At 66.8% G+C, this 56459-nt stretch carries 52 protein-coding genes and 1 pseudogene (2 of these 53 cut by a window edge); 19 read left to right on the plus strand and 34 right to left on the minus strand.

Features of this window, described 5'->3' with window-relative positions; genetic code table 11:
* The 3 genes from ligD to AC07WC_RS08585 form a co-directional block, all read right to left on the minus strand.
* A protein-coding gene (gene ligD, locus AC07WC_RS08575; protein ID WP_495209628.1) for a DNA ligase D crosses the window boundary here: on the minus strand, positions 1-1507 show its 5' portion. 1046 nt of this gene lie to the left of the window's left edge; the window shows 1507 of its 2553 coding nt (coding positions 1-1507); the start codon lies at positions 1505-1507; its stop codon lies beyond the left edge, outside the window.
* 6 nt (positions 1508-1513) lie between these two features.
* A complete protein-coding gene (gene ku, locus AC07WC_RS08580) occupies positions 1514-2455 on the minus strand; it encodes a non-homologous end joining protein Ku (RefSeq protein ID WP_495209629.1) in 942 nt (313 codons plus the stop codon).
* A 98-nt stretch (positions 2456-2553) separates the two neighbouring features.
* Positions 2554-2949, minus strand: a complete 396-nt coding sequence (locus AC07WC_RS08585; RefSeq protein ID WP_495209630.1) for a hypothetical protein — start codon at positions 2947-2949, stop codon at positions 2554-2556.
* 143 nt (positions 2950-3092) lie between these two features.
* On the opposite strand from AC07WC_RS08585, the gene AC07WC_RS08590 reads away from it, so the two are divergent.
* Positions 3093-3434 carry a hypothetical protein gene (locus AC07WC_RS08590; RefSeq protein WP_495209631.1) on the plus strand — a complete coding sequence of 114 codons (342 nt, stop codon included), beginning with the start codon at positions 3093-3095 and terminating at the stop codon, positions 3432-3434.
* Positions 3435-3443: 9 nt separating this feature from the next.
* Here the strand turns inward: AC07WC_RS08590 and AC07WC_RS08595 are convergent, their stop codons facing one another.
* Positions 3444-5570 carry a TonB-dependent receptor family protein gene (locus AC07WC_RS08595; protein WP_495209632.1) on the minus strand — a complete coding sequence of 709 codons (2127 nt, stop codon included), beginning with the start codon at positions 5568-5570 and terminating at the stop codon, positions 3444-3446.
* Between the two features lie 176 nt (positions 5571-5746).
* Here AC07WC_RS08595 and AC07WC_RS08600 point away from each other — a divergent pair, with 176 nt between their 5' ends.
* The 3 genes from AC07WC_RS08600 to AC07WC_RS08610 all read left to right on the plus strand — a co-directional run bounded on the left by AC07WC_RS08600 (position 5747) and on the right by AC07WC_RS08610 (position 8953).
* Positions 5747-6949, plus strand: a complete 1203-nt coding sequence (locus tag AC07WC_RS08600; RefSeq protein WP_495209633.1) for an amino acid aminotransferase — start codon at positions 5747-5749, stop codon at positions 6947-6949.
* A 167-nt stretch (positions 6950-7116) separates the two neighbouring features.
* Positions 7117-8133: a class 1 fructose-bisphosphatase gene (locus AC07WC_RS08605; protein WP_495209634.1), complete on the plus strand. Its 1017-nt coding sequence runs from the start codon at positions 7117-7119 to the stop codon at positions 8131-8133.
* A gap of 109 nt (positions 8134-8242) precedes the next feature.
* Positions 8243-8953 (plus strand): 2OG-Fe(II) oxygenase, encoded by a 711-nt coding sequence (locus tag AC07WC_RS08610; protein WP_495209635.1) that lies wholly within the window; start codon positions 8243-8245, stop codon positions 8951-8953.
* Here the strand turns inward: AC07WC_RS08610 and AC07WC_RS08615 are convergent, their stop codons facing one another.
* The 16 genes from AC07WC_RS08615 to dnaA form a co-directional block, all read right to left on the minus strand.
* Complete coding sequence (locus tag AC07WC_RS08615) at positions 8954-9319, minus strand: hypothetical protein (RefSeq protein ID WP_495209636.1); 366 nt, start codon at positions 9317-9319, stop codon at positions 8954-8956.
* A 101-nt stretch (positions 9320-9420) separates the two neighbouring features.
* The gene (locus AC07WC_RS08620; protein ID WP_346481163.1) at positions 9421-10512 is read right to left on the minus strand and encodes a PA0069 family radical SAM protein; all 1092 of its coding nucleotides are present in this window, start codon (positions 10510-10512) and stop codon (positions 9421-9423) included.
* A gap of 263 nt (positions 10513-10775) precedes the next feature.
* Positions 10776-11519, minus strand: a complete 744-nt coding sequence (locus tag AC07WC_RS08625; protein WP_495209637.1) for a pyridoxine 5'-phosphate synthase — start codon at positions 11517-11519, stop codon at positions 10776-10778.
* Positions 11520-11523: 4 nt separating this feature from the next.
* Positions 11524-11784, minus strand: a complete 261-nt coding sequence (locus AC07WC_RS08630; protein WP_421100025.1) for a hypothetical protein — start codon at positions 11782-11784, stop codon at positions 11524-11526.
* A 68-nt stretch (positions 11785-11852) separates the two neighbouring features.
* On the minus strand, positions 11853-13313 hold the full coding sequence (gene cls / locus AC07WC_RS08635; RefSeq protein WP_495209638.1) for a cardiolipin synthase: 1461 nt from the start codon (positions 13311-13313) through the stop codon (positions 11853-11855).
* Positions 13314-13428: 115 nt separating this feature from the next.
* Positions 13429-13842 (minus strand): ExbD/TolR family protein, encoded by a 414-nt coding sequence (locus tag AC07WC_RS08640; protein WP_019184057.1) that lies wholly within the window; start codon positions 13840-13842, stop codon positions 13429-13431.
* Between the two features lie 3 nt (positions 13843-13845).
* Complete coding sequence (locus AC07WC_RS08645; protein WP_019184056.1) at positions 13846-14271, minus strand: ExbD/TolR family protein; 426 nt, start codon at positions 14269-14271, stop codon at positions 13846-13848.
* 57 nt (positions 14272-14328) lie between these two features.
* Positions 14329-15087, minus strand: a complete 759-nt coding sequence (gene exbB, locus AC07WC_RS08650; protein ID WP_019184055.1) for a TonB-system energizer ExbB — start codon at positions 15085-15087, stop codon at positions 14329-14331.
* Positions 15088-15173: 86 nt separating this feature from the next.
* A complete protein-coding gene (locus tag AC07WC_RS08655; RefSeq protein WP_019184054.1) occupies positions 15174-15842 on the minus strand; it encodes an energy transducer TonB in 669 nt (222 codons plus the stop codon).
* Positions 15843-15988: 146 nt separating this feature from the next.
* Positions 15989-17185 carry a heme biosynthesis protein HemY gene (locus AC07WC_RS08660; protein ID WP_495209639.1) on the minus strand — a complete coding sequence of 399 codons (1197 nt, stop codon included), beginning with the start codon at positions 17183-17185 and terminating at the stop codon, positions 15989-15991.
* A 142-nt stretch (positions 17186-17327) separates the two neighbouring features.
* Positions 17328-18134 carry a M48 family metallopeptidase gene (locus tag AC07WC_RS08665; protein WP_495209640.1) on the minus strand — a complete coding sequence of 269 codons (807 nt, stop codon included), beginning with the start codon at positions 18132-18134 and terminating at the stop codon, positions 17328-17330.
* Positions 18135-18206: 72 nt separating this feature from the next.
* Positions 18207-19058 carry a CPBP family intramembrane glutamic endopeptidase gene (locus AC07WC_RS08670; protein ID WP_495209641.1) on the minus strand — a complete coding sequence of 284 codons (852 nt, stop codon included), beginning with the start codon at positions 19056-19058 and terminating at the stop codon, positions 18207-18209.
* A 67-nt stretch (positions 19059-19125) separates the two neighbouring features.
* Positions 19126-21585: a DNA topoisomerase (ATP-hydrolyzing) subunit B gene (gene gyrB, locus AC07WC_RS08675; RefSeq protein WP_495209642.1), complete on the minus strand. Its 2460-nt coding sequence runs from the start codon at positions 21583-21585 to the stop codon at positions 19126-19128.
* 114 nt (positions 21586-21699) lie between these two features.
* Positions 21700-22797: a DNA replication/repair protein RecF gene (gene recF / locus AC07WC_RS08680; RefSeq protein ID WP_495209643.1), complete on the minus strand. Its 1098-nt coding sequence runs from the start codon at positions 22795-22797 to the stop codon at positions 21700-21702.
* Positions 22798-23921: 1124 nt separating this feature from the next.
* Complete coding sequence (gene dnaN, locus AC07WC_RS08685; protein WP_495209644.1) at positions 23922-25022, minus strand: DNA polymerase III subunit beta; 1101 nt, start codon at positions 25020-25022, stop codon at positions 23922-23924.
* A gap of 276 nt (positions 25023-25298) precedes the next feature.
* Positions 25299-26633: a chromosomal replication initiator protein DnaA gene (gene dnaA / locus AC07WC_RS08690; RefSeq protein WP_495209645.1), complete on the minus strand. Its 1335-nt coding sequence runs from the start codon at positions 26631-26633 to the stop codon at positions 25299-25301.
* 253 nt (positions 26634-26886) lie between these two features.
* On the opposite strand from dnaA, the gene rpmH reads away from it, so the two are divergent.
* From rpmH to AC07WC_RS08715, 5 genes are all read left to right on the plus strand, one after another.
* Positions 26887-27027 (plus strand): 50S ribosomal protein L34, encoded by a 141-nt coding sequence (gene rpmH / locus AC07WC_RS08695; RefSeq protein WP_006404565.1) that lies wholly within the window; start codon positions 26887-26889, stop codon positions 27025-27027.
* Positions 27028-27032: 5 nt separating this feature from the next.
* Entirely contained in the window at positions 27033-27524 is a 492-nt protein-coding gene (gene rnpA / locus AC07WC_RS08700; protein WP_495209646.1) for a ribonuclease P protein component, read from the plus strand.
* On the plus strand, positions 27524-29221 hold the full coding sequence (gene yidC / locus AC07WC_RS08705) for a membrane protein insertase YidC (protein ID WP_495209647.1): 1698 nt from the start codon (positions 27524-27526) through the stop codon (positions 29219-29221). The genes rnpA and yidC overlap by 1 nt, the downstream gene beginning before the upstream one ends.
* A 108-nt stretch (positions 29222-29329) precedes the next feature.
* Positions 29330-30673 carry a tRNA uridine-5-carboxymethylaminomethyl(34) synthesis GTPase MnmE gene (mnmE, locus tag AC07WC_RS08710; RefSeq protein WP_495209648.1) on the plus strand — a complete coding sequence of 448 codons (1344 nt, stop codon included), beginning with the start codon at positions 29330-29332 and terminating at the stop codon, positions 30671-30673.
* Positions 30674-30833: 160 nt separating this feature from the next.
* Positions 30834-31886: a glycerophosphodiester phosphodiesterase gene (locus AC07WC_RS08715; protein ID WP_495209693.1), complete on the plus strand. Its 1053-nt coding sequence runs from the start codon at positions 30834-30836 to the stop codon at positions 31884-31886.
* A gap of 142 nt (positions 31887-32028) precedes the next feature.
* On the opposite strand, the gene AC07WC_RS08720 is transcribed toward AC07WC_RS08715, so the two are convergent.
* Both AC07WC_RS08720 and AC07WC_RS08725 read right to left on the minus strand, forming a co-directional pair.
* Positions 32029-32811, minus strand: a complete 783-nt coding sequence (locus tag AC07WC_RS08720) for a rhomboid family intramembrane serine protease (protein ID WP_495209649.1) — start codon at positions 32809-32811, stop codon at positions 32029-32031.
* Positions 32812-32908: 97 nt separating this feature from the next.
* Complete coding sequence (locus AC07WC_RS08725; RefSeq protein ID WP_495209650.1) at positions 32909-33868, minus strand: TerC family protein; 960 nt, start codon at positions 33866-33868, stop codon at positions 32909-32911.
* Between the two features lie 302 nt (positions 33869-34170).
* Between AC07WC_RS08725 and AC07WC_RS08730 the strand changes: the two genes are divergently transcribed.
* Positions 34171-35340, plus strand: a complete 1170-nt coding sequence (locus AC07WC_RS08730) for a class I SAM-dependent rRNA methyltransferase (protein WP_495209651.1) — start codon at positions 34171-34173, stop codon at positions 35338-35340.
* Between the two features lie 158 nt (positions 35341-35498).
* Complete coding sequence (locus tag AC07WC_RS08735; RefSeq protein ID WP_495209652.1) at positions 35499-36752, plus strand: dipeptidase; 1254 nt, start codon at positions 35499-35501, stop codon at positions 36750-36752.
* Between the two features lie 122 nt (positions 36753-36874).
* On the opposite strand, the gene AC07WC_RS08740 is transcribed toward AC07WC_RS08735, so the two are convergent.
* From AC07WC_RS08740 to AC07WC_RS08755, 4 genes are all read right to left on the minus strand, one after another.
* The gene (locus tag AC07WC_RS08740) at positions 36875-38287 is read right to left on the minus strand and encodes an amino acid permease (protein WP_495209653.1); all 1413 of its coding nucleotides are present in this window, start codon (positions 38285-38287) and stop codon (positions 36875-36877) included.
* A gap of 145 nt (positions 38288-38432) precedes the next feature.
* Complete coding sequence (locus AC07WC_RS08745; protein WP_495209654.1) at positions 38433-38849, minus strand: hypothetical protein; 417 nt, start codon at positions 38847-38849, stop codon at positions 38433-38435.
* 58 nt (positions 38850-38907) lie between these two features.
* On the minus strand, positions 38908-39582 hold the full coding sequence (locus tag AC07WC_RS08750; protein WP_495209655.1) for a suppressor of fused domain protein: 675 nt from the start codon (positions 39580-39582) through the stop codon (positions 38908-38910).
* Positions 39583-39652: 70 nt separating this feature from the next.
* Positions 39653-40648: an aldo/keto reductase gene (locus AC07WC_RS08755; protein ID WP_495209656.1), complete on the minus strand. Its 996-nt coding sequence runs from the start codon at positions 40646-40648 to the stop codon at positions 39653-39655.
* 100 nt (positions 40649-40748) lie between these two features.
* On the opposite strand from AC07WC_RS08755, the gene AC07WC_RS08760 reads away from it, so the two are divergent.
* On the plus strand, positions 40749-41651 hold the full coding sequence (locus tag AC07WC_RS08760) for a LysR family transcriptional regulator (RefSeq protein WP_495209657.1): 903 nt from the start codon (positions 40749-40751) through the stop codon (positions 41649-41651).
* Here AC07WC_RS08760 and leuE read toward each other — a convergent pair.
* Both leuE and AC07WC_RS08770 read right to left on the minus strand, forming a co-directional pair.
* Positions 41641-42267 carry a leucine efflux protein LeuE gene (leuE, locus tag AC07WC_RS08765; protein WP_495209658.1) on the minus strand — a complete coding sequence of 209 codons (627 nt, stop codon included), beginning with the start codon at positions 42265-42267 and terminating at the stop codon, positions 41641-41643. The genes AC07WC_RS08760 and leuE overlap by 11 nt on opposite strands.
* 17 nt (positions 42268-42284) lie before the next feature.
* Positions 42285-43252: pseudogene (locus tag AC07WC_RS08770) on the minus strand (LysR family transcriptional regulator); the annotation flags it as partial.
* 91 nt (positions 43253-43343) lie between these two features.
* Between AC07WC_RS08770 and AC07WC_RS08775 the strand changes: the two are divergent.
* The 5 genes from AC07WC_RS08775 (at position 43344) to AC07WC_RS08795 (ending at position 47622) form a co-directional block, all read left to right on the plus strand.
* Complete coding sequence (locus AC07WC_RS08775) at positions 43344-44351, plus strand: zinc-binding alcohol dehydrogenase family protein (RefSeq protein ID WP_495209659.1); 1008 nt, start codon at positions 43344-43346, stop codon at positions 44349-44351.
* Positions 44352-44380: 29 nt separating this feature from the next.
* Positions 44381-45034, plus strand: a complete 654-nt coding sequence (nfsB, locus tag AC07WC_RS08780) for an oxygen-insensitive NAD(P)H nitroreductase (RefSeq protein WP_495209660.1) — start codon at positions 44381-44383, stop codon at positions 45032-45034.
* Between the two features lie 59 nt (positions 45035-45093).
* On the plus strand, positions 45094-46557 hold the full coding sequence (locus AC07WC_RS08785) for a DNA recombination protein RmuC (RefSeq protein WP_495209661.1): 1464 nt from the start codon (positions 45094-45096) through the stop codon (positions 46555-46557).
* Between the two features lie 91 nt (positions 46558-46648).
* Positions 46649-47005 carry a hypothetical protein gene (locus AC07WC_RS08790; RefSeq protein WP_495209662.1) on the plus strand — a complete coding sequence of 119 codons (357 nt, stop codon included), beginning with the start codon at positions 46649-46651 and terminating at the stop codon, positions 47003-47005.
* Positions 47006-47061: 56 nt separating this feature from the next.
* Positions 47062-47622 carry a glutathione peroxidase gene (locus tag AC07WC_RS08795; RefSeq protein WP_046274138.1) on the plus strand — a complete coding sequence of 187 codons (561 nt, stop codon included), beginning with the start codon at positions 47062-47064 and terminating at the stop codon, positions 47620-47622.
* A gap of 56 nt (positions 47623-47678) precedes the next feature.
* Here the strand turns inward: AC07WC_RS08795 and AC07WC_RS08800 are convergent, their stop codons facing one another.
* The 6 genes from AC07WC_RS08800 to AC07WC_RS08825 all read right to left on the minus strand — a co-directional run bounded on the left by AC07WC_RS08800 (position 47679) and on the right by AC07WC_RS08825 (position 51804).
* Positions 47679-48677 (minus strand): MlaA family lipoprotein, encoded by a 999-nt coding sequence (locus tag AC07WC_RS08800; RefSeq protein ID WP_495209663.1) that lies wholly within the window; start codon positions 48675-48677, stop codon positions 47679-47681.
* Between the two features lies 1 nt (position 48678).
* A complete protein-coding gene (locus AC07WC_RS08805) occupies positions 48679-48990 on the minus strand; it encodes an STAS domain-containing protein (RefSeq protein WP_495209664.1) in 312 nt (103 codons plus the stop codon).
* Positions 48980-49648: an MlaC/ttg2D family ABC transporter substrate-binding protein gene (locus tag AC07WC_RS08810; protein WP_495209665.1), complete on the minus strand. Its 669-nt coding sequence runs from the start codon at positions 49646-49648 to the stop codon at positions 48980-48982. The genes AC07WC_RS08805 and AC07WC_RS08810 overlap by 11 nt, the downstream gene beginning before the upstream one ends.
* On the minus strand, positions 49645-50172 hold the full coding sequence (mlaD, locus tag AC07WC_RS08815; protein WP_019183994.1) for an outer membrane lipid asymmetry maintenance protein MlaD: 528 nt from the start codon (positions 50170-50172) through the stop codon (positions 49645-49647). The genes AC07WC_RS08810 and mlaD overlap by 4 nt, the downstream gene beginning before the upstream one ends.
* Positions 50173-50266: 94 nt before the next feature.
* Positions 50267-51016, minus strand: coding sequence for an MlaE family lipid ABC transporter permease subunit (locus AC07WC_RS08820; protein WP_495209666.1), 750 nt, complete (start codon positions 51014-51016; stop codon positions 50267-50269).
* Complete coding sequence (locus AC07WC_RS08825) at positions 51016-51804, minus strand: ABC transporter ATP-binding protein (protein WP_495209667.1); 789 nt, start codon at positions 51802-51804, stop codon at positions 51016-51018. The genes AC07WC_RS08820 and AC07WC_RS08825 overlap by 1 nt, the downstream gene beginning before the upstream one ends.
* Before the next feature lie 223 nt (positions 51805-52027).
* On the opposite strand from AC07WC_RS08825, the gene recC reads away from it, so the two are divergent.
* Positions 52028-55375 (plus strand): exodeoxyribonuclease V subunit gamma, encoded by a 3348-nt coding sequence (gene recC, locus AC07WC_RS08830; protein WP_495209668.1) that lies wholly within the window; start codon positions 52028-52030, stop codon positions 55373-55375.
* On the plus strand, positions 55372-56459 hold the start of the coding sequence (gene recB, locus AC07WC_RS08835) for an exodeoxyribonuclease V subunit beta (RefSeq protein WP_495209669.1). 2554 nt of this gene lie beyond the right edge of the window; the window shows 1088 of its 3642 coding nt (coding positions 1-1088); its start codon is at positions 55372-55374; its stop codon lies off the right edge, out of view. Before recC ends, recB begins: the two co-directional genes overlap by 4 nt.

Raw genomic sequence — 56459 nt, forward strand, 5'->3', positions numbered from 1 at the left:
CCGGCTTCACCCAGTGCACGCTGCGCGCGTTGAACGGCACGTGCGAGGGCAGTTCGACCACGGCCGCCTTCACCGACAACGGTGCCAGCTGCTTGGTCAACGCACGCAGCGCGGCATCGTCGAATCCCGTGCCGACACGGCCGACATAGCGCAGCCCGCCCTTGTCCGGTGCGGCCATCAGCAACGAGCCGAAGCCGCTGCGCGATCCCTTGGGATCGGTATGCCCGACGATCAGGAACTCGTCGGTGTTCTCATGCTTGATCTTGATCCACTCGCGCGAACGCGCGTTGACGTAGGGCGCGTCGATCCGCTTGCTGATGATGCCTTCGAAGCCGGCCTCGCCACTGGCGGCGAATACCGCCGGCCCATGGTCGCGCACGTGGTCGCTGTAGGCCAGGGTGTCCGGCTTGCTGCCCAGCAGATCCTTGAGCAGGGATTTGCGCTCCAGCAGCGGGACACGGCTGACATCCACGCCGGCGATGCCCGGCATATCGAACACCACATAGCGCAGCGGCTGTTTCGCGGTGCCGTCGATGACCTTCTGCAACGCAGTGAAGTCACTGCGGCCCTGCGTATCCAGCACGACCAGTTCGCCATCCAGGCGCAGATCGCGCACCGGCAGCCGCTCGATCGCCTGCACCACCTCGGGGAAATCGTCGGTCCAGTTCAATCCGCCGCGCGAGCGCAGCGCGACCACGCCATCGCGCACATCGGCCAGCAGGCGATAGCCATCCCATTTGATTTCGTGCAGCCACTGCTCGCCATCCGGCGCGGTGGCACGGTGATCGGTCAGCTGCGGCTTGAAGTCGTGCGGGTAGGGCGTTCGGCGTGCGCCCTCCAGGGCCAGCGCGCGTTTGGACCAGCGCGCGTCGGCCTTGCGTGCGGCGCTGCGCGTCGCGGCCTTGGCCGGCGCGGTCTTCCTTGCCGGAGCGGCCTTGCTGGCCCTGGCAGCGGCGATCTTCTTCGTGCTCGCGCGTTTGCCTGGGCTCGGCGGCACCTCCAACAGGTCATCGGCCTCCATATCCCTCGCCTCGTCGTCGTCGCGTTTGATCAGCAACCACTGGTGCTGCTTGCCCTTCATCGCGGTGCGCACCAGTTTCCAGCCGCCCTTGAGGCGCTCGCCGTGCAGGACGAAGTCCATCTTGCCGGCCGCGATCGCCTCCAGCGGATCGCCATCGCAGGCCCAGGTGCCGTGATCGTAGACGTCCACATGCCCGGCGCCGTAGTGGCCGCTGGGGATATCGCCGGCAAAGGTCGCGTAGGACAGCGGGTGATCTTCGACCTCCACCGCGAGCCGTTTTTCACCGACGCGCAGCGAGGGGCCTTTGGGTACTGCCCAGCTCTTGAGCACGCCATCGGCTTCCAGCCGGAAATCGTAATGGCGCGAGCTGGCGTGGTGCAGCTGCACGACGAAGATCGGGCGCCGCGCCGGCGCACCGCGCCGCTCGGCGTCCGGCTCGGGGGTGCCGTCGAAGCGGCGTTTGCGGCGGTACTCCTGCAGGGACACGTCGGCTTACCCGGCTTTGCGCGCGGGTGCGCGCTTGGTGGTCTTCTTGGCCGCTTTGCCCGCTGTCTTGGTCGCCTTTTTGGCCGCAACGGGTTTGGCGACCTTGGCCGTGGCCTTCTTCGCCGGTGCCTTTTTCGCGGCCGGCGTGCGCTTCTTGGCATCCAGGCTCTTCTGCAGCAGGGACATGAAGTCGACCACGTTGGTCGCATCGTCCTCGCGCGGGGTCGGCTCTTCCTCCACCTTGGTGGTGCCGCCCTTGGCCTTGATGCGCTTTTTCAGCAGCACGTGCAGGCGCTCGCGGAACTCATCGTGGTACTCGTCCGGCTTCCACTCGCCGGACATCGAGGCGATCAGCTGCTCGGCCATCGCCGTTTCCTTGCTGTTGATGCGGTACTCGGAAAGGCTGCCGCTGGGCAGCTTGTACTCGTCCGGGTCCACCAGCTCCTGTGGATAACGCAGGATCATCAACACCAGTGCATCGCCGTGCGGCATCACCGCGCACAGGTACTCGCGCGTGCGCACCACCACCCGCGCGATGCCGACCTTGCCGGTACTGCGCAGCGTTTCGCGCAGCAGCACGTAGCCTTTCTCGGCTTTCTTGGCGGGCACCAGCAGGTAGGGCTTCTCGTAGTAGCGCGGATCGATCGTGGCGGCGTCGACGAAGGTCTCCACCTCGACCGCTTCATGGCTTTGCGGCGCGGCCGAGCGGATGTCGTCTTCTTCCAGCACCACGTAGCTGCCCTTGTCGTACTCGTAGGCTTTGACGATCTCCTTCCACGGCACTTCCTCGCCGGTATCGGCGTTGACCCGTTCGAAGCGGATCGGCTTGCGGTCGCGCGAATCCAGCATGCGGAAGTGCAGGTCGACATTGCGTTCGCCGGACATCAGCGACACCGGGACATTGAGCAGCCCGAATGACAGCGTGCCGGTCCAGATCGGTCGGGCCATGGTGGCGCCACTCCAACACTACAGGGAGGGCAGCTGTACCGCGGCTCGCGTGAAACGCCTGTGTCCGGCCTGTGCAGGCCGTGGCTGCATGGCCGCTGCTACTGCAGCAGGCCGTGCACCCCCGCGGCCGGCATGTGGTCCAGCGCCAGCCAGGCGTCTTCCACGACCGCACGTGCCTGCGGCCAGCCCAGCCGCGATTGACCGCGCATCTGTTCCCAGTGCTCGGCAAGTTCGCCATCGGTGTCGTCGGCCCCGCGCGGCCAGTCCGCGTAATGGGTGGTCAGCGCGAAGGCATAGGCCGGGTAGAGATCGCGCCAGCTGCGGCGTCCGTGGCTGCGACGCTGCTCATAGTCGCTGCGCATGTACTGCAGGTAGTCCTGGGCGACCGCCTGCGCGTCCTCGGCGCGGTCGCGGCGCGCGCGGCGCCCGCTCCGTTCCGGCTGCAGGTAGGCGTTGAACAACGCAGGTGCGGCACGGCGGTCCAGGCGGGGCATGACACGACTCCGACAGCGGTGGGGGAGGCAGGAATAGACCCGCCGCCGTTATCCAGCCGTGACAGATTCGTTGATGCACCGGGATTCGCAGTGACTTCACCCGCCGCGCGCTGTAGTGGGGCTCTCAGCTCTGGAGAACTCCCATGCCACGCGATCCCCTGCGCGACGCCACTGCACCGGTCCCCGGAGAGCAGCGCGCCAAACATGACAACCAGGACGCCGAAGACCGCGGCGCCGGTATGTCCGTGCCCAATGACGAGCCCGATAACCTGCCGGTGGCGGTCACCCCGGATCCCGTCCCGCGCGACCGCAAGGATTCGGCGGCCGGCGAGAAAGGCCCCGCCGGCCATCATCGCCGCGAAGATGAATACCAGCGCCGCCAGCGCAAGGAGCACGCCAGCGACAACCAGGACGAGGCGCTGGAAGAGACCTTTCCGGCCAGCGACCCGACCTCACCGTTCGTGCCGGCCAAACCGCCCAGGTAAGCCCCTTGTTCAGGGCGCCCACTGCCACTGCAGGCCCACGTTGTAGCGGCGCTCCGGTCCGGGCTCGAAGAAGCGCTGGTTGCCATCGTTGACGATCACCGAGCCGATGTAGCGTTGGTCCAAGGCATTGTCGATCCGCGCGAAGGCACGCAGCGTGCCCTGTGACGTAGTCCAGCGCCGCGACACTTCCAAGTTGAGCAGGGCGTAGCCCGGCGCGCTTTCCGTGGCCAGATCATTCACCACGGTGTCGCTGGAGGCCACCAGTTCGGCCGCCCACTGCCACGGACCCGGGCGATACTGCACCCGCGCGTTCCACTGTTGCCTGGGCACGCCGGGCAGGCGAGAGCCGGCAGCCACCGTGTTGCAGCCCGTGGCCGCGCACAGCGCATACGGGTCACGCACCGAGGCCTCGATCCAGGTGTAGGCCAGCGAGAGATCCGCCCGCGCGCCCAGCGGCTGCACATAGCTGGCCTCCGCGCCTTGGCGGCGGGTGCGGCCGATATTGCGGTAGGTGCTGCGGCCGCCCGTGTTGCTGGCCACCGCCAGTTCGTCATCGGTATCGGCGCGGAACAGCGCGGCCTCGACCTGCGCGCCACTCTGCCCATGCCATTTGCTGCCCACTTCCAGGTTGCGGCTGCGCGCGGCCGAGAGATCCAGCGCCAGCCCGGCCTGGCCATCGGCGCGGTAGCCCAGCTCGTTGAAGGTCGGGGTCTCGAAGCCGCGGCCGGCCGAGGCATACAGCCGCCATGCATCGCTGGCGCGGAACACCACGCCGGCCACCGGGGTGGTCGCCTGGTAACGACGCGACCCGCTGTCGTCGGGATTGCCGGCGGTGATGTAGTGGTCGTTGGAGCGGAACCGGACCGTGCTGTGGCGCACCCCCAGCAGCAGCGACCAGCGCGGCGCCCACTGCCACCACGCCTGCGCGAACTGGTCCACGTTCTCGACCCGGTCGCTCTGGTCACGGCGCAGACGGCCCTTGATGCCGACCTGATCCCCAACAAAGTTCTCGTAACCACGGCGATCCTGCTGCTGACGGTCGGCATTGGCGCCGATCACCACATCCAGCGGTCGTCCGGCCCAATCGCCGTGCCAGGCCCAGCGCGCGTCGAGACCGCCGTAATCACCGTCCAGATCGATCACCCCGCCGGCATGCAGTGGATTGGCCTGCGGCCCCGGCGGGATCGCCAGGTACTGCTCGACGCTGCGCTGGCCGGCATAGCCCATCGCACGCCAGGTCTGCGCGCCTTCGGTGCGGGTAAAGACCAGCCCGGCCTGGGCCTGGCGTACGGATTTGCGGGTGTTGTACTGGGTGGCCACTGCGGTGGCCTGGCGCGGGTCCTCGCGCACCTGGACCCGCGTGAGGCCAAGCGGGTCCTGCGCGTCGGGCGCATCGAAGTAGTTCAGGACCAGATCCAGCTGGCCGCCGCCGACATCCGTACCCAGGCGGGCGTTGACCGATTCGCGCCGGGCCTGGCTGTGGTCGCGCCAGCCATCGGTGCGGAAGTGGTTGGCGGCCACGTTGTAGCGGATCGGTCCCTGCACGCCGCGCAGCTGGGCGCCGGCGCTCACGGTGTTGTCGCTGCCGGTATCCACCCGCAGGCGCCATGGATCGCCGTCGGCGCCGTCCGCGCTCCAGACCTGGACCACGCCGCCGGAGGAGTTGCCGTACAGCGCCGAGAACGGACCCCGCAGCACCTCCACGCGCTGCGCCGAGAGCAGGCTGGCGTGCGAGAGCTGGCCCTGGCCGTCGGGCATGGTGGCCGGCACACCGTCCACCAGCACGCGCACACCGCGCACACCGAAGGTCGAGCGCGCGCCGAAGCCGCGGATCGAGAGCTGGGTGTCCTGCGCGTAGTTCTGCCGATCGCGGGCGACCACCCCAGGGATGCCGTTGAGCGCCTCGGAGAGCTGGGCCAGCGGGCCGGTACGGTCCTCGTCCACCCAGACCGTGCTCAGCGAGGCCGGCAGGTCGATATCGGCCACCTGCGCCACGCGCGCGGCCTGGACCTGGACCGTGGTCAGCCGCTCGATCGGGGCGGCGGAGGCGGGGGTGTTCTGGGCCTGCGCCAGCGATGGCAGCAACACGGCCGAGGCCAGTGCACAGTGGCGGGCCAGCGGGGTAAGACGGAGCATGCGGGGCGGGATCCTCGGTGAATGGGCGTGCCGCACGCCATGGTACGGAAGGGGACGTGACGACCGCCTCGGCGCCCTCGGCAGGGCTTTGTTACGATGGGTCGGTTTTGGCTGATTCTGCCGCCAAATCTGCGTCGCGCCACCCTCCCCCTTCCGTCATCCGAATGAGTACCGCCGTGTCCTTCTTTGCAAATGTGGAACTGGTCCCAGGCGACCCGATCCTGGGCCTGACCGAGGCTTACAACGCCGACAGCCGTCCGATCAAGGTCAACCTGGGCGTGGGCATCTATTACGACGAGAGCGGCCGCATCCCGCTGCTCCGCGCCGTGAACAAGATCGAACAGCAGCTGGCGAATGACGCCAAACCGCGCGGCTACCTGCCGATCGACGGCCTGCCGGCCTACAACCAGGCCACCCGCGAGCTGGTCTTCGGCAAGGACTCGCCGCTGCTGGCCGCCGGCCGCGTGGCCACCTCGCAGACCATCGGCGGCAGCGGTGCGCTGCGCGTCGGCGCGGACCTGCTGCACAAGCTGCTGCCGCACGCCACCATCGCCATCAGCAACCCGAGCTGGGAAAACCATCGCGCGGTGTTCGGCGCGGCCGGCTTCGACGTGGTCGATTACACCTATTTCGATGCCGCCACCCATGGCGTGGACTTCGACGGCATGCTGGCCGACCTCGGCAAGCTGCAGCCGGGCACCGTGGTGCTGCTGCACGCGTGCTGCCACAACCCGACCGGTGCCGACCTCACCGTCGCGCAGTGGAAGCAGGTGGCCGAACTGCTGAAGGACCGCCAGCTGTTCCCGTTCATCGACATGGCCTACCAGGGCTTCGACAAGGGCATCAGCGAAGATGGCGCCGCCGTGCGCATCATCGCCGAGGCCGGCATCGACAGCTTCGTGGTCGCCAACTCGTACTCCAAGTCGTTCTCGCTGTACGGCGAGCGCATCGGCGCGCTGTCGGTGGTCGCCCCGGACGCGAACGCGGCCAAGGCGGTGCAGTCGCAGGTCAAGCGGATCATCCGCACGATCTACTCCAGCCCGTCCAACCACGGTGCGGCATTGGTGTCCGGCGTGCTCAACAGCGTCGAGCTGCGTCAGGTCTGGGAAGCGGAACTGACCGAGATGCGTGAGCGCATCCACGCCCTGCGCCATGGCCTGGTGGAAAACCTGGTCGCCGCCGGGGCACCGGAGTACGCCTTCATCAACGACCAGGCCGGCATGTTCTCGTACTCGGGCCTGAGCCGTGCCCAGGTGGACCGCCTGCGCGACGAGTTCGCGATCTACGCCGTGGGCACCGGCCGCATCTGCGTGGCCGCACTGAACCAGGGCAACCTGGAGTACGTGGCCAAGGCCGTGGCGACCGTCAGCAAGGGCTGAGCGGCATCGCCCCGGTGAGGAAGAACGGCCGCCCTGTGCGGCCGTTTTTCTTTGCCGCGCCGGTAGCGCGTTGCGCGCGGTGGGAACGGTTACGGCGACCGGCGCCTCGTAATGGCTCCGGCGAAGGGCGACAATAGGCGCTTCCCCTTTGAAGGCCGCCTGATTCCATGTCCCAGACGTCGCTGACCCGCTATCTGATCGAAGAGCAACATGCCGGCCGCATCAACGCCGATCTGCGCCAGCTGATCGCGGTCGTTGCCCGCGCCTGCACCAGCATCTCCATCGCGGTCAGCAAGGGCGCGCTGGGCGGTGTGCTTGGCGAAGCCGGTACCGGCAACGTGCAGGGCGAAGCGCAGAAGAAGCTGGACGTGATCAGCAACGAGATCCTGCTGGAAGCCAACGCCTGGGGCGGTCACCTGGCTGCCTGTGCCTCCGAAGAAATGGATCACTGCCAGCCGGTGCCCGACACCTACCCGCGCGGTGACTTCCTGCTGCTGTTCGATCCCCTCGATGGCAGCTCCAACATCGACGTCAACGTGTCCGTCGGTACCATCTTCTCGGTGCTGCGCTGCCCACCGGGCACCGAGCAGCCCAACGACGCCAGCTTCCTGCAGCCGGGCACCGCGCAGGTCGCGGCCGGCTACTGCATCTACGGGCCGAGCACGCAGATGGTGCTCACCGTTGGCCACGGCACGCATGCGTTCACCCTGGACCGCGAGAAGGGCGAGTTCGTGCTGACCACGCCGGACATGCAGATCCCGGCGGACACCCAGGAGTTCGCGATCAACATGTCCAACCAGCGGCATTGGGAAACCCCGATGCAGGGCTACGTGCAGGATCTGCTGGCCGGCAGGGAAGGCGCGCGCGGCAAGAACTTCAACATGCGCTGGATCGCCAGCATGGTCGCCGACGTGCACCGCATCCTGACCCGCGGCGGCATCTTCATCTACCCGTGGGACAAGAAGGATCCGTCCAAGGCCGGCAAGCTGCGCCTGATGTACGAAGCCAACCCGATGGGCCTGCTGGTCGAGCAGGCCGGTGGCGCCGCCACCACCGGCCGCGAGCGCATTCTCGAGATCCAGCCCGATCAGCTGCACCAGCGCGTGCCGGTGTTCCTCGGCTCGCGCAACGAGGTGGAAGAAGCCACCCGTTACCACCGCGAACACGACAGCGCGGCAGGTTGATTTCCTACACAGGGCTGGCCGATCGGTCAGCCCTGTTGTGACGTGGCAACGGCGTGACATCGGCCACGGCAGCGGTCACCATCGGCCATTCGTGCCCACGGACAATCCCATGACTGCCGACGCGCCGCTCGATTTCATCGAAGTAATCCACAACGCCGTTCCCAACGAGGTCTGCGCGGCCCTGCAGGCCCAGATGCGATCCAGTGCGCAGTTGCAGCCGGGCGAAGTGGGCAGCGGTGTGTTCCCGGAACTCAAGCACAGCAAGGATCTGCGCATCAGCGGGCGCCCCGAGTGGCGGCAGGCCGAAGCGGTGCTGCAGCAGGCGGTTTTCAAGGGTTTGCTGACTTATCTACGCCGTTATCCACAGGCCTTGATCTCGCCGTTGATGTTGCAGATCCAGGACAGCCAGGGCCAGCCGCGCCGGTTGGCGGCCGAGGATTTTCCCGACATGGACGATGCCACCTTGTCGGATCTGGCCCGCACCTGCCTGCGTCCCGGTGCCATCAATCTGCAATGGTATGCGGCGGGCGAGGGCGGCTATCCGTACTGGCACTGCGAGCTGTATCCGCGCGATCCGGCCGGCGAAACGCTGCACCGCCACCTGCTGTGGACGCTCTATCTCAACGACGATTTCGACGCCGGCGAAACCGAGTTCCTGTTCCAGGGCCGCAAGATTGCGCCGCGCACGGGCAGCCTGTTGCTCGCACCGACGGCGTTTACCCACACGCACCGGGGTAACCGGCCGCTGGGTGGGGACAAGTTCATTGCGACGAGCTGGGTTCTTTTCCAGAGTGCGCAGAAACTGTTCGGAGCAGACTGATCAGCGTGTCGCCACCAGCAGCACGGCGCCAATCACCACCGCGACCGCCAGCACCATCACCGTGACCAGCACATTGCGCCCGGTGCGCTTCGCCTTGGCCTTCAGCCCGGCCAACACGTCCAGATCCAGATACAGACGATCACTGCCCGCGTCGCGGATGACCCCGTTGTCGCGGTAGTACTTTAGCGGTATCTGCAATGCAGGGTCGATGGTGTCGGCCGCGATCGCACTCTGCGGAGACAGCGCCTGACGTCCGGTGAAGTGTGCGATCACCGCGTCGCGCTGCTGCTGCACCGCTGCGGTGATGGCGGCATTGATCGCGATGCTGGCCGCGTTCGACGCGGCCGAGGTGGCTGCCGATGACATGTGGATCCCCCTGGATATCCGATGTGGACGTCAGGCCACCGCGGCGCGGCGCCTGGGCCCGATTGTTGGGCGGGCGCGCCCTAAAGTCCATCGGGGGCTGATCAGAACAACGAGCCCTGCGGTGACTCCGCCCGCGGCGGCAACGGTCGCAGGAAGCGGGTGCAGTCCAGCTTCGGCCAGTGGCTGTGCTGCGCATCGAAGCCCAGGCGCTTGCGGGCCAGCTTGAAGCGGTTGGACAGCAGGTCGGCGTAGACGCCTTCGCCGCGCATGCGCGTGCCGAACTGGCTGTTGTAGTCCTTGCCGCCGCGCAGCTGGTTGATGGTGCTCATCACGTGCGTGGCGCGGTCTGGATGGTGGGTGTCGAGCCAATCGCGGAACAGTGGCGCCACTTCCAGCGGCAGGCGCAGCAGCACGTAGCCGGCGGTGGAGGCACCGGCATCGTGGGCGGCCTCGAGCACGGCTTCCAGTTCGGCATCGTTGATCCACGGAATCACCGGCGCGACCATCACCCCGACCGGGATGCCGGCATCGCTCAGGCGACGCATCGCGCGCAGCCGTGCATGCGGGGCCGAGGCGCGCGGTTCCAGCTTTGCCGACAGATGCGGGTCCAGCGAGGTCACCGAGAAGTGCACACTGACCAGGTGCTTTTCAGCCAGCGGTGCGAGCAGGTCGATGTCGCGCTCGACCAGCGCGTTCTTGGTGATCAACGAGAACGGGTGCTGCGTTTCGAGCATCACCTCGATCAGCTGACGGGTGAGTTTGAGCTTGCGCTCGATCGGTTGGTAGGCGTCGGTGTTGATGCCCAGTGCGATCGGCTGCGGCACATAGCCGGGGCGCGAGAATTCCTTGCGCAGCAGCTGCGGCGCATTGGTCTTGGCGAACAGCTTGGTCTCGAAGTCCAGACCGGGCGAGAGATTGAGATAGGCGTGCGAGGGCCGGGCGAAACAGTACGAGCAACCATGCTCGCAACCGCGATACGGGTTCACCGACTGGCTGAAGCCGACGTCCGGCGATTTGTTGCGGCTGATGATGCTGCGCGCGGTCTCGGCGCGCACTTCGGTACGCAGCCGCGGCGCGGCGAACTCCTCGCTTTCGTCCGGCGCCCAGCCGTCGTCCATCGCTTCGCTGACGGTGACCTCGAAGCGGCCCGCCAGATGCGTGCGGGAACCTCGGCCTTTGATCGCAATACCCATGGTCAAAGGCTATTGCCGTGAGGTCTCAGGAAATGAGACGTCGTCGCCGGGCGCAGCGGGCTATAGGAGATATCCATGGTTAGTATTATTACTAACCACAGGCGTAATTGGAAGTGAAACCCTTGGCAGCAAAGGTTTGCCGGCGGAGGGAATCGGATTGATCCCCAAAATTATCCACAGGGAGGGAGCGCCTGCCAGAGCCGACCAACGGTCGGCTCCTACCGGATCTCGGGCACGTTACGCGGCATGGGGACGCACCGGCATCAGAGCAGCCGCAGATACCCCTTCACCGTGGCATCCAGCCCGTTGTACAGCGCCTCGCTGATCAGGGCGTGGCCGATGGAGACCTCCAGCACGTCGGGTACCGCCTGCAGAAACGCCGCCAGGTTGTCCTGCGACAGGTCATGCCCGGCGTTGACCCCCAGGCCGGCCGCCTGCGCACGCCGGGCTGCATCGGCGAACACGGCCAGCATGGCCGTGGCGTCACCAGCGGCATGGGCCTCGGCGTAGGGGCCGGTGTAGAGCTCCACGCGGTCGGCCCCGATCCCGGCGGCTTGGGCGAGGTCGGGATTGCCGGCGTCCACGAACAGGCTGACCCGGCACCCGTACGCCTTCAACTCGGCGATCAGCGGGCGCAGGCGCTGCGCATCACGGCCGAAATCGAAGCCATGGTCGGAGGTGAGCTGGCCATCGCCATCCGGCACCAGGGTGGCCTGGGCAGGGCGGGTCTGCGCGCACAGCGGCAGCAGCCCGGGGTAGCCCTCGCGCGGTGGCGCGAACGGGTTGCCCTCGATGTTGAACTCCACCCCACGCTCGGCCGTCAACGCGGACAGCGCCAGCACGTCCTCGGCGTGGATGTGGCGGCGGTCCGGGCGCGGGTGCACGGTAATTCCGTGCGCACCGGCATCCAGGCACGCACGGGCAGCCTGCAGCACGTCCGGGTCGGTGCCGCCGCGCGAGTTGCGCAGGACGGCGATCTTGTTCACGTTGACGCTGAGTTGGGTCATGGCACTACGAGGGGTCGGATTCACCCTGAGCGGTCCGGGTACGCGCCTGGAGGGCGAGCTCCCGCAGCCGACGGAGTTCGTTGGGATCGGTGATGGCCGCGCGGGTGGGCTGCACATCGCCGAAGCGGGCCACGTAAAGGCCGCGGACCCACGCCAGCAGGAACACCAGGGTGCCCAGCAGCGACAGCGCCATCAGCCCCATGTGGGGGGTCTTGAGCGCCATGCCGAAACAGGCCAGCGCGAACAGCAGAAACAGCCAGTACATGTCGTTCTCCCCGATTGACCGGGCCAGTGTAGCGCCGGCGCCGGGTGTGGTTCCACGGGGAGCGATGGCTACAGCAGCGGCGAGGCCAGGCGCGCGAAGGCCTCCGGCACACGGTGCCGCCACAGCGAGCGCTGGCGATCGTTGCGCACCGGTGAGGCACTGCTGTACTCGGCCAGCAGGATCTCGGCCAGCGCCGCCACCCGGCCGGTGTCGCTGATCATCATCGACAGCTCGAAATTGAGCCGGAAGCTGCGGTGATCGAAGTTGGCGCTGCCGACGATGCACACGTCGTCATCGGCGATGAAGGCCTTGGTATGCAGCATGCGCGGGCCGTATTCGTAGATCTTGACCCCGGCCTGCAGCAGCTCGTCGAAGTAGGAGCGCGCGGCCTGGGTAACGAACCAGGAGTCGCTCATCTTGGGCACCAGCAGGCGCACGTCCAGGCCACCCAGCGCGGCCGAGGTCAGTGCCATGCGCGCGGCTTCGCCGGGGACGAAGTAAGGCGTGACCAGCCAGACCCGCTCCTTCGCTTCGTGGATGGCGGCCACGTGCAGGCGATGGATGGTTTCCCATGAGGAGTCCGGGCCGGAGACCAGCACCTGCGCGTTGATGCTGCCCTCGCTGCGGCTGGGCATCGTCTCCGGCCACAGCTGCGCGATGTTGAAGCGCGCCGGTTCCTGGCCGGTGGCGTAGATCCAGTCCTCGATGAAGACCAGCTGCAGGCTGCGCACCACGTGCCCACGCAGGCGCATGTGCAGATCGCGATACGCATCCGGGCGTACGCTCTCATCTTCCTCATCGGTGATGTTGATGCCGCCGGTGAAGGCCTGCAGGCCGTCGACGATGACCAGCTTGCGGTGCGTGCGCAGGTTCAACCATGGCCGCTTGAACGGCTTGAGCAGCTGCCGCGGATGGAACCAGACCACCTCGGCACCGGCATCCAGCAGCGGCTGCAGGAAGCGTTTGCGGATGGAGGAGGAGCCGACCGCATCCAGCAGCAGGCGTACCCGAACCCCTGCCGCGGCACGCTCGGTCAGCGCATCGCGCAGCGCGGTGCCGGCGTGGTCCGGATTGAAGATGTAGTACTCCAGGTGCAGGTGATCCTGCGCCTTGGCCACGGCGGCCAGCAGCGCGCTGTAGGTGGCCGCGCCGTCGACCAGCCACTCCACTTCGGTGGCCGAGCTTGGCGACAGGCCGGTGGTGGCCTGCGCGATCTTGGCCAGCTCGGTGCAGTCCGCGTCCGGTGGGCAGACGCTGCTGTAGTGCTCCATGCCCGAGCGCGAGCGGCCACGGCGCAGGCGCTGCCGCTTCACCTTCTGCGGGCCGAGCAGGTAATAGATGAAGAGGCCCAGATAGGGCAGGGCCGCCAGCGAGAGGATCCAGCTCAGCGTGGCGACCGGCTCGCGCTTCTGCAGCATGATCCAGCCGGTCAGCCACAGCAGATACAGAATGTAGGCCGCCACCATCAGGGGGCGGAGGTGGGGGATGGCGTCCAGCCAGTCCCCGAAGACGTCGAAGGTTGCGAGCATGGCCGGATCATAGCGGGCGGCGTGCCGCCGGCGTGTATCGGCGGCGGTCGGCACAAAAAAAACGCCCCTGTTTCCAGGGGCGTTTTCCAGTCGCGTCATGACTGCGTCTTGCGTATTACTGCTGCACGAAGCCGATCTTCTTCATCTGAGCATTCTTCGCGGCAGCCAACACCTTGGCCATCACGTCGTACTCGGAGTCCGGGCTGGCATCGATGCGCAGTTCCGGCTGGTTGGTCGGATCACGCTGGACTTCCTGCTCCATGCGCTGCTGCAGCTCGCTCACAGCCACGGGGCTGTTGTTCCACGACACCTGGTTGCTGGCGTCCACCTTCAGCTCGATCGGCGGCGGCGGTTCGACAGTCACCGGCGGTGGGTTGAGCACGCGCTGCGGCAGGTCAACGGCGATCGGGTACGTCATGATCGGCGCGGTGACGATGAAGATGATCAGGAGCACCAGCATCACGTCCACGAGGGGCGTGACGTTGATGTCGGCCATGGGGCCTTTGTTACCACCAGTACTGAACGCCATGGCTTACTGCCCCTTCTCTTTGGTGGCGACGAAGCCAACGTCGAGCATGCCCTGTTCCTGCGCGATCTTCGTCATCTCGTTGATGACGCGCATCTTGGTGGTGCGATCACCACGCAGGTTGAGGGGCGGCTGCGGGGTCTGCTGGGCGGCGGTCGCCAAGCGCGACTCGAGCGTCTGCTTGTCGATTTCCTCGTCGTTCCAGTAGATCGAGCCGTCTTCCTTGACTGCCAAGGTGATCGGGCTCGAACGCTTCTCAGCGTCTTCCGGATTCTGCACCAGGTTGGCCTCAGGCAGATCCACCTTGACCTTGTGGGACATCAGGGGCGCCGTGATGATGAAGATGATCAGCAGCACCAGCATCACGTCCACGAGGGGCGTAACGTTGATGTCGGCCATGGGGCCGCCGCTGTTACCACTACTGAAAGCCATAACGGGCTCCGTCTAGATCGTGTTGACTACGTTCTCGCTGGGTGACGCGCGTCGCTATTAGCGAACGCGCGAACCGGTGGCGAAGAAGTCGTGCAGGTCGTGAGCGAACGTATCGAACTTGCTGATCGTGGCGCTGTTGATCTTGCTGAAGAAGTTGAAGGCGAACACGGCCGGGATAGCCACGAACAGACCGATGGCGGTCATGATCAGTGCTTCACCCACCGGGCCGGCAACGGCGTCGATCGAGGCGGAACCGGTGGCACCGATCTTGATCAGCGCGCCGTAGATGCCCCACACGGTACCCAGCAGACCCACGAACGGAGCGGTCGCGCCGACGGTGGCCAGCAGGGTCATGCCCGACTGCAGGTTGTTGCTTTCGCGGGTCACGGCCTGACGCAGGGCGCGATCGACGAACTCCGAACGGCTCAGGTTTTCACCCAGGCCACCCGAGGTGCCGCCTTCCGAACGCTGGTGGTGCGCAGCAGCCTGTGCAGCGTCCAGAGCGATCTTGGAGAAGGGCTCCGAAGCCGGCTGTTCTTCCATCGCACGGATGGCGTCCTGGGCGTTCGGGGTGTCCCAGAACAGGCTCACGACCTTGTCGGCAGCAGCCTTCAGGCGGGTGGCGCGGAAGATGTTGATGACGGTCCAGTACCAGGACATGGCCGACATGATGATCAGGGTCAGCAGCACGACCCAGGAGACGGCGAAGTCACCCGGCTGGGTGGTCATCTCGTGGATCAGGTGCTCGAAGCCCATCTGCGACAGGGCGTTGGAGTTGCCCCCGGCAGCAGCGGCGATGAAAAGTTCCTGCAGCATGACGCTTACCTTTGTTGTGTGTGGTGATAAAGGGTATTGCTAGAAATAACCGCTAGGGGCGGTGGCCGGCGGGCCACCGGCCACTATCAGTTCAGCGCAAAGTTGACCGGGACGCGAACGCGACCTGCGACCTTCTTCCCGCCCGATTCCGCGGAACGGAAGCTCCACTTGCGAGCTGCTTCCATGGCGGCGCGGTCAAGGTCACGGTTACGGCTGGACTTCTCGACCGACACATTGGTGACGTTGCCATTGGCATCGACGTCAATGATCAGGATGACTTCACCCTGGATACCAGCACGGAACGCGGCCGGCGGGTAACGCGGGGGGTTCATGTTCTTCGACGAGATGTCGACGCTTGCCTCGATGGTGCTCGGCGGCTGCGGCGGCGACGGCGGCGAAGGCGGCGTGACGATGTCGGTCGGACGCGGGTCCGGGATATCGACCACAGGAGCCTGCGGCGGCGGCGGAACCGGGGACGGCTTCGGCGGCGACAGGTTCTTCACCGGCGGCGGCGGGGTGTCATCCGGCGGCGGCGGCGGCGGCGGCGGTGGGGGCGGCGGCGGAGCGTCGACCAGGGTCACCATGATGTTGCGTTCTTTCTCCGCGACGGCCTTGGGAGCCACAGCCGGGATCAGAAGCATCATGAAGGCGGCGAGATGCAGTGCGATTACAAAAGCGATACCCACGATACGCGGCCAGGAGAGGCCGGTGTCATCGCGTTGTTCGTACCTGTGAACGACTAGTTGTTCCGTCATGCGCCAAGAGCTCATTAGTGGGGCCGGGATACCCGGGGACAGGTAGCCCATGATCAGCGGTGCATGACACCGCAGGAACCTCCAAGCTTATACCAATCCTGAGCGCCTGCGCATCACTTGTGCAGGCGTTCAGGCGTTATTCCTACTTACTTCAGGTTGATGATTTTCTTGGCATCCGCCTGGTTCTTCACACCCTTCGCCAGCGCTTGCTGGGCGGCCTGCTTGGCCTCCGGAATGCGACCTTCCGAATGCAGCACGCGTGCCAGATTCAGGTAGGTCTCGCCGTCCTTGGAAAGCGGGGCAGCCTTCTGCCACGCCTCGATCGCCTTGTCCGTCTGCTGCGGGTCGGAGTAGTAGTACGCCTGGGCCAGGGCCAGGTATACCTGATAGTCCGGCTTCAGGATGTTTTTCTGCAGGCCATCATTGATAACGGCAATGACGTCCTTTTCTTTGTTCTCGCTGTTGGCGTAGATCGAGTACAGCTGCTTGTACTCGCGCTCGTCGGTCAGCTGGCCGGCCGTGTAGAGCTTGCCCATCACCGCGCCGGCCTTGTCCATCTGGTCGGCCTGCATGTACATGCTGGCCAGGTTCAGCTGGGCCTTCTTGTCGTTCGGGTTCTTGGCGGCCAGCGCTTCGGCCTGCTTGACCGCTTCACCGGTCTGGCCGGCTTCGGCCATGGCGGCCATCAGCAGCTGGTTCCAGTTGTCCTTCGGCTCGGGCGAGGCGGCGATGGCCTGCTGCAGCACCGGGACGGCCTCGGCGTAGCGCTCGGCCTGGTACAGGGCCTGACCCTTGGCGATCAGCTCTTCAGGCTTGTTCGACTTGGTCTCGGCGAAGTACTTGTCCAGAGTCGCCAGGCCTTCGTTGATCTGGTCGTCCTGCAGCTGCAGCTGGCCGAGCATCAGCATCGACTGGTAGTGGCCGTTGTTGTCCAGGCCGCCGAGCTGCAGCACCTGCTCGAGGTACTTCTTGGCCGCGGCGACGTCATCCAGCTGGTAGGCCGCCTGCGAGGCGAGCTGCGCGGCCAGCGACTTGTCGTAGGTGTTGGCAGCGGGGTTGGCCAGGATTTCGTCGGCCTGCGCGCGCGTCTCCGGGAACTTCTGGTCGTTGTAGCTGTCAATCAGTTTCTGCAGCTTCGGGCCGACCTTGGCCGAGGACTTCTGCTCCGGCTCCTGGCGGGTCGCCTCCGGGTAGAGCACTTCTGCCTTGGCCTGCTTCTTGCCGCCACGGTTGCCGCGTTCCGAGGAGCGGGACTGGGCGAAGGCATCGGTGATCATGGCGCCACTTACAGCGGTCGCGATGAGGACGGAAAGGACGGCTTGCTTGTGGTTGCTGAAAATCATCTTTCACCTCGATCGAACCGCCGCAGCGGCATCAAAACGGACTGTCAGAAAAATCTGAGCCGCCAAACGTATCAGAAACTGATGGCGTGAGAAATCGTTTCCGATGCTGCAATACAGCATCTTTTAGTCGTATGCGGGCGCGTCAACCGCACTTCGGCCGCCGTCCGGCGGCCTGGGCCTGTTGGTATACACCACTCAGGGAGGGCGCGTCTCGCTGCAGTTCGCGGATCCGGTTGGCGGGATCGGGATGGGTGGACAGCCACTGCGGTGACCGGCCGCCGCTGGCAGCCATCATGTTCTGCCACAGGTCCACCGCTTGGGCGGGGTTGAAGCCGGCCTCGGCCATCAGCCGCTGGCCGACGATATCGGCCTCGCTTTCCTGGGTCCGCGACCCCGGCAGCAGGAAGGCCGCCTGGGCGCCGGCACCGCCGAGCTGGCTGACGGTACTGGCCGCGCCTTCACCGTAGGCGGCGCCTGCCAATGCGCCAAGCACCGACAGACCGGTCTGCGCCCCCATCTGGCGGGTGATGCGTTCTTCGTGGTGGCGGGAGATGACGTGCCCGATCTCGTGCCCGATCACCGCAGCCAGCTGATCCTGGTTCCTGGCGACGGTGAAGATGCCGGTATTGACCCCGACTTTGCCGCCCGGCAGGGCGAAGGCATTGGGCTCCTTGTCGACCATCAACGCCGTCTCCCACCGTACGCCACGGTACTGTGGGGGCAGCTGGGCGACCAGCGCGTTCACCACGCACTGCACGTAGGCGTTCTGCTTCGGATCCTTGCTCAGCGTCCCCTTGGACTTGGTCTCGGTGAAGGCCTGTGCGCCGAGCTGATCCAGCTCGGCCTGCGATACCCCGCCGATCATCTGGCGGCGACCGGTCGGCGAGGTCGTGGTGGCGCAAGCGCTCACCAGCATGGCGATGGCGATTCCCAACAGCACCGGTTTCATGTGCGATCCCCCGTGTTCATATGCGCAGTGTGGAACGTGGCGACGTAAATTTTCGTCAAGCCGCGTGGTCGATCATTGGATGCCCAGGAACATCAGCGCCGCCAGCGCGATGCCATTGTTCAATGCATGCGCGGTGATCGGCGCCCACAACGTGCCGGTGCGCTGGTAGAGCCACGCGAAGGCCGCGCCCATGCCGCCGTAAACCAGCCAGAGCTGGGCGATTTCCCAAGGACCGTTGGCGCTGGTGCCGGGAATTTCATGCACGAGGGCGAAGGCCAGGCTGCTCAGCAGCATGCCCAGCAGCGGTCGACCGGCCTGCCACAGGCGCCCGAACAGGACCCGGCGGAACAGCAGTTCTTCATAGGCCGGCGCAAGCACCACGGCAAACAGCGCGAGGAACCACGGGAAGCGGGTCATCGCCTGTTCCATCAGCGCCAGATTGGTCGGCACCGGTTCGATGCCGCCCTGTTTGGCCAGCCAGGCAATCAGGTTGCTGCCGATGATCACCCCGGTGGCGACCAGCAGGGTCCAGCCCCACGTGGAGGGACGACGCGCCGCCTGGAAGGAGAGTGTCCGCTCGGCGGGCGTCGCGCGACGGCGGAAGAAATACAGCACCAGGGCCGCGCCACCGGTGGCCACCAGGGCCATGAGGATCTGGGCGAGGGCACCGGGTTGGCCGAGCTGCTGGGCGAGCCCGGCAACAGCGGACGCATCCGCACCGTCGCGCGCGGCCTGGTAGCCGACGATGGCCCCCCGATACAGGCCCCAGATCAGCCCGCTGATCAGACTCAGCGAAAGCAGTACTGCCGCGCCGATGCCCAGATCGATGAAGAACCCCGCGAGCGGGGAACCCGGCCTGCGCGGCGATGATGGAACGGCGGGAGGCAACGGAGGCGTCATGGACGCCGGGGTGGTAGCGGACATCGGATTCCTGGCATCGGGGAGCGATGGCCGGCCGGGGTCGCACCCGGCCGGCCTTGCCCCGATTGTGTCAGATATCCAGGTTGGCGACCTTCAGCGCGTTGTCTTCGATGAAGTCACGGCGCGGCTCGACCACGTCGCCCATCAGCGTGCTGAAGATCTGGTCCGCAGCCACGGCATCTTCGATCCGCACCTGGAGCAGTCGACGGGTGTCGGGATTGACCGTGGTGTCCCACAGCTGCTCGGGATTCATTTCACCCAGACCCTTGAATCGCTGGATCTGGCGGCCCTTCTTGGCTTCATCCAGCAGCCAGTTGCGTGCCTCTGCGAAACTGCCGATCTCGGCCGATTTGGCCCCGCGGCTGATCTTGGCACCGGCGCGGACCAGACCGTGCAGCAGCAGCGAGGACTGGTGCAGGGCACGCAGTTCGCCGGTTTCGAATGCGGCCAGCGGCAACACCTGGATCAGCTGTTCGCCCATGTGGCGTCGGGTGACCAGCACGGCAGCCGGACGCTCGTCGGTCGGTTCCTGCAGTTCCAGCGTGTAGCGCGGCGAACCGAGGCTGCCCTGGTTGAGGCGGGTCGCGAGCGCGGCCAGGCCTTCGTCGGCGCCGGCCTTGCGCAGGTGCTCCAGGTCCATCGGGGTGAAATCGATCAGCGCTTCCAGCACCTGGCGATCATAGCGATGGCTGTTGCGCGCGATGGTCTCCTGCGCCGAGGCATAGGAAAGCAGCAGCTTCTCCAGCGCCACGCCTTCGATGCCCGGCTCGCTCTCGGCCGGGATCAGCGACGCGTTTTCCACGGCGCTGCTGGCCAGATATGCATCCAGCGCCGGGTCATCCTTCAGGTACAACTCCTGCTTGCCCTGCTTGATCTTGTAGAGCGGCGGCAGGCCGATGTAGATGTGGCCACGCTCGATCAGTTCCGGCATCTGACGGTAGAAGAAGGTCAACAGCAGCGTACGGATATGCGCGCCGTCGACGTCGGCATCGGTCATGATGATGATGCGGTGGTAACGCAGCTTGTCCGGGTTGTACTCGTCCCGGCCGATGCCGGTGCCCAGCGCGGTGATCAGCGTACCGACCTGGTCCGAGGCAAGCATGCGGTCGAAGCGGGCGCGTTCCACGTTGAGGATCTTGCCGCGCAGCGGCAGCACGGCCTGGTTTTTGCGGTTGCGGCCCTGCTTGGCCGAACCACCTGCCGAGTCACCCTCGACGATGAACAGTTCGGACAGCGCCGGATCCTTTTCCTGGCAGTCGGCCAGCTTGCCCGGCAGACCGGCGATATCCAGCGCGCCCTTGCGGCGGGTCAGATCGCGCGCCTTGCGGGCCGCTTCACGTGCACGCGCCGCGTCCACGATCTTGCCGGCAATCGCCTTGGCTTCGTTCGGGTTTTCCTGCAGGAATTCTTCCAGACGCGCACCGAACGCACTTTCCACCGCCGGGCGCACGTCCGAGCTGACCAGCTTTTCCTTGGTCTGGCTGGAGAAGCTCGGGTCCGGCACCTTCACCGACAGCACCGCGATCATGCCTTCGCGCATGTCATCGCCGGTCAGGTTGATCTTGGCCTGCTTGGCGATGCCGTTCTGCTCGATGTAGTTGTTGAGCACACGGGTCAGTGCACCGCGGAAACCGGCGAGGTGGGTACCGCCGTCCTTCTGCGGAATGTTGTTGGTGAAGCAGTACATCGTTTCCTGGTAGGAATCCGTCCACTGCAGTGCCACGTCCACGACGATGCCGTTGGACTCGCCAGTGACCGAGATCACGTTCGGGTGCAGCGGCGTCTTCAATTGCGCCAGGTGCTCCACGAAGCTGCGGATGCCGCCTTCGTAATGGAAGTCGTCGCGGCGGCCATCGCCGCGCTCGTCGACCAGCACGATCTTGACGCCGGAGTTCAGGAAGGACAGTTCGCGCAGGCGGCGGGCCAGGATGTCGTAGTGGAATTCCACGTTGTCGTGGAATGCCTTCACCGACGGCCAGAAGCGCAGGGTGGTACCGCGCTTGGTGCTCGCTTCGACCTGCTTCAGCGAGTTGACCGCAGCACCATCCGCGAATTCCTGCTGGTAGTGGAAACCGCCCTGGTAGATATCCAGCAGCAGCTTCTGCGAGAGCGCATTGACGACGCTGACGCCGACGCCGTGCAGGCCGCCAGACACCTTGTAGCTGTTGTCATCGAACTTGCCACCGGCGTGCAGGACCGTCATCACCACTTCGGCGGCAGAGACCTCGCGATCGAGCTTCTTGCTCATCTGCTCATGCTTGCCGGTCGGGATGCCGCGCCCGTTGTCCGACACCGAGACCGAACCGTCCGCGTGGATCATCACCGACACATGGTCGGCGTGGCCGGCCAAGGCTTCGTCGATCGAGTTGTCGACGACCTCGAACACCATGTGGTGCAGACCGGTGCCGTCATGGACGTCGCCGATGTACATACCAGGACGCTTGCGGACAGCCTCGAGGCCTTCCAGGGCGGTGATGCTGTTGGCGTCGTAGTTGCCGCTGTTTGCGGGGATGTTCTGTTCTTCAGTCATTGCGCTTGCCGTAGGCTCCGCAGGTCGGTCCGCCGCGGTGAGGCGGGGCGCCGAGTAATAAGGGGTTGCAACAGCAATTATACCAGCCGGGCACCGTGGCCCCTGGGGGGACCACTATGGCACAGGCTGGACCTGTCCATGTTCCACGTGGAACCGGGTGATATCCGTTGCGTCCATCAGCGCCGCCGGAACTTCGGTGGCGGTGATGAAGATCTGTGCCGGGCCGGCCTTCAGCCGCTCCAACACCCGCGCCTGATGATGGCGATCCAGCTCCGAAGACAGGTCGTCCAGTGCAATGACCGGCCATTCGCCGCGCTGCTCGGCATAGTCTTCCGCCTGTGCCAACAGGCAGGTGAGGGCGGTCAGCTTGGCCTGGCCACGTGATAGCGCATCCCGGCCGGGGATGGCCTCAAACCCGACACTCCAGTCGGCCCGATGCGGCCCCACCGAGGTGTAGCCGGCCATCCGGTCGCGCTCGCGGGCCAACAACAGGGCGTCGGACAGCGACAGTTCCTGTTTGCGCCAGCCGGGGCTCAGGCTCAGCGACTGGATACCCAGATTCGGGGCCAGTATGGCGGCCAGTTCCACGGTGCGCTCCTGCAGCCGCTCCAGGTAGTGCTGCCGCCGGGTGGTCAGCGGTTCGCCGGCCTCGGCGAGCTCGCGATCCCACGCGTCCAGGGCATAGGGATGCCCTCCCTGTTTGAGCAAGGCATTGCGCTGCTTGAGTGCGCGCGAATACCGCCGCCACAGCCCCATGAAGTCTGGTTCCACGTGGAACAAACCCCAATCGAGGAACCGACGTCGGGGCTCGCCACCGCCACTGACCAGGGCGTGGCTGCCGGGTTCGAAGGTCACCACCGCCAGCGCGGCGCAAAGCGTCCCCAGCTGGGCCACATCCTCCCCGTCCAGTCGACCTTTCCATTCCTGACCGCTGTGGCGCAGCCCGGCCTTGCGCCGCGTCGGAGTGTCCGCACCTTCGCGCTGCTCCTCCCATTCCACGAAGACATCCAGCGCGTCCCGGCCCTGCCGCACCAGCCCATCCCGTACACGTCCGCGGAAGCTGCGCCCGTACGCCATGACATGCAACGCCTCCAGGACACTGGTCTTGCCGGCGCCATTGTCGCCGGTGATCAGATTGATGCCCGGTTGCGGTGCCAGTTCGACGGTATCGAAGCGGCGGACCTGGTGCAGGGACAGACGGCGGATATGCATACGGACGATCAACGCCGCACGGGGCGGCAGACGGGCAGGGGGAATCGATCAGCTTACTGCATTGCCCCGGTTCCACGTGGTGCCCGGCCTGCCTTGGAGTGGCCTGCGGTGGAGCCGCCAGCTCTGAACCAAACCGATCGATCAGTCGTCGGTCATCCGGGCAATGGCCATCTGCCTTCTAGGCCATGAGGTGCGGAAGCGCGATCGGCCGGAGACGGCACGCCTGCGCTGTGCCACGTGGAACACGTCCGTCGCCGTCGCGTGGCAATGCCAAAGACAGCTCGAATTCCTTCAAATCTGAAGCGCGCGCAGCACTGCGGGGCTGCAGATTTAAAGAAATTTGCCCGAATTTCCACGACGCCCTCCAGGTCGATCGCGCTGCCAGAGGCAGATTCTTTGAATTCCACGGAAGCAGCCGTCCTACCGGGCGTCAGAAATGAATGACTGCCGCGCAGACCCAAACGAGACTGCCCACACCCCCCATGTATGACTTATGCACATCCCATGGGCAATCTGTGGATAAAAAAGACCTTCTGCGCCCCCTCTAAACATATCCACAGGATCACCCCCAGGCTCAGGCCCTGTTTTACCGGGGGTTTCGAGGCTGCATTCTCCTTAAAAACCAAGTACTTAACCTACTTTTCAACCAAATCTGGTCCTACCACCACCACCTAGCTTTAGATTTATATACAGTTTTTAAAAGCATAGAGCAGTCATCCAGCCGTTCAAAAGCCGCCTCCCGCGCCGCGCCGGAGCAAGGAATAAATTCCGACCGTTCGCAACGTAGATTCGTCCAGAATCGACAGATGCCGCAGCAGGCGATCGGCTTGGACCAAGGATTGCTCTGCCCCAGGTCAAGTTGCAGATCGCCATGGACCTGATCCTCAAGCGGATCAAATACTGCTGACAATCACGGCTCGGTCCCCGGCGACCTGCTGCTGACCGCTTGGTTCTGGCGTTGGTTTTCGCGCAGCGGCTCAGTTGATCCAGGCACTGCAATCAGCTTTTGCCACCAGTGCGCTGATGCTCCACGTGGAACATCGTTTGCTTCACCCAAAAAGAAACCCGGCAGTGCCGGGCTTCTCAAAACAACGCGGTTCCACGTGGAACCTGCGCGGCTCTGGTCAGAGACGCAGCGGCATCACCACGTGGCGGGACTTCTCGCTGCTGGCCTCACGCACCAGGGCAGAGGAGTTGGAATCGCGCAGCTGGATCACGACATGCTCATCGCGCAGTGCCGACAGCGCGTCCAGCAGATAGTTCACGTTGAAGCCAATGGCCAGATCGCTGATCGTGGTATCGGCCTCGATCTCTTCCTGGGCTTCCTCCTGCTCCGGGTTGTGCGCGCTGATCTTCAGGTTGCCCGACGAGCACTCCACGCGGATACCGCGGTACTTCTCGTTGGAGAGAATCGCGGCACGTTGCAGCGACGCACGCAGGGCTTCGCGATCGACCCTCACTTCACGGTCCGCACCGATCGGGATCACGGCCTCGTAATCCGGGAAGCGACCGTCGATCAGCTTCGAGGTGAAGGTCACATCGTCGCGCTTGACGCGGACGTGGCAGCGGCCAACTTCCAGCTCGATCTCACGGTCGCCGTTTTCCAGCAAACGCTGCAGCTCGGTCACGCCCTTGCGCGGCACGATGATCTGGCGCTTGGCGCCGCTGGCTTTTTCCAGCTCGGTTTCGCACAGCGCCAGGCGGTGACCATCGGTCGCCACGGTACGTAGTGTATCGCCGCGCAGGTCGAACAGCAGACCGTTGAGGTAATAGCGCACGTCCTGCTGGGCCATCGCGAACGCGGTGCGCTCGATCAGTTCCTTCAGGGTCGCTTCGCCGATGGCGACGCGCTCGGTGGCTTCGACTTCGTCTACCGACGGGAAGTCATTGGCCGGCAACGTTGCCAGGGTGAAACGGCTGCGCCCGGCTTGCACGGTGATCTTGTCACCGGTCTGCGAGACGGTGATCCGGCTGCCATCGGGCAGGGCGCGGATGATCTCGAACAGCTTGCGGGCGGGGATGGTGGTCTCGCCGTCCTGGGCATCTTCCACCGCGATCCGCGACACCATTTCCACTTCCAGGTCCGTACCGGTCAGCGACAGCTGTCCGTTCTGGACCTGAACCAGGAAATTAGCCAGAACCGGCAGGGTCTGGCGGCGTTCGACCACGTTGACGACTTGTGCCAACGGCTTGAGAAAGGCTTCGCGCTGCAGTGTGAAACGCATGTGGTTCCGTGCCCCTATGCTTTAAAAAAATGTGGAATAAATCAAAAGCTTGGTGGTGCTGGTAGGGCCAGAATCGCGGGAAAACACGACTAAGCCTTTGTAAACAAAAGGATTTCTGACCTCGAAACCCTCTGCATTACTAGCCCCCAAGGGGTGGGGAAAGATGTGGATAACTTTACCGCCGAATCGAGCGGCATTTTTATCCACAGCCTGTCCCGCGCTTACTACCGGATTCTGCACCGTTTTATGCGATGACGCCTTAGCGGCGTACATGCATCATTCGCTCAACTTCCGGATCAGCTTGTCCCAGTCTTCCCGCAACTTGCCGTCCGCTTCCATCAACGTCCGGATCTGCCGGCAGGCATGCAGCACCGTGGTGTGGTCCCGGCCGGCAAAGGCGTCGCCGATTTCCGGCAGGCTGTGCTCGGTCAGTTCCTTGGTCAGGGCCATGGCGACCTGACGGGGACGGGCCAGCGAACGGGTCCGACGTTTGGACAGCAGATCCTTGATCTGCAGCCCGTAGTAGTCGGCCACGGTTTTCTGGATGTTGGGAATGCTGATCGCCTGCTGCTGGGCGCGAAGCAGATCGCGCAGGGTTTCCTGGGCGAAATCAGTGGTGATCGCACGGCCGGTGAAATTGGCGCGTGCGGCCAGGGTATTCAACGCACCTTCGAGGTCGCGGACATTGGAGCGCATCTTCTTGGCAATCAGAAACGCCACATCGTCGGGGATATCGGTGCCACGCTCGCGGGCCTTGGCCAGCACGATCGCTGCGCGCGTCTCGAAGTCCGGCGGCTCGATCGCCACCGACAGGCCCCAGGCCAGCCGCGACTTCAGCCGTGCTTCCAGGCCCTCGACTTCGCGCGGGTACCGGTCGCAGGTCAGGATGATCTGCTGCTTGCCGTCGAACAGGGCGTTGAACGTATGGAAGAACTCTTCCTGGGTACGGTCCTTGCCGGCAAAGAACTGGATGTCATCGATCAGCAGCGCGTCCACCTGCTGGAACTGGCGCTTGAACTGGTCCATGGTTTTTTCCTGCAGCGCACGGATCATCGCGCTGAAGAACTGTTCCGAACGCAGGTACAGCACCTTGGCCGCCGGGTTGGCCTGACGCATCGCATTGCCAGCCGCGAACATCAGGTGGGTCTTGCCCAGGCCGGTCCCGCCATACAGCAGCAACGGGTTGTGGGCACGGTCGCCCGGCTTCTGCGCCGCCTGGAACGCCGCGGCCAGGCCCAGCTGGTTGCTGCGGCCCTCCACGAAGTTGGCGAAGGTGTAGTGCGAATCCATGTTGCCGGCGAACGGCACCAGGGGCTCGGCCGGCACCGCCGGCGCGGACAGGCCCGGAATCGGCGCGATCTGCGCCTCTACCGGACGCGGACGCGAGCCGATTTCAAGAAAAACGTCGCCGAAACCGGCGAAGTGCGCCAGCAGTTCCTTGATGCGCGGCAGATACAGCTCGCGCACCTGGTCGACGATGAAGGCGTTTGGCGCATAAAGCACCAGGCTGTCCGCGCGCAGATCTGCCTGCAGCGGCTTCAACCAGGTGTGAACATCCTCGGGCGGAAACTCCGCTTCGAGGCGTTCGAGAGAACGAGACCAGGCATCCATCGGCAATAATCGTCTGGGGCCAGCGGATAGGCGAACAAAAGCGCCGCACCGCAGGCCGGAAGGGGGGAAGAATGGATGGCGCAGACTACCACCGACGAGGGGGGCCGGGAATGGTTGTCCCAAAGTTATTCACAAAATGATCCACAGCTATTGCACAGCCCGGTGAATTCCCGTAGTGACAGACACTTGACGGGACCTCGATGAGGTCTATAGAATTTCCGGTTCTTTCCGTCCCCTTCATATAGAGGCCCGCATGGCCACCAAGCGCACTTTCCAACCCAGCAACCTCAAGCGTAAGCGCGACCATGGCTTCCGTGCCCGTATGAAGACCGCTGACGGCCGCAAGATCCTGTCGCGTCGCCGCGCCAAGGGCCGTAAAGTCCTGAGCGCTTGATTGCAATGCCGCTTCCCGCGGCAGACGCAATCCTGACTGTGAGCAGTTCCGACCCGCGCAAGCGATTTCCTCGCTCTGCGCGGGTTCGTACGCGTGCCGAATATACAACGGTCTTCAACGGCGCCCGCCGTGTGTCCGATCCGCTGATGACCCTGCACTGGCTGAAGAGCGATACGCCAGCCAGGTTGGGTCTTGCGGTGTCGCGCAAAGTCGATCCCCGAGCCGTGGGTCGCAACCGAGTGAAGCGTGTGCTGCGCGATGCCACACGCCATCTACGGCCGTGGATGAGTGCCGGCGATTACGTCGTCGTTGCCCGCAGTGCCGCCCGTACCGCCAGCAATTCAGAAATCCGCCAGGCCTTTGAACGCCTGCTGCGCCGCCTTGGCGCATTGCCCATGCCGGGCGCGGACGGCACAATGCCGCCGCCCCTGGGCGTTGCACCCCTTTCCCAGTCCGAGCCGGCATTGCGTGCCGGCCCCGCCGAGCCTGCACGCTGATGAACCAGACCCGCGTTTTCCTGATTTTTGCCTGGCTGATGGTGGCCGTGTTGCTGTGGATGGAGTGGGGCCGCGACAAAGCCGCGCCGCCGACCCCGGCCGTGGCCACCCAGACCACCCAGGCCAGCGTGCCGGGTGCGGCTGCCGGCAGCATCCCGGGTGCGCCCGTGCCCCAGGCCGACGGCTCCCTGCCGGCGGCACAGCCGACCGCACAGACCGAGGCCGGTCCGGCCCGCGTCACCATCACCACCGACGTGCTGCGTCTGGTCCTGGACGGTGGCACGGTGCTGGATGCCGAGCTGCTGCAGTTCCCGCAGACCAAGGAAGAAGGCAGCCCGCCGGTCCGCCTGCTGACGGAAGAGGCCACCCACCCGTACCGCGCGGTCAGTGGCTGGATCAGTGAAGACAAGACCATGCCGGTGCCGGCCGCCAACGGCTTCAAGCTGGTCGGCGACAACCACGACTTCGTGCTGGCCAAGGGCCAGGACGAGGTCACGGTGCCGTTTGAATGGACCGGCCCGAACGGCGTGACCATCCGCCGCACCTACTCGCTGGGTCGCAACGAGTACGCGATCACGGTCAAGGATGAAGTCGTCAACGGCGGCAGCGCCCCGTGGAGCGGCTACGTGTTCCGCACCCTGGACCGCACCCCGACCATCCTGTCGCGCAGCATGACCAACCCGGACTCGTTCAGCTTCAACGGCGCGACCTGGTTCAGCCCGCAGGACGGTTACGAGCGTCGGGCGTTCAAGGATTATCTGGACGACGGCCACCTCAACCGCACCATCACCGGCGGCTGGCTGGCGATGCTGCAGCACCACTTCTTCACCGCGTGGATTCCGCAGGCCGACCAGGCCGCGCAGTACTCGCTGGCGCAGAACAACGGCCGTGACCAGATCGAAGCGCGTGGCCCTGCCTTCACCGTGGCTCCGGGCCAGCAGGTCAGCACCGAGGCCCGCCTCTGGGTGGGCCCGAAGCTGGTCAACCTGATCGCCAAGGAAGACGTGAAGGGCCTGGACCGCGTGGTCGATTACAGCCGCTTCTCGCTGATGGCCATCATCGGCCAGGGCCTGTTCTGGGTCCTCAACCAGGTCCACAAGGTCGTCAACAACTGGGGCTGGGCAATCGTCGGCTTGGTGGTGCTGCTGAAGCTGGTGCTGTACCCGCTGTCGGCCGTGCAGTACAAGTCCGGTGCCAAGATGCGGCGCTTCCAGCCGCGCATCGCGCAGCTCAAGGAACGCTATGGCGATGACCGCCAGAAGTTCCAGACCGCGATGATGGAGCTGTACAAGAAAGAGAAGATCAACCCGATGGGCGGCTGTCTGCCGATCCTGATCCAGATGCCGATCTTCTTCGCGCTGTACTGGGTGCTGGTGGAATCGGTGGAACTGCGCCAGGCCCCATGGCTGGGCTGGATCCAGGATCTGACCGCGCGTGACCCGTACTTCATCCTGCCGGTGATCAACGTGGCGGTGATGTGGGCCACGCAGAAGCTGACGCCGGCCCCGGGCATGGACCCGATGCAGGCCAAGATGATGCAGTTCATGCCGCTGGTGTTCGGGGTCATGATGGCCTTCATGCCGTCCGGCCTGGTGCTGTACTGGGTCGTCAACGGCGGCCTGGGCCTGCTCCAGCAGTGGTGGATGACCAAGCGCCATGGCAGCGACCCGCTGCCGGTCGTCACCGCCAAGAAGTAAGCTGCACAGGAGACCCGCCGCAAGGCGGGTTTCCTGCATCTGCGGCCCGCGCAGCCGTGCGGTCCGTAGAATGCCCCCTGATTCCCCGCATGCTGCAGTGAGCCCGACATGACCCACGCCCCTGACACCATCGTGGCCATCGCCACCGCGCCCGGCGCGGGCGGCGTGGGCATGCTGCGGCTGTCCGGCCCGCAGGCGCGCTCCATCGCCGAGGCGATCGGCGTGCGCGCGATGCAGCCACGGTACGCGCACTACGCGCGCTTCCGCGATGCGGGCGGCGAGGTGATCGACGACGGTATCGCGCTATGGTTCCCGGCCCCGAACAGCTTCACCGGCGAAGAAGTGGTGGAACTGCAGGGGCATGGCAGCCCGGTGGTCCTGCAGCAGCTGGTGGCGCGCTGCATCGCGCTGGGGGCACGGCAGGCGCGACCCGGTGAGTTCAGCGAGCGGGCCTTCCTCAACGGCAAGCTCGACCTGGCCCAGGCCGAAGCCATCGCCGACCTGATCGCCGCCAGCGATACCCGCGCAGCGCGCGCGGCACGCCGCTCGCTGGATGGCGTGTTCTCGCGCCGCGTGGATGAGGTGGCAGAACAGCTTGTTCTGTTGCGGATCCACGTGGAAGCGGCGATCGATTTCGCCGACGAGCCGCTCGATACCCTCGGCGGCGCGCAGGTCCGCAGCGGCCTGGTCACCGCGCTGCAGGCGTTGATCCGGCTGCGCGACGATGCCGAACGTGGCCGCAGGCTGCGCGACGGCCTGCATGCGGTGCTGGTCGGGCCACCGAACGCCGGCAAGAGTTCGCTGCTCAATGCGCTGGCCGGCAGCGAGCGCGCCATCGTTACCGACATCGCCGGCACCACCCGCGACACCCTGCGCGAGACCATCCGCATCGACGGGTTGGAACTGACCCTGGTCGACACCGCCGGCCTGCGCGAAGGCGGCGATGCGATCGAACGCGAAGGCATGCGCCGGGCGCGTGCGGAGATGCAGCGCACCGACCTGGCCATCGTGGTGGTCGATGCGCGCGATCCCCAGTCCGGCCGCGACGCGGTGGGCGACAGCATCGCCGAGGTGCCGCAGCAGCTGTGGATCCACAATAAGAGCGATCTGCTGGGCGCGATTCCGTCTGACCCCGCTGCGGACGTGGTGCATGTCTCGGCCGCGACCGGACTCGGCCTGGATCAGCTGCACGCGCGCCTGCGTGCGCTGGCCAGTGGCAGCGCCGGCGACAGCGTGGACGGCGAGTTCTCCGCGCGTGCCCGCCACGTGGAGGCGATCAGCCAGGCCATCGGCCATGCCGAGCGCGCCGAATCGGAGCTGGTCCACGAGCACCTGGAGCTGGCCGCGGAGGAACTGCGCCTGGCCCACGAAGCACTCGGCGGGATCACCGGGCGGATGAGCGCGGATGATCTGCTGGGGCGGATCTTCTCGAGCTTCTGCATCGGCAAGTAGGTGGCGCTGCCGTTCCCTGCGTTGTCATAAAGCCACCGCATACTGCGCAGGACGATCACGCCCCGCACCGGTGGGGCCTTGAAGCCAGGGGTTTGCAGTGTCCAAGCAGTTGTGGGGAGGTGTGTTGCTGGTGTCGCTGGCCGTGGCACCATCGGTGGCCATGAGCGCTGAATCGTCTTCCCCTACGCCGGCCAGAGCCGCCGTCTACGGCCACCGTGGCGCCAGTGCGCTGCTGCCCGAGCACACGCTCGCCGCGTATGCCCAGGCCATCGCCGACGGCGCCGACTACATCGAGCCGGACCTGGTGATGACCAAGGACGGCGTGCTGGTATCGCGGCACGAGAACGAGATCGGTGGCACCACCGATGTGGCCGACCATCCGGAGTTCGCCAGCCGCAAGACCGTCAAGACCATCGACGGCGAGCGCATCGAAGGCTGGTTCACCGAAGACTTCACCCTGGCCGAGCTGAAGACGCTGTATGCCCGCGAGCGCTTGCCGCAGCTGCGCAGCACCGCTTTCGACGGCCAGTTCCGCATCGCCACCCTGGACGAGATCATCGCCTTCCTGGTGCAGCAGGCCGGCCGCGCCAGCCGCGGCATCGGGCTGGTGCCGGAGATCAAGCACGGCACCTACTTCACGCGCATTGGCCTGCCGATGGAAGACAAGGTGGTCGCCGCGCTGCAGGGCAACGCCTATACCAGCGTGGCGCCGGTGACGATCCAGTCCTTCGAGGTCGGCAACCTGCGCTACCTGCGCGGCAAGCTCGGCCGCGACAGCAACATCCGCCTGCTGCAGCTGCTCGGCGATCCCACCCAGCAGCCCGGTGACGTGCTGGCCGCCAAGGGCCGCCAGCGCTATGCCGACCTGATCACGCCGGCCGGGCTGCGCGAGGTGGCCACCTATGCCGACGGCATCGGCCCGAGCCTGCGCATGGTGATCCCGCTGGACGCGCAGGGGAACCTGGGCACCCCGACCGCGCTGGTGCGCGACGCGCATGCAGCGGGTCTGATGGTGGTGCCGTATACCTTCCGGCCGGAGAACTATTTCCAGGCCGCGGAGTTCCGCAAGGGCGAGCCGAATGCCCGCAATGCGGATGGCTCGATCGCCGAGATGCGGGCCTACCTGGCCACCGGCATCGATGCGTTCTTCACCGATGACCCGGCGCTGGGCCGGCGCGCGGTGGACGGCGATGGGACACCGGCGACCCGGTAGGTACCCACCGTTGGTCGGTACGATCGTGATCGGTGCTACGCGCATCGACCTTGGTCGGTGGACGCGATATCGGAATGTCCGGCGCACGGCAGACACGCATGGCGTGGCTCTACCTCGGCATGCCATCAGATGGCGTCGCCGGTCAGTCCAGCGATGACCCTTCATCGCGCCGCCGGAACGGCAGCACCACGAAGTCACGTCCCTCGCGCGGTTGCCACAGCACCGGCACGCGGGTCGGGGAGGGCGGCTCCAGATCGGCGTCGCGCGCGGCCTCGAGGTCGTCCTCTTCCTCGTCCTCCCAGCTGTAGCGCTTGCGCGGTGCCATCGGGTCGGAGAGGCGGAACAGCAGCGCGCTGATGATGCCGGCGAAAGCGCCGCCCATGTGCGACTGCCAGGACACGCCCGGCTCGTGCGGCAGGATGGTCAGCAGCATGCTGCCGTAGAACAGGAAGGCGATCAGTCCGGCCGCGATCGCCGGCCGGTCGCGGCGCAGCAGGCCGAGCACGAACACCAGGAACATCAGGCCGTGGGTGATACCGCTGGCGCCGAGATGGCGGCTGCCGAGATCGCCGAGCAGCCACGCACCCAGGCCCGAGCCGACCCACAGCAGGGGCAGCGCGCGCAGTGTTGCCTTGGGATAGACGCTGCCGGCCAGGGTGCCGAGGATCAGCAGGGCTGCCGCATTGGCGCCCAGATGCTGGATCGAGCCGTGCAGCAGCGGGGCACCGAGAATGCCGAGCAGGCCGGCCTTGTCCAGCGGGGCCACCGCCCACGGACGCCAGTCGAAGTGGCCCTGGGCGGTATACACCGCGACCAGCAGCAGCACGAAGGCCAGGCTCAGGTTGAACGCCCGCAGTACTCCACCACGGTCGTTGCGGGACGGGACCGGCGACGCGCCGGTGGGCTGGGGCAGGTTGGCGTTCATACCCTTAGGGATGGCGGCGCCCTCGATGAACACAAGGGCAACGCCGTGGGAGAGAGAGGTACCGCCTGCGGGACAATCCCGCAGGCGGCACCGTGGGTCAGGCGTGGCCGCCTTCCTTCGGCGGGTTCTTCAGGCTCAGCACCACGGTCGCGGCGATGATCACCGCCACCACGCCCAGCGAGATCGGGGTAGGGATCTTGAAGAGGTCGATCAGCATCATCTTGATGCCGATGAAGGCCAGTACCAGGGCCAGGCCGTACGGCAGCAGGTGGAAGCGATCGGCCATGCCGGCCAGCAGGAAGAACATGGCGCGCAGGCCCAGCACCGCGAAGACGTTGGAGGTCAGCACGATGAACGGGTCAGTGGTGATCGCGAAGATCGCCGGGATGCTGTCCACCGCGAAGATCACGTCGGTCACCGCGATCAGGATCAGCACCACGAACAGCGGGGTGAACCAGCGCTTGCCGTCGCGCATCACGCTCATCGCGTTGCCGGCGTAGTCCGGCAGCAGGCGCAGGTGCTTGCGCATCCAGCGCAGGGCAGGGTTGGTCTCCAGATCCGGCTCGCTGCCGGCCGAGAACCACATCTTCCAGCCGGTGAAGAGCAGGAACGCGCCGAACACGTAGAGCAGCCAATGGAACTTGGTCAGCAGTACGCTGCCGGCGAAGATCATGATCGTACGCAGCACGATCGCGCCAAGAATGCCGATGATAAGCACTTTCTGGCGCTGTTCCTCGGGCACCGCGAAGTAGCCCATGATCATCAGGAACACGAAGATGTTGTCCACCGCCAGGGCTTTCTCGACCAGGTAACCGGTCAGGAACTCCAGCCCGACCTTGTTGGCCACTACCTGGCCGGCGGTCTCGTTCAGGTAGTACCAGAGGCCACCGTTGAAGGCCAGGGCCAGCACCACCCAGCCGATCGACCACCACAGGGCCTCCTTGAAGGTGACCTTGTGCGGCCCGCCGTGTCGCATCAATACGAGATCGACCAGCAACGCGATGATCACCACCGCGCCGAAGCCGCCCCACAACCACAAATTACCGATCGTCTGCATGGGTATGTCCGTTGGAAAAAATAGATGTCCTCAAGCCGGACGGCGAGGATCTGCAACGGAGGATCGGGGGGATCCGGGGACAGAGCTTCGCCATTCGGCGAAGGTCTCGCTCGCAGCCCCGATGGGTGGGACTGCCGTTGCACCGGAGCCTGCGGGCTCGAATTGACGGCGACAACGTCTGGGAGCTACTCCCCTTCTGGCGCCGATTCTGCGGGGTGCCCGGGCCGGCGTCAAATCCTTTCCTTGCCCAGACCCCGATCCCCCGTACAGAGCGCTGCGGGCTTCCCGTTTACAATACGCAGATGAATACCCCCCTTCCCGTTGTCCGCCTCAAGAACGCCTGGCGCTCCAGCCACCCGTGGATCTTCCAGAAACTGGTCGAAAAGCCGGCCGTCCGTCCCAAACCCGGTGCCATCGTCGACGTCGTCGGCGTGGACGGGGAGTGGATCGGGCGTGGCTTCTACAACGGTCACTCGCGGATCGCCGTGCGCATCCTGGAGACCGATCAGGCCATCCCGGTCGACGCCGGCTGGTTCTCGCGCAAGATCGCGCAGGCGGTGTCGCTGCGTCGTGAGGTGCTGAAGCTGGACCAGGTCTCCGACGCCTGGCGCGTGGTCCACAGCGAAGGCGACGGCCTGTCCGGCCTGGTCGTGGACCGCTATGGCGACCTGGTCGTGGTCGAATTCTTCGCCGCCGGCATGTTCCGCCACCGCGAATGGGTCTACGAGGCCCTGCGCGAACAGTTCCCGGGCTGCCGTTTCCACAGCTTCGCCGACGAGCACGTGCAGAAGCAGGAAAGCTTCGACTTCCACGGCAACACCACCACCGAAGCATCGGTGATCACCGAGTACGGCGTGAAGTTCCGGGCCGACCCGGCCGGCGCGCACAAGACCGGCTTCTTCGCTGACCAGCGCGAGAACCGCCAGTGGCTGAGCCAGCAGGTGGAAGGCAAGACCGTGCTGGACCTGTGCTGCAACACCGGTGGCTTCGCGGTGTATGCCGCCGCGCGCGGTGCGGCTGAAGTGGTCGGCATCGACATCGATGAAGACGTGATCGCCATCGCCAAGGGCAACGCCAAGCTCAACAACGTGCGCCCGAAGTTCATCCAGTCCGACATCTTCCCGTGGCTGCGCGATGCATCCAACCGTGGTGAGCAGTACGACGTGGTGATCCTCGACCCGGCCAAGATGACCCGCGACCGCGACCAGGTCATCACCGCGTTGAAGAAGTACCTGGACATGAACAAGCTGGCGCTCGGCGTGGTCAAGCCGGGCGGCCTGCTTGCCACGTTCTCGTGCACCGGCCTGGTGGCCGAGGATCAGTTCCTGGACATGCTGCGCCGCGCCGCGTTCTACGCCGGCCGCACCATCCAGATCCTGAAGGTGGCCGGCGCCGGTCCGGATCATCCGTTCATGGCCCACGTGCAGGAATCGCGCTACCTCAAGGCCGTGTTCTGCCGCGTGGTGGATTGATTCGCAGGCGCCCGGCTACGTTCGGCATCGGGTAGTGCCGGCCGCTGGCCGGTTCTTCCTGGTCTTCGATGTCGCGGGGAGCCGGCCAGCGGCCGGCACTACCGTTTGTTGTCCGCTCGGCGCTATGGTCTGACGCTTCCCATCCAAGGTGAGGCGTCATGACGTTGCGCAGTCTGTCTTTGCTGGTCTCACTGGCGTTGTGCACGCCGCTGGCGGCCTACGCGATCGAGTTCACCCCGCAGGAGCTGGCCCGGGCCTCCACGCTGCAGCAGCGCCTGCTGACCCTGGACAGTCATCTCGACACACCGGCCAATTTTCACCGCGACGGCTTCGACATCGCCCAGCGGCACGACCACAACGCGCTGTCGCAGGTGGATTACCCGCGCATGGTCGAAGGTGCGCTCGACGGCGGCTTCTGGGCCATCTACACCGACCAGGGTGACCGCAGCGCGCAGGCGCATCAGCATGACCGGGATGCCGGCCTGCTGCGCCTGAGCGAAATCCGCGAGATGCTTGCCGCGCACCCGGACACTTTCCAACTCGCGCTGACCCCCATCGACGCTGCGCGCATCAAGGCCGCCGGCAAGCGCGTGGTCTACATCAGCATGGAGAACGCCAGCCCGCTGGTCGACGATCCCACGCTGCTCAGTTACTACCACCTGGCCGGCCTGCGCCTGCTCAGCACCGTGCACTTCGCCAACAACGAGTTCGCCGATTCGGCCACCGATCCCAAGGGCGCCGAATGGAAGGGCCTGAGCCCGGCCGGCAAGGCGCTGGTGGATGAAGCGGTGCGGCTGGGCATCGTCATCGATCAGTCGCATGCCTCCGATGCGGTGTTCGATGATCTGATCGAGCGCATGCCGGTGCCGTTCGTGCTCTCGCACAGCTCGGCCAAGGCGATCTACAACCATCCGCGCAATCTCGATGATGCGCGTCTGAAGCGGCTGGCCAAGGCCGGTGGGGTGATCCAGGTCAATGCCTATGGCGGTTACCTGATCGACACCGGCAAAAGCGAAGCGCGCACGGCGGCCGAGTCGGCCCTGATGGAGCAGCTCGGCACCGATTACGACGGGATGAGCATCCAGCAGGGCGTCGCGCTGAAGCAGGGGCTGGAGGAAATCGACCAGCGCATCCCGTTGCGCAAGGCCACGCTGGACGATTTCTTCGCCCACTTCGAGCACATCCTGAAGGTAGTCGGTCCCGAGCACGTCGGCATCGGCCTGGACTGGGATGGTGGCGGTGGCCTGGCCGATCTGCCCGACGTGAGCCAGCTGCCGAAGATCACCGCCTGGCTGCTGCGCAAGGGCTACAGCGAGAGGCAGATCGCCGGCATCTGGGGCGGCAACCTGCTGCGTGTCATGCAGCAGGCGCAGGATCACGCCGCCAAGGTCGCCGCGGCCGCGAAGCCCTGAGCACCAGTGCTGCGTCGCGCGCTGGCGGGACTCTCCTTCGCCAGCGCCAGTAAAGAAAAAGGCAGGCCCTGGGCCTGCCTTTCTCATGACCGCTTACGCCGACCGTTGGCCGGCACCGCCACTCAGCCCTTGCCCAGCACCGCATTGCGGCGCCCGTAGGCGAAGTAGGCGATCAGGCCCAGTACGTTCCACGCCAGGAAGTACAACTGCGTGGTGCTCGGCAGGCTGAAGAACAGGTACACGCAGCCGATCACCGCCAGCGGGCCGACCACGTAGGCCAGCGGCGTGCGGAACTTGCGCACGCGGTTCGGCTCGCGCTTGCGCAGCACCACCAGGCACAGGCCCACCGCGGTGAACGCGGCGAGCGTGCCGGCGTTGGCCAGCGCGGCGATTTCATCCAGTCGGGCCACGCCGGCCAGCGCCGCAACCAGCACCGCAGTGAACAGCGTGGTCGCGATCGGGGTGCCGGTGCGCGCGCTGACCTTGGACAGCCCACGCGGCAGCAGGCCATCGCGCGACATGACGAAGAAGATGCGGCTCTGGCCATACAGGAAGGCCAGCAGCACGGTCGGCAGCGCGATCACGGCGGCCGCGCCGATCCACTTGGCCGCGCCCGGGCTGCCCAGCTCGCGCAGGATCAGCGCCAGCGGCTCGGCGCTCTGGCCGAAGATCGTGTAGCTCATCGCACCCACGGCGGCCAGCGCCACCAGCACGTAGATGATGGTGCAGCCGACCATCGAGCCGATGATGCCGATCGCCAGGTCGCGCTCGGGCTTCTTGGTCTCTTCGGCGGCGGTGGAGATCGCATCGAAGCCGTAGAACGCGAAGAAGATGATCGCCGCTGCCGCCATCACCCCGCGTTCCACACCATCAGCACCCAGCGACTTGACGAAGCCGAACGGCATGAACGGCTCCATGTGGCCGGTGTCGAAGTGCGGCAGGGCGATCGCCACGAACACGGTCAGCGCGATGATCTTGACCACCACCAGGACCGCGTTGAGGGTCGCGCTCTCCTTGGTGCCCGCCATCAGCATGCCGGCCACCAGGAAGGTGATCAGCACCGCCGGCAGGTTGATGAACCCCCCGGCCACGTGCGGGCCCGCGGTGAGTGCAAGCGGCAGGTCGATGCCCCAGCCGTGCAGGAAGCCGACCGCGTAGCCGGACCATCCGACCGCGACCGTGCTGACCACCAGCGAATATTCCAGGATCAGGCTCCAGCCCACCACCCAAGCCACCATCTCGCCGAGTGCGGTATAGCTGTAGGTGTAGGCGCTGCCGGCGGCGGGCATCATCGTGGCCAGTTCGGCATAGGACAGCGCCGCGCAGGCGCAGACCGCGCCGGCGATGGCGAAGGAGATCAGCACGGCGGGCCCGGCCAGGTTGGCGCCCACGCCGATCAGGGTGTAGATGCCGGTGCCGACGATCGCGCCGATGCCCAGCGCGATCAGATGCGGCCAACTCAGGGTCGGAATCAATTGCCTGCCGGCTTCATGGACGGTGACAGTGTCTAGGGACTTGCGCCGGAGCAATGACATGGGGCCTCGCGGTGGATGACTGTTAACGACAAGTCTGCGAGTTTTACCGAACGCGGCGCAGCATTACTACTGCCAAGCGTCGTAAGCGGCTGCACGACGGCCATGACTGGGGCGAAGGTGACGAAACCGGCACAAAGCCGGCGATTCACTCCCAGTGGCAGCCGGTATCGGTGATCGCCCCGACGTCTTCGTCGAACGCGGTCTGCCTGCCCGTGCGTGCGTTGGTATACGAGAAGCCATAGATGCGCGCGCCCTGGGTGCTGATCGCGTAGTGGCCGATCACCTTGCCATCCAGATGCTCGTCCCAGACCGTGTCGAACTGCCAGGGGCGATCCTCGGCCAGCACCGTGCTCTCCTGCGAAGCCAGGGTCAGCCGCAGCCACGGGGTCTTGCCGGCGTAACGTACGTGGCTTACCCGCTCACCCTCCGCGGTGCCTTCAGGGAGTTTCCATTCAAGGTGGATCTGCCCGCGGCTGCCGCCGGTCAGGCAGCGGATTTCATCGGCGTGGGCAAGGGCCGGGGCGAACAGCACCAGCAGGGGCAGCAGGGCAGGCCAGCGCATCGGCGGTCCTTGGGTAAGCAGAGGGGACAGCGGCCCCGCCAGCGGGGCCACCATCGGGTCAGGCCGGTGGCTGCAGCGGAACGCTGGCCCGGCTGACATCCACCACGGGTGCGGCATGGTGGGCCCGCAGCTGCTCGACGACGGTGTCGAAGTCGTGCTGCTGGCCGAAGGCATGTTCTTCCAGGGTCAGCGGCAGTATCTGCAGGAAGCGGAATTGGCCGCTGATCAGCGTCTGGATGTCGCCGAACTGCTCGGCCGCGACGAATACCAATGCCTGCAACTGGCTGTCGGCATGGTCGATCGGTGCGCCGATGCGCATGCGGTCCCCCAGGTCCAGCGGCTCATGGTCGCCCATGCGACCGGCCGCCAGCAGCAGCTGGTAGGCGCAGAACCGCTGCACCAGGGCCAGTGCCCAGGGCGCGCGTTCGGTGGTCTGCAGCAGGAACTCCATGCCCAGCCCGGACACGCTGTCCGGGTCGGCTGCGGCGTCCTCCCAGGGGTTGGACAGCCCCGAACTCACATAGGCCCAACCGGGCCTGTCCGGTGTAGGTGGACATTCGAACACGCCGATGGTGAGCCAGCGAGGGTCGACGCCGTCCTGGCCGAACACGGTGGAGAACACCGCCGCCTCCAAGGGGTACAGGCCGGGCCCCAGGGCACCGAGCAGGCGGGGATACAGAACTTCTTCGCGCTCTGCCCATGCGTGGGCCAGCAGGTCATCGGGAAGGGACATCCATTTACTCACAGGCGATGGCCCACCATTGTGGACCATCGCCTGGCCGGACCAACCGTTGGTCGTGGCCTCAGCGGTTCAACGTCGCCATCGCCGCGGGGGCATAACGCGGGCCGGCGGCGGCATTGGCCGGGAAGATGGCGTCGATCCGGGCCAGCTCGTCGGCACTGAGCTGGACCTGCAGCGCGCCGAGGTTCTCTTCCAGATAGGCCAGGCGCTTGGTGCCCGGGATCGGCACCAGGTCCTCGCCCTGCGCCAGCACCCAGGCCAAGGCCAACTGCCCAGGACTCACGCCCTTGTTCTTTGCCATCGCGGTGACTGCGTCGACCAGGGCCAGGTTGCGGGCGAAGTTATCGCCCTGGAAGCGCGGCGACTGGCGGCGGTAGTCATCGGCGTCGAAGTCGTCCGGGCTGCGGATCGCGCCGGTCAGGAAGCCACGGCCCAGCGGCGAGTAGGGCACGAAGCCGATGCCCAGCTCGCGCACGGTCGCCAGCACGCCGTTGTCTTCCGGATCGCGCGACCACAGCGAGTACTCGGTCTGCACGGCGGTGATCGGATGCACCGCATGGGCGCGGCGGATCGTGCCCGCCGATGCTTCGGACAGTCCGAGGAAGCGCACCTTGCCCTGCTCGACCAGGCGCGCCATGGCGCCTACGGTGTCCTCGATCGGCACCGTGGCATCCACGCGGTGCTGGTAGTACAGGTCGATGTGGTCCACGCCCAGCCGCTGCAGGCTGGCCTCGCAGGCGGCGATCACGTACTCGGGGCGGCCATCGACGCTGCGTGCCGCGGTATCGCTCGGCTCCAGCTTGATCCCGAATTTGGTGGCCAGGAACACCTGGTCGCGGCGGTCGGCGATCGCCTTGCCGACCAGCACTTCATTGGTGTGCGGGCCGTACATGTCGGCGGTGTCGAGCAGACTGACGCCGTGCTCCAACGCGCGGTGGATGACCGCGATGGACTCGGCATCGTTGCCGCGGCCGCCATAGAAGGCACTCATGCCCATGCAGCCCAGGCCGAGCGCGGAAACGGTGGGGCCATTGCGGCCAAGGGTACGGGTCTGCATGCGGTACTCCAGGGGAAGGGGGAAACAGGATCAGCATCCTCCTGCTGACTATGTGGATAAACTGGCTGCTCCTGCATCGTCCTTGAAGCCAGCCTTCACAATGACTGTCCAGCACCCGCTGCCCGCCGTGGTGGCCTTCGCCCGCGTCGCGCACCATGCCAGCTTCACCCGGGCGGCCGACGAACTCGGCGTCTCGCCCTCGGCGCTCTCGCAGACCGTACGCGCGCTGGAGGCCCATCTCGGCGTGCGGTTGCTGCAGCGGACCACGCGCCGGGTTGGGTTGACCGAACAGGGGGCCCGTTTCCTGGACCAGGTGCGCGAAGGCCTGGCACGCATCGATGCGGCCTTCGAGGATCTGGACCAGCAGCGCGACGTGCCCGCCGGCAAGCTGCGCATCAACGTGCCGCGGATCGCCGCCGAGCTGCTGGTGCTGCCGCACCTGCCCGGCTTCCTGGCTCGTTATCCACAGATCGAGGTGGAGCTGTTCGTGGAAACCGCGCTGACGGATCTGGTCGCCGGCGGCTTCGACGCCGGCATCCGGCTCGGGGAAAGCCTGGCCCGCGGCATGATCGCGGTGCCGATCGGGCCGCTGGAGCGCCAGGTAGTGGTCGCCACCCCGGACTATCTGGCCGCGCATGGCGTACCTGCGACCCCGGCCGACCTGGTCGCGCACGAGTGCATCGTGCACCGGCTCAGCACGGGCCGGCGGATGGCGTGGGAGTTCACCCGCGAAGGGCGCGACTTCGAGGTCGAGGTCGCTGGCCGGCTGGTGTTCAACGATGCGGGCCTGATCCAGGCGGCGGTCCGCAAGGGGCTGGGGCTGGCGCAGGGTTTCGAGGCGCTGTACGCCGGCGATGTGGCCGCCGGCCGCCTGCAGTGCGTGCTGCAGGATTGGCAGCAGCCCTTCGCCGGGTTCCATCTGTATTACCCGGCGCGGGAGCAGATGGCACCCAAGCTGCGGGTGTTCATCGACTACCTGCGCGGTCAGGATCTCAGCCGCTGACCCCGAGTCGCACGCCGAACCCGACCAGGAACACTCCCGCCACCCGCCTCAGCCACAGCCCGACGCGGGGGTGCTGGAGAATCCGACGGCGCAGCAGGTTGCCGACCCCGATCAGCACCGAGCAGTAGGCCAGCCCCATGGCGAAGATGATCAGCGCCATGCTCGCGAACGTCACCACGCCCTGGTGGCGTGCCGGATCGATGAACAAGGGCAGGAACGCCATGTAGAAGATGATCGCCTTCGGGTTGAGCAGGTTGATCAGCACGGCCTGGCGGAAGTAGTGGCCCGGCGTGAGGCGGATTGCGCCTTCCTCACCCTGCGCGCGCGGCTGGCGCAGCAGGCCGATGCCGATCCACACCAGGTAGGCGGCGCCCAGATACTGCACCGCGTGGAACACCAGCGGGTTGGCCTTGAGCAGCGCGGCCACCCCGGCTACCGCCAGCCACATCAGGATCTGGTCGCCCAGCAGCAGCCCGAACAGGGCGGTATAGCCGCCGCGCACGCCACCGCGGCCGGTGGCGGTGAGCAGGGTGAACGTGCCTGGGCCCGGCAGCGCCAGGAACACCAGCACGGCAGCGACGAAGGTCCACAGATCCTGGATGCCCATCCACGGCATGGCGGCGGTCTCGACAACGGGGGACGGGCATTGTCCGGCAGCCGCGCGCTGGGCGATAGCGTCAGCGCGCGCTGGCTGGCAATCCGGCGAGCAGGGGCTGCAGGCGTTGTTCGAACATCGCGTGCAGCTGGCGGATCGCCGGCGAGAACTGCTTGCGGTGCGGGCACACCAGGTTCAACGGCAGGCTGTCGCCCACGCCATCGAGCAGCACCTGCAGGCGCCCGGCCTCGACGTCGGCGCAGACATCCAGCCACGACTTGAACACGATGCCCTGCCCGGCCACCGCCCAGCGGCGGACCACGTCGGCATCGTCGCAGACCATGTTGCCGCGCACCGGGATGACGGTGCGCCGCCCATCGACCTCGAAGCTCCAGCGGTCATACGCGCGCCCGGCCAGTTGATAGAGCAGGCAGTGGTGCTCCTTCAACGCCTCCAGACTGTCCGGCGCGCCGTGCCGGGCCAGATAGTCCGGTGAGGCGGCCAGCACCCGGCGATTGCCGGGCAGCAAGGGCAGGGCCACATAGCTGGCGTTGTCGAACCGGCCCAGGCGGAACGCGATGTCGACCGGATCGCGGAACACATCGGCGACCTGGTCGGACAACTGCAGGCGCAGCTGCAGCTTGGGGTGCGCCGCGCGGAACTCGGTCAACCATGGCAGCAGCAGGTTGCGGCCCAGATCCGATGGCGCGGCCACCTGCAGCGTGCCGCGCAGCTCGGCATCCTCGCCACGCACCCGGGCCTCGCCCTCGCGCAGCGCGGCCAGCACCTCCTGCGCGCAGGGCAGGTACAGCGCGCCTTCGGCGGTCAGGCGCAGGCTGCGGGTGGAGCGCACGAACAAACGCAGGTCCAGTTCGCGCTCCAGCCGCGCCACCGCCGCCGCGACCTGGCCGGGCAGCAGGTCGGCCTCGCGCGCAGCGTTGGAGAAGCTGCCCAGCGCCGCGGTGCGGACGAACAGGGCAAGGTCGTCGAACCGGACCATTTTCATTCCTGGAGTGAAAGTGCTGCCCGATTTTGCGCCTTTCTCTGTCCCGTCGTGAAGCGCACGCTGTCCCTCTTCCCCAACGGATCCGCCCCCGATGAAAGCCGTCGCCTACACCCAGCATGGCCTGCCGATCAGCGACCCCACTGCACTGGTGGACATCACCCTGCCGATTCCCACCCCCGGCCCGCGCGACCTGCGGGTCGAGGTCCGTGCGATCTCGGTGAACCCGGTCGATACCAAGGTCCGCAACGGCGTCGCGGTGACCGGGCCGCGCGTGCTGGGCTTCGACGCGGTCGGCATCGTGGACGCGGTCGGTGACGAGGTGACGCTGTTCCAGCCCGGCGACGCGGTCTTCTATGCCGGCGCGATCGCCCGCGCCGGCAGCAACGCCGAGTACCAGCTGGTGGATGAGCGCATCGTCGGGCACAAGCCGGCCAGTCTGGATGACGCCGCGGCCGCTGCACTGCCGTTGACCGCGATCACCGCCTGGGAGTTGCTGTTCGACCGCCTGCGCATCCCCGAGAACGGTGGTGAAGGGCAGACCCTGCTGGTGATCGGCGCGGCCGGTGGCGTCGGCTCGATCCTGGTCCAGCTGGCCCGCCAGCTGACCCGCCTGACCGTGATCGGCACTGCCTCGCGCCCGGATACCCAGGACTGGGTCTACGCGCTGGGCGCACACCATGTGATCGACCACACCCAGCCGCTGGGCGAAGGCCTGCAGCGCCTGGGCATCACCGAGGTGAGCCACGTCGCTAGCCTGACCCATACCGACCAGCACTACGACCAGATCGTCAGCGTGCTCGCCCCGCAGGGCCAGCTGGCGCTGATCGATGACCCGGGCCAGCTCGATGTGATGGCGCTCAAGCGCAAGAGCCTGTCGCTGCACTGGGAATCGATGTTCACCCGCTCCAGCTTCAACACCCCCGACGTGCAGCGCCAGCACGAGCTGCTCGAACGCGTTGCCGCGCTGATCGATACCGGCGTCCTGCGTACCACGCTGGGCGAGCACTTCGGCCGCATCAACGCCGCCAACCTGCGCCAGGCCCACGCGCTGATCGAGAGCCACCGCGCGCGCGGCAAGCTCGTCCTCGAAGGTTTCTGACCTTTCCCGCCCCCATGGATTACCCGCACATGACCCTCGCTCCGGTGGCCCGTCGCCGCCACACCACCAAGGCCTACGATCCGGCCCGCAAGCTGCCGCCGGCGGTAATGCACGATCTGCTCGACGTGCTGCACCACGCGCCGTCCTCGGTGAACTCGCAGCCCTGGCATTTCCTGGTTGCCGGCACTGACGAGGCGCGTGCCCGCATCGCGCGCGCCACCCAGCCGAACCAGCCCTACAACACCGCCAAGATCACCGATGCCTCGCATGTGATCGTGTTCGCCACCCGCACCGGCATCGACGATGCGCACCTGTCGCAGGTGATCGAGCAGGAAACCGCGGACGGCCGCTATCCCACGCCGGAAGCGCGCGAAGGCCAGCGCGGTGCGCTGCACCACTACGTGGACCTGCACCGCCACACGCTGGGCGACGTCCAGCACTGGATGCAGAAGCAGACCTACCTGGCCCTCGGGACGCTGTTGCTGGCGGCCGGCGTGCACGGCATCGACGCCACCCCCATGGAAGGCTTCGACGCACAGGTGCTGGATGCCGAACTGGGCCTGGGCGAGCGCGGGCTGACCAGCGTGGTGCTTGTCGCGCTTGGCTACGGCAGCGAGGCCAACTTCAATGCCGACCTGCCCAAGTCGCGCCTGCCCAAGGACCAGGTGTTCACCCACCTGTAAGCCGTCCCCGGCCGCACCCCGGCGCAGCCAATGAGACCGCCGCGGCCTACACTTGCCGCATGCAAACCGAATTCCTCATTCTCGGCGGCCTGGTGTGTGCCGTCCTCGTGCTGCAGCTGCTCGTGCTGCTGCGGCGTTCCCGCCACGGCGACCTTGAACAGAGCCTGCGCGAGGAAGCGCGGATCGGCCGCAGCGAACTGCGCGAGCAGCTCGAAGGCCTGGGCCGCCAGCAGGATGCCCGGCTGGAAAGCTTCGCGCGTGCGCTGACCGATCTGTCCACCCGCACCGACCAGCGCCTGGACCTGCTGCGCGACGCGCTCGGCGAAGACGCGCGCAAAGCGCGTGAGGAAAGCACGCTCAGCCAGCAGCGCACGGACAGCCACATGGCGGCGCTGCGCCAGGCCCTGGCCGACGACGCACGGCTGGGCCGTGAGGAAACCGGGCAGTCGCAGCAGCGCCTGGCCGAATCGCTGGGCCTGCGCCTGCAGGAGATGACCCAGCGCAACGAGCAGCGCATCGGCGAGATGCGCGCCACGCTGGAGCAGCAGCTCAAGAGCCTGCAGAGCGACAACGCCGAAAAGCTCGACCAGATGCGCGTGACCGTGGACGAGAAGCTGCAGACCACGCTGGAAACCCGCCTGGGTGCTTCGTTCCAGCTGGTCTCCGAGCGCCTGGAGCAGGTCCAGCGCGGCCTCGGTGAAATGCAGCAGCTGGCGACCGGCGTGGGCGACCTCAAGCGCGTGCTGACCAACGTCAAGAACCGCGGCAGCTGGGGCGAAGTGCAGCTGGACAACATCCTCGAGCAGACGCTCACCCAGGAACAGTACGGGCGCGGCGTCAAAGTGCGCCCGGACAGCAACGAGATCGTCGATATCGCGGTGCGCCTGCCGGGTCGCGGCCACGAAGACACGCCGGTCTGGCTGCCGATCGATTCCAAGTTCCCGCGCGAGGATTACGAGCGCCTGCTCGATGCGCAGGAGCAGGGGGATGTCGACGGCGTACGCGTGCAGGGCGCGCAGCTGGAGCGGGCGATCCGCATCCAGGCCAAATCGATCTGCGACAAGTACATCGCCCCGCCGCACACCACCGATTTCGCGGTGATGTTCCTGCCCACCGAAAGCCTGTATGCCGAAGTGATCCGCCGCCCCGGCCTGATCGATCTGCTGCAGCGCGACCACCGCGTGGTGGTGGCTGGCCCGACCACGGTCACCGCGCTGCTCAACAGCCTGCAGATGGGCTTCCGCACGTTGGCGATCGAACAACGCTCCAGTGAAGTGTGGGGCCTGCTCGGTGCGGTCAAGAGCGAGTTCGGCAAGTTCGCCGGCATCCTGGAAAAGGCCGAGAAGCAGATCAGCACGGTCGGGCGCAGCCTCGGCGAAGCCAGCCGCAAGACCCGCACCATCGAGCGCCGCCTGCGCAGCGTGGAAACGCTGGGCAGCGAACAGACCCAGGACCTGCTCGGCGACATGAGCGGCGAGGACGAGGACGTGGCCGGCGACGACACCAGCACCGCGCAGGAGTAAACGCCGACGCCGACGCCCTGCATGCATGCGGTCACGCATGCTGCGCGGCACATCCTTTCCCTGCCGCCTTCAACCTTTCAAGGAACCGCCCATGCGCCTGACCCTGATGCTGTCCCTCCTGTTCGCCCTGTCCGGGTGCAGCAGCACACCGCCTGTCGATACCACCGCGGCCACGCCCGCCACGCCGAGCGCCGCCGAATGCACCGCCGCCGGTGGCAGCCTGCAGCCACTGGGTCGCCTGCAGCGCGTGCAGTGCGTGGTGCCTTACGCCGATGCCGGCAAGGTCTGCAGCGCCAAGGCCGACTGCAGCGGCCAGTGCCTGGCCACCGGCGATGCCGCACCGGGAACGGCCGCGCGTGGCGTCTGCCAGCGCGATGTCAGCCAGAACTTCGGCTGCCGCCAGCGCATCGATGGCGGCGTGACGCTGGGCACGATCTGCGTCGACTGACGTCTCTCCGGCACGGCTATGCTGTGCCTCCCCTGATCCAACGCAAGGAACCTGCAGTGAGCCAGACCGTCTACGACATTCCCGTCACCACCATCGAAGGCCAGCCGACCTCGCTGGCCGATTACCGCGGCAAGGTGCTGCTGGTGGTCAACGTCGCCTCCAAGTGTGGCCTGACCCCGCAGTACGAAGGCCTGCAGGCGCTGTACGCCGACAAGCAGGCCGCCGGCCTGGAAGTGCTGGGCTTCCCGGCCAACAACTTCCTGGCCCAGGAGCCGGGCAGCGAAGCGGACATCCAGCAGTTCTGCCAGCTGGAATACAACGTCAGCTTCCCGATGTTCGCCAAGATCAGCGTGGCCGGTGAGGACACCCATCCGCTGTACCAGCAACTCACCGCCGCCCAGCCGACCGCCACCGGCGAAGGCCCGATGCGCGAAAAGCTGCAGGGCGCCGTGGCCAAGTATCCGGAGCTGGTGGTCAACGCCGCCCCGGGCGTGCTGTGGAACTTCGAGAAATTCCTGATCGGCCGCGACGGCCAGGTCATCGCCCGCTTCGCCCCGGACGTGCCGGCCGATGACGCCCGCCTGGTGGCCGCGATCGACGCCGCGCTGGCCGCCTGATCGGCTGACCCGGGAACAAAAAAAAGCCCCGCTTGAGCGGGGCTTTTTCGTGGGGATCAGTTGCCCCAGCTCGGCATCGGCATCGCATCGACCGGGATCGGCGCGTCCGGATCGTCCTTGCCGCGCGCATGCTTGCCGCGCAGGTCGTTCTCGATCTGGTAGTTGCGGCGCTGCAGCCAGGCATCGCGGACCAGCGAGTACTCGTCCACGGCGTTGGCGCGCATGTCGTCGACCGCCAGCAGCTGCGAACGCGTGTCCACCAGCTGCAGGCCCTGCAGGCCGATGCGGATCTTGTCCTCTTCGATCGTGCGGATCGGCGAGAGCGGCATGTCGCCGGCCAGGCCGAACACATCGCGCACGGTACGCGGACCGAAGAACGGCAGTTCCACATAACGCGAACGGCGCCAGCCCCAGGTGCCCAGGGTCTGGCCGAAATCTTCCTTGCGGTGCGGCACCATGGCCTTGCTGGCCGGATCGAACAGACCGCCGATACCCAGCGTGGTGTTCATCAGGAAGCGGCCCAAGCTGTCCCAGGCATCATCCGGACGGCCCTGCAGCAGCTGGTTGGTGATCGTCACCGGCGCACGCAGGTTGCTGAAGAAGTTGCTCACGCCGGTGCGGGCGAAGCGCGGCACCACATTGGTGTAGGCCACCGCCAGCGGCCGTGCGACCGCCCGGTCGACCACGTTGTTGAAGCTGTGCACCTTGCGGTTGAACGGTTCCCACGGATCGTACGGGGTACCGCTGGGTCCGGTGCCGTCGGCGGTCGGGGCCGGGCCGCCGTACAGCGCGGCGAAGTCGTCCTCTGCATTGGTCGGCGCGGTGCCGGCCGTGGCCGGTGCGCTTGCCGGGTCGGTAGCGGCCTGCGCGGCCGGGGCCGGGGTGTCGGCAACGGCCTCGGCCGGTACGGCGGGCGCGTCGGCCACATCGGCCACCGGTGCCGCCGCAGGGGCGACCTCGACGCTGGCGGGTGCGCTGTCGCGTGCGGGCTTGCCGGCACAGGCGCTCAAGGCCAGCGCCAGCACGAGGAGGGGGAGGGTGCGTATGACGTTCATGTCAGCTCGCCGCAGGAAGGGCATGGAAATCCAGGGAAGGTGCCAGCCGGTAGGCGGCACTGAGGTCGGTGAAACCGTCCGGGCGGCCGATGATGGTCGGCGGGGTCCCGGTTGCACGCAGGCGTGCGGCCAGCTCGGCCAGCAGCGCCAGACCGGCACTGTCCAGCCCGCTCACCGCCGCCAGATCCACCTGCTGCACGCCGTCCAGCGCGGTCAGCGAGGGCCACAGGGCCGTCACCGCCGCGCGGTCGAGCACCCCGCTGAACACCAGCGAGGTGCCGTTGCGCTGCACGCTGGCGCTGTTACTTGCCACGCGGGGCCTGCCCGGCCTGCATGCTGCCGTTGCGCAGTTCGGTGGCCACCTGCTGGATCGACTTCTGGCGCAGCGGGGCGTCGAACTGGGTCTTGAAGGTCTGCACGTAGGAAATGCCTTCGATCATCACATCGAAGATCTTCCACTGGCCGTTGACGTTGCGCATCAGGTAGTCGACCGGGGTCGGCTCGTTGCCGGCACGGATCAGCTCGGTGGACACGCGCACGCCGCGGTTGCCCGGCAGCGGCGACTCGCTCTTCAGGCGGAAGGTCGGCTTGCCCTGGATCTCGAGCAGGGCCGAACCGTAGCGCTGCATCAGGTTGTCGGCCATCGCATCGGCGAACAGCTTGACGTCGGCATCCGAGGCGCCGCGGCCGTGCACGCCCAGCACCAGGCGGGCGGCGTAGTCGCGGTCGAAGGTCTTGTTGAGCTCGCTGTTGATGAAGTCACGCAGCACGGGCGGGTTGGCCCGGAACTCGGTGCGGCGCTGCTGCAGCGAGGTCAGGATGCGGGTGCTGGCGTCCATCACCGCCTTGCTGGCCTGGCCCTGCTGGGCGGCGGCGGCGGCGGCGGCCGGAGCGGCCTGGGCGAAAGAGAGCGAGGGCGTGGCGGCGAGCAGGGCCGAGGCCAGCAGCGCCGGGATCAGGGTCTTTTTCATGGTTGCGGTTCCGTTGCAGGCGCGGGCGCGCCGTTGCCATCATGGGAGTCAGCGCCACCGGTGTTGGCCGGACCGCTGAACATGTACTTGCCGACCAGCTGGAGCAGGTCCACCGCCGGCTGGGTGAAGACGATCTCGTCGCCGGACTTGAGCACATCCGGATCACCGCCCGGTTGCAGTCCGATATAGCTCTCGCCAAGCAAACCGCTGGTGAATATGCCGGCCGACGTATCGGCGGGCAGGTCCTTGAACTTGCCGTCGAGCTTGAGGGTCACGATCGAGTCGAACTTCTGCGGATCCAGTTCGATGCCCGAGACCTGGCCGATGGTCACCCCGCCGATCTTGACCGGCGCCTGCTTGCGCAGCTGGCCGATCTGGGTGAAGCGCGCCTTGAGTTCGTAGCCGCTGCCACCGGTGCCCCACCGTTGATTGGTGGAGGCCACGGCCAGCACCAGCAGCGAGGCCAGCGCCAGCAGCAGGAACGCGCCGACGGAAAATTCGAGTCTGGGACCGCGGATGGCCATGGGATATCTCACTGTTCTTTGTCAGGTGCCTGGACAGGTGTCCGGGCGGGAAGTCTTTGCGTACCGAAGAGGCGTACCGACCAACGGTCGGTACCTACTGGAACATCATTGCCGACAGCACGAAGTTGAAGACCAGCACCAGCAGCGAGGCGTTGACCACCGCACGCGTGGTGGCGACCGAGGTGCCCTCGATGGTGGGTTCGGCATGGAAACCGACATAGGACGCGACCAGGGCAGCGGTACCGCCGAAGATCGCCGACTTGAGCATCGCCACGCCGAAGTCGTCCCAGAAGTCCACGCTGTTGCTCAGCGCCGACCAGAACACCCCGTTGTCCAGGCCGAGCACATGCACGGCCTCGAAGTAGCTGGCACTGATCGCCAGCGAGCAGAAGATGCCGGTCAGCAGCGGCACCGTCAGCACCGCGGCCCAGAAGCGCGGGGCCACGACCTTGGCGACCGGGTCGATCGCCATCAGTTCCAGTGCCTTGATCTGGTCGGTGGCCCGCATCAGGCCCAGTTCGGCGGCGATCGAGCTGCCGGCGCGGCCGATGAACAGCAGCGCGGTCAGCACCGGGGCCAGTTCGCGGTACAGCGACAGGCCGAGCAGGGTGGACAACGCATCGGCGGCGCCGAAGGTGGTCAGCGTGCGATAGCCCTGCAGGGTCAGCACCAGGCCGACGAACGCACCGCCCACGGCGATGATCGGCAGCGAACGCGCACCGATCTTGTAGATCTCGCGGGTCAGCTCGGACAGGAAATCGGCGGTCGGCAGCGAGCCGCGCAGCACCGTCAGCGAGAACAGGCCGGCGCGACCGAGCGAGCGGGTGGCATCAACGAACGGCATCAGGCAACCCTCGCACGGGGGGCGGCATCGAAGGGGATCGGGCCGTCCGGCTCACCATGCAGGAACTGCCGCAGCAGCGGGTCCTGGCTGGATTCGAGCGCGGCCGGGCTGCCCTGGAACACGATGCCGCCATTGGCGATCGCGATCACCTGGTCGCAGATCGGCAGGGTCTCGTGCACATGGTGGCTGACGATGATGCTGGTCAGCCCCAGGCTGTGGTTGAGGCGCTGGATCAGGCTCATGATCACGCCCGAGGCGATCGGGTCCAGCCCGGTCAGCGGCTCGTCGTAGATCATCAGCGGCGGGTCCAGCGCCAGCGCGCGGGCCAGCGCGACACGGCGTGCCATGCCGCCGGACAGCTCGCGTGGCCAGGCATCGGCGGCGGCCAGCAGGCCCACCGCGTGCAGCTTCATCTGCACCAGGCGGCGCAGCACCGCGGTCGGCAGCCGGGTGTGGGTGCGCAGCGGCAGCGCCACGTTCTCGGCCACGGTCAGGTCGGTCAGCAGGCCATTGCCCTGCAGCAGCACGCCCACGCTCTTGCGCATCTCCAACAGCGCGCGTGCGCCGGTCGGAATCGGCTGGCCGAACAGGGTGACGTTGCCGGCGACCGGGCGCAGCTCGCCGGTCAGTGCGGCCAGCAGCGTGGACTTGCCACTGCCCGACGGGCCGAGCACGGCGGTGATGCTGCCGCGCGGAACGGTCAGCGAAACGTCGCGCAGGATCGTACGCCCGCCGCGGTCAATGCGGACGTTGGACAACTGCACCAGACTCTCTTCGGAAACCGTCATGGGCGCCATTAACAAAATTCCAACGTTGTAAGATCGTGGTGAACGGCTGAACATAACCGAACTGGACCGTGCAGTATTGTCGCACGGGTGGGTGAGGGCGGCGCCGGGGCGGCCATGCCGTCAGTTGCAACACAGCGTGTCGGGCCGGTGCCGGCCAGCGCCTTTTCCTTTTCCAGACAGCCGCAGCGCTGCGTTCGCGCGCCGGCTGCGGCACACTCCTGCGATGACCGACGCTGCTTCAGACTTCCGCCTGTACCACTCCAATTCGCTCGATGTGCTGGCTGCGCTGCTGGCCACGACGTTGCGCACGCCGGTGCCGGGCCAATCGATCCTGGTGCCGGAGGTGGTGCTGATCCCGCAGGTCGCGATGCGCCGCTGGCTGCAGTCGACCCTGGCGGCCGAGTATGGCATTGCCGCCAACCTGGAGTTCCTCACGCCGGGTGAGCTGGTCGCCCGCGCCCTCAATGCCAACGTGCCCGGCGAACAGGGCGATCTCAACGCCGAGGGCCTGCGCTGGCAGTTGTACGCCGCCCTGCGCGACTCGGCGTTGATGGCGCAGCCGCCGATGGCCGCTCTGCAGGCGTACCTGTCCTCGGCCGATCCGCTCAAGCCGTGGGCGCTGGCGGCCGAGCTGGCCTCGGTCTTCGAAAAGTACCAGGCTTGGCGCCGCGATTGGCTGCTGCGCTGGGAGGCGGGCGCGGCCCCCAACGACCCACAGGCGATCCTGTGGCGGCGCATCGCCGGGGGCAAGCAGTACCGTGCGCGCCGCATCGATGCCTATCTGGCCCGCTTCGAGGGCGCCGGGCAGCCGCTGCCGCAGGGCCTGCCGGCGCGCGTGTTCGCCTTCGCCACGCTCAACATCTCCCCGGACGTGCTGCGGGTGATGGCGACCCAGGCGCGGGTCGGCACGATGCATTTCTATCTGCCCACACCGACCCAGGCCTACTGGGGTGATCTGCAGACCCTGGGCGAAAAGCTGCGCAGCGGCGCGCCCGATCCGTTCGGGGAGGCCGCGGGCGAGAACCGCCTGCTGCAGGCCTGGGGCGCGGCGGGTCGCGATTTCATGGCGGTGCTGGGCAGCTACGAGGTCGTGCACCCTTCGGGCGAGATCGCCGCATACGATGACCCCGAAGAGGATGCACGGCCGGACATGGCCGAGGGCGGCTTGTCCGACAGCCTGCTGCACCGCCTGCAGCGCGATCTGTTCCACCGCCGCGGGCAGCCGGCCGGTGAGCTGCGCGACGGTCTGCGCTACGACGATCCCAGCCTGCAGGTGCATGCCTGCCACACCCGCCTGCGCGAACTGCAGGTGCTGCATGACCAGCTGCGCGGCCTGCTGCAGGACCCGCGCTTCGATCCGCCGCTGCAGGCGCGCGACATCGCGGTGCTGGCACCGGACATCGATCCCTACGTGCCATACCTGGAAGCGGTGTTCGGCGGCCGCAGCGGGGGTGACGACCACATTCCGTACGCGCTGGCCGACACCAGTCCGCTGGCCGGCGAGCCGCTGGCCGACGTGTTCGTGCACCTGCTCGGGTTGCCGGTCTCGCGCTTCGGCTTGAACGAAGTGCTCGACCTGCTCGCCAGCGCACCGTTGGCCGAAGCCGCTGGGCTCGATGCGGCGGCGTTCGACCGCCTGCACGACTGGCTGCAGGCGGCCGGCGCGCGCTGGGGCCTGGATGCGGCCCACCGCGGCCAGCACCAGGCGCCGGTCGACGATGCCTTTACCTGGCAGTTCGCGCTCGATCGCCTGCTGCTGGGTCACGCCAGCGGCAGCGACGGCGACATCGCCGGGGTCGCGCCATGGCCGGAGCTGGAAGGCAGTGCGCTGGATGCGCTGGATCGCCTGCTTGGCCTGTTGCGGGTGCTGGCGCGCTACCAGAAGGCGTTGGGCGAAGTGATGTCCCCCGGCGAGTGGCGGAAGCGCCTGCTGGCCCTGCTTGATGCCCTGCTGCCGGAACCACCGCAGGCCGCCAACAGCCAGCGCGCGCTGGAGCGCCTGCGCAAACTGATCAACGAGTTCGCCCGCGATGCCGATACCGCCGGCTTCCAGGGCGACGTGCCGCCGGAGGTGTTGCGCGCCCATTTCGCCGGCGTGCTTGCCCAGGCCGATACGCGTGCACCGCTGTTGACCGGCGGCGTCAGCTTCGGGCGGATGGTGCCGATGCGCCTGCTGCCGTTCCGGGTGATCTGCGTGCTTGGCTTGAACGATGGCGACTTCCCGCGCCGCGACCCGGCCGCCGGGCTCAACCAGCTCACCGCCGAACTGGGCACTGACAAGCGCCGGCATGGCGACCGCTCGCTGCGCGAGGATGACCGCTTCCTGTTCCTGCAGCTGTTCGCCTCGGCCCAGGACGTGTTCTACCTGAGTTACCTGGGCGCTGATCCGCGCGACGGCAGCGTGCGCGAGCCCTCGGTGCTGGTCAGCGAGCTGATCGATGCCGCGGCCGAGTACCACCTGGATCCCCCGGCGGCAGCGCGCAGGATGATCGTGCGGCATTCGCTGCAGCCGTTCGCTCCGGCCGCGTTCGGCGGGGGCGAGGAGCCGCGGCGTTTCAGCTACCGCCGGCAATGGCACCCGGCCGCCGGCTCGCTCGGCGGCGCACGTCGCGCGCTGGCGCCGTGGTTCGCCACGCCGCTGCCGCCGATGGACAGCGGTGCTGCCGAGCCCGAGCTGAGCGTGGATGCACTGCGCCGCTTCCTCACCGATCCGGCCAGCCAGTTCCTCTCGCAACGGCTCGGTCTGCGCCTGCCCGATGACGTGGACAACGCCGACGACGTCGAGCCGCTGGTGATGGCCGTGCGCGGCGGTGACACCGTGCTGCTGCAGCAGGCGGTGATCGAGGCGACCCTCGGCGAGGACGCCACGCCGCTTTACCCGCGGCTGCGTGCGCGGTCGCTGCTGCCCTCCGGCGTCCTGGGCGAACGGCAGTTCGCGCTGCTGCAGGCACAGACCGAGCCCTACGCCCAGGCCTTGGCCCAGTGGCAGGCCGGTACCGCGGCCGACAGCCGCCGCTACGAGGTGGATATCGACGGGCTGCGCCTGCACGGCCGCGTGGACGGAGTGCATCCGCACGGCCTGGTCCGCCTGCGCCCGGGCCCGCTCAATGGCCGCGCCGCGATCCGCCAGGGCCTGGACTGGCTGCTGGCCAATGCCGCCGGCGATGCAGTGCCGCTGGTGCAGTTCCACGACGCAGGCGATGACGGACTTGGCCCGCACACGCTGCCGCCGCTGGACGCCGCGCGCGCACAGCAGGTGCTGCGTCGCCTGCTGCAGTTGCGCGCCGAAGGCCTGCGCGCGCCATTGCTGTACGGTCCGTCCACCGGCTGGGTGCTGTACACCGCGGCCGAAGCCAAGCGCGAAGCCGAGGGCCGCGCCAAATGGCACGGCAGCGACCGCACCTGGGGCGAGTCCACCGGTGCCGGCTACCAGCTCGCCCTGCGCGGCCACGATCCCTTTGCCAGTGCCGACAGTTACCGGCACTTGCTGCACAACAGCTTTGTGGTGTTCACCGCGGTGCGCGAAGGCCGGGTGTTCCCGGGCTTCGACGAGGAAGGAGCCCTGAGATGACCGACCAGCATCTGCTCGACGATCCCTACCTGGCGCTGCCGCTGGAGGGTGTGCGCCTGATCGAGGCCAGCGCCGGCACCGGCAAGACCTTCACCCTGGCCACGCTGTTCACCCGGCTGGTGGTGGAGAAGGGTTGGCGCATCGGCCAGATCCTGGCTGTCACCTTCACCGACGCCGCGACGCAGGAACTGCGCAAGCGCATCCGCGAGCGTCTGGCCTTGGCCGCGCAACTGGTGGAGCGCGCGCCGAGCGAACAGGACGGCCCGGAGGTTGCGTTGACCCGGGTGATCCTGCACCGCCAGCTCGCCCTGGGCGAAGAAACACCCGCCGCGCTGGCACGCCGGCTGCAGACCGCCGCCGACGAGATCGACCTCGCCTCGATCTTCACCATCCACGGCTTCTGCACCCGCGTACTGCGCGAACATGCGCTGGAGAGCGGGCACACCTTCGATCCGCCGACCCTGCTGCCAAGCGAGCGCGAGCTGCACGAGGCGCTTGCCGCCGACCTGTGGCGCGTGCACGCCAACGACCCGGCCACGGTCGATGCGCTGACCTGGTTGTGGTCCTCACCCGAGGCGCTCGCAGGCGATCTGTCCACGCTGATCAAGCCGTTGCCGCTGCTGCCAGCGCGGCCCACGCACAGCTTTGACGATCCTGCGCCGCACCTGCGGCTCACCGCGGCGGCGTTGGCGGAGGCGATCCAGACCCACGCCGAAGACGCGCAGGCGCAGATCGCCGTGGCCTTCGACCGCAAGGTCTTCGACGGCCGCCGCGCGAAACGACCGAGCTTCGACAAGGCCTTCGGTGAGCTGTTGGCCGGACGTAGCGCACAGCATTGGCCGCGCGGCGACAAGAGCCACCTGGGCAAGCTGCTGCCGGTGCAGCTGCTGGCCTTCTGCAAGGAAGGGATGGACGGTCAATGCCCGGCCTCGCCACTGTTCGATGCCCTGCAGAGCTGGTGGCATGCCGCCGATGCGCGCGAGCAGTGGCTGCGCCAGCAGGCCACCGCGTTCCTGCATGATCTGCGCGACGAAGCGCGTGCGCGGTTGGCCGAGCTGAAGCGGATCGGCCGCGTGCAGACCTA

The sequence above is a fragment of the Stenotrophomonas sp. GW821-FHT01H02A genome, assembly GCF_059422145.1.

Coding starts and splice junctions, on each gene's coding strand:
- ku (WP_495209629.1), bottom strand. CDS start 2,455: ATGGCCCGACCGATCTGGACCGGCACGCTGTCATTCGGGCTGCTCAAT.
- AC07WC_RS08585 (WP_495209630.1), bottom strand. CDS start 2,949: ATGCCCCGCCTGGACCGCCGTGCCGCACCTGCGTTGTTCAACGCCTAC.
- AC07WC_RS08590 (WP_495209631.1), top strand. CDS start 3,093: ATGCCACGCGATCCCCTGCGCGACGCCACTGCACCGGTCCCCGGAGAG.
- AC07WC_RS08595 (WP_495209632.1), bottom strand. CDS start 5,570: ATGCTCCGTCTTACCCCGCTGGCCCGCCACTGTGCACTGGCCTCGGCC.
- AC07WC_RS08605 (WP_495209634.1), top strand. CDS start 7,117: ATGTCCCAGACGTCGCTGACCCGCTATCTGATCGAAGAGCAACATGCC.
- AC07WC_RS08610 (WP_495209635.1), top strand. CDS start 8,243: ATGACTGCCGACGCGCCGCTCGATTTCATCGAAGTAATCCACAACGCC.
- AC07WC_RS08615 (WP_495209636.1), bottom strand. CDS start 9,319: ATGTCATCGGCAGCCACCTCGGCCGCGTCGAACGCGGCCAGCATCGCG.
- AC07WC_RS08620 (WP_346481163.1), bottom strand. CDS start 10,512: ATGGGTATTGCGATCAAAGGCCGAGGTTCCCGCACGCATCTGGCGGGC.
- AC07WC_RS08625 (WP_495209637.1), bottom strand. CDS start 11,519: ATGACCCAACTCAGCGTCAACGTGAACAAGATCGCCGTCCTGCGCAAC.
- AC07WC_RS08630 (WP_421100025.1), bottom strand. CDS start 11,784: ATGTACTGGCTGTTTCTGCTGTTCGCGCTGGCCTGTTTCGGCATGGCG.
- cls (WP_495209638.1), bottom strand. CDS start 13,313: ATGCTCGCAACCTTCGACGTCTTCGGGGACTGGCTGGACGCCATCCCC.
- AC07WC_RS08640 (WP_019184057.1), bottom strand. CDS start 13,842: ATGGCGTTCAGTACTGGTGGTAACAAAGGCCCCATGGCCGACATCAAC.
- AC07WC_RS08645 (WP_019184056.1), bottom strand. CDS start 14,271: ATGGCTTTCAGTAGTGGTAACAGCGGCGGCCCCATGGCCGACATCAAC.
- exbB (WP_019184055.1), bottom strand. CDS start 15,087: ATGCTGCAGGAACTTTTCATCGCCGCTGCTGCCGGGGGCAACTCCAAC.
- AC07WC_RS08655 (WP_019184054.1), bottom strand. CDS start 15,842: ATGACGGAACAACTAGTCGTTCACAGGTACGAACAACGCGATGACACC.
- AC07WC_RS08660 (WP_495209639.1), bottom strand. CDS start 17,185: ATGATTTTCAGCAACCACAAGCAAGCCGTCCTTTCCGTCCTCATCGCG.
- AC07WC_RS08665 (WP_495209640.1), bottom strand. CDS start 18,134: ATGAAACCGGTGCTGTTGGGAATCGCCATCGCCATGCTGGTGAGCGCT.
- AC07WC_RS08670 (WP_495209641.1), bottom strand. CDS start 19,058: ATGTCCGCTACCACCCCGGCGTCCATGACGCCTCCGTTGCCTCCCGCC.
- gyrB (WP_495209642.1), bottom strand. CDS start 21,585: ATGACTGAAGAACAGAACATCCCCGCAAACAGCGGCAACTACGACGCC.
- recF (WP_495209643.1), bottom strand. CDS start 22,797: ATGCATATCCGCCGTCTGTCCCTGCACCAGGTCCGCCGCTTCGATACC.
- dnaN (WP_495209644.1), bottom strand. CDS start 25,022: ATGCGTTTCACACTGCAGCGCGAAGCCTTTCTCAAGCCGTTGGCACAA.
- dnaA (WP_495209645.1), bottom strand. CDS start 26,633: ATGGATGCCTGGTCTCGTTCTCTCGAACGCCTCGAAGCGGAGTTTCCG.
- rpmH (WP_006404565.1), top strand. CDS start 26,887: ATGGCCACCAAGCGCACTTTCCAACCCAGCAACCTCAAGCGTAAGCGC.
- rnpA (WP_495209646.1), top strand. CDS start 27,033: ATGCCGCTTCCCGCGGCAGACGCAATCCTGACTGTGAGCAGTTCCGAC.
- yidC (WP_495209647.1), top strand. CDS start 27,524: ATGAACCAGACCCGCGTTTTCCTGATTTTTGCCTGGCTGATGGTGGCC.
- mnmE (WP_495209648.1), top strand. CDS start 29,330: ATGACCCACGCCCCTGACACCATCGTGGCCATCGCCACCGCGCCCGGC.
- AC07WC_RS08715 (WP_495209693.1), top strand. CDS start 30,834: ATGAGCGCTGAATCGTCTTCCCCTACGCCGGCCAGAGCCGCCGTCTAC.
- AC07WC_RS08720 (WP_495209649.1), bottom strand. CDS start 32,811: ATGAACGCCAACCTGCCCCAGCCCACCGGCGCGTCGCCGGTCCCGTCC.
- AC07WC_RS08725 (WP_495209650.1), bottom strand. CDS start 33,868: ATGCAGACGATCGGTAATTTGTGGTTGTGGGGCGGCTTCGGCGCGGTG.
- AC07WC_RS08730 (WP_495209651.1), top strand. CDS start 34,171: ATGAATACCCCCCTTCCCGTTGTCCGCCTCAAGAACGCCTGGCGCTCC.
- AC07WC_RS08735 (WP_495209652.1), top strand. CDS start 35,499: ATGACGTTGCGCAGTCTGTCTTTGCTGGTCTCACTGGCGTTGTGCACG.
- AC07WC_RS08740 (WP_495209653.1), bottom strand. CDS start 38,287: ATGTCATTGCTCCGGCGCAAGTCCCTAGACACTGTCACCGTCCATGAA.
- AC07WC_RS08745 (WP_495209654.1), bottom strand. CDS start 38,849: ATGCGCTGGCCTGCCCTGCTGCCCCTGCTGGTGCTGTTCGCCCCGGCC.
- AC07WC_RS08750 (WP_495209655.1), bottom strand. CDS start 39,582: ATGTCCCTTCCCGATGACCTGCTGGCCCACGCATGGGCAGAGCGCGAA.
- AC07WC_RS08755 (WP_495209656.1), bottom strand. CDS start 40,648: ATGCAGACCCGTACCCTTGGCCGCAATGGCCCCACCGTTTCCGCGCTC.
- AC07WC_RS08760 (WP_495209657.1), top strand. CDS start 40,749: ATGACTGTCCAGCACCCGCTGCCCGCCGTGGTGGCCTTCGCCCGCGTC.
- leuE (WP_495209658.1), bottom strand. CDS start 42,267: ATGCCGTGGATGGGCATCCAGGATCTGTGGACCTTCGTCGCTGCCGTG.
- AC07WC_RS08775 (WP_495209659.1), top strand. CDS start 43,344: ATGAAAGCCGTCGCCTACACCCAGCATGGCCTGCCGATCAGCGACCCC.
- nfsB (WP_495209660.1), top strand. CDS start 44,381: ATGACCCTCGCTCCGGTGGCCCGTCGCCGCCACACCACCAAGGCCTAC.
- AC07WC_RS08785 (WP_495209661.1), top strand. CDS start 45,094: ATGCAAACCGAATTCCTCATTCTCGGCGGCCTGGTGTGTGCCGTCCTC.
- AC07WC_RS08790 (WP_495209662.1), top strand. CDS start 46,649: ATGCGCCTGACCCTGATGCTGTCCCTCCTGTTCGCCCTGTCCGGGTGC.
- AC07WC_RS08800 (WP_495209663.1), bottom strand. CDS start 48,677: ATGAACGTCATACGCACCCTCCCCCTCCTCGTGCTGGCGCTGGCCTTG.
- AC07WC_RS08810 (WP_495209665.1), bottom strand. CDS start 49,648: ATGAAAAAGACCCTGATCCCGGCGCTGCTGGCCTCGGCCCTGCTCGCC.
- mlaD (WP_019183994.1), bottom strand. CDS start 50,172: ATGGCCATCCGCGGTCCCAGACTCGAATTTTCCGTCGGCGCGTTCCTG.
- AC07WC_RS08820 (WP_495209666.1), bottom strand. CDS start 51,016: ATGCCGTTCGTTGATGCCACCCGCTCGCTCGGTCGCGCCGGCCTGTTC.
- AC07WC_RS08825 (WP_495209667.1), bottom strand. CDS start 51,804: ATGACGGTTTCCGAAGAGAGTCTGGTGCAGTTGTCCAACGTCCGCATT.
- recC (WP_495209668.1), top strand. CDS start 52,028: ATGACCGACGCTGCTTCAGACTTCCGCCTGTACCACTCCAATTCGCTC.